57 protein-coding genes and 1 pseudogene (2 of these 58 cut by a window edge) are annotated in these 56255 nt (G+C 66.1%); 35 read left to right on the forward strand and 23 right to left on the reverse strand.

What is annotated here, in order from left to right; translation table 11 throughout:
- Nucleotides 1–232, forward strand: partial view of an exo-alpha-sialidase gene (locus DAD99_RS09180; RefSeq protein ID WP_193341270.1) — the 3' end only. Its footprint begins 914 nt before the window's first position; only the last 232 of its 1146 coding nucleotides appear in the window; the start codon falls outside the window, past its left edge; its stop codon occupies nt 230–232.
- A complete protein-coding gene (locus tag DAD99_RS09185; protein ID WP_193341271.1) occupies nt 225–512 on the forward strand; it encodes a MoaD/ThiS family protein in 288 nt (95 codons plus the stop codon). The genes DAD99_RS09180 and DAD99_RS09185 overlap by 8 nt, the downstream gene beginning before the upstream one ends.
- A gap of 86 nt (nt 513–598) precedes the next feature.
- Here the strand turns inward: DAD99_RS09185 and DAD99_RS09190 are convergent, their stop codons facing one another.
- Nucleotides 599–835: a hypothetical protein gene (locus DAD99_RS09190; RefSeq protein ID WP_193341272.1), complete on the reverse strand. Its 237-nt coding sequence runs from the start codon at nt 833–835 to the stop codon at nt 599–601.
- A 239-nt stretch (nt 836–1074) separates the two neighbouring features.
- Between DAD99_RS09190 and DAD99_RS09195 the strand changes: the two genes are divergently transcribed.
- A complete protein-coding gene (locus tag DAD99_RS09195) occupies nt 1075–2151 on the forward strand; it encodes an ATP-dependent DNA ligase (protein ID WP_193341273.1) in 1077 nt (358 codons plus the stop codon).
- A 156-nt stretch (nt 2152–2307) separates the two neighbouring features.
- Here the strand turns inward: DAD99_RS09195 and DAD99_RS09200 are convergent, their stop codons facing one another.
- Nucleotides 2308–3627 carry an MFS transporter gene (locus tag DAD99_RS09200; protein WP_193341274.1) on the reverse strand — a complete coding sequence of 440 codons (1320 nt, stop codon included), beginning with the start codon at nt 3625–3627 and terminating at the stop codon, nt 2308–2310.
- 231 nt (nt 3628–3858) lie between these two features.
- Between DAD99_RS09200 and DAD99_RS09205 the strand changes: the two genes are divergently transcribed.
- The 16 genes from DAD99_RS09205 (at nt 3859) to DAD99_RS09280 (ending at nt 19285) form a co-directional block, all read left to right on the forward strand.
- Entirely contained in the window at nt 3859–4674 is an 816-nt protein-coding gene (locus DAD99_RS09205) for an IclR family transcriptional regulator (RefSeq protein ID WP_193341275.1), read from the forward strand.
- A 138-nt stretch (nt 4675–4812) separates the two neighbouring features.
- Entirely contained in the window at nt 4813–5694 is an 882-nt protein-coding gene (locus tag DAD99_RS09210) for a shikimate dehydrogenase (RefSeq protein ID WP_193341276.1), read from the forward strand.
- Complete coding sequence (locus DAD99_RS09215) at nt 5694–7598, forward strand: bifunctional sugar phosphate isomerase/epimerase/4-hydroxyphenylpyruvate dioxygenase family protein (RefSeq protein ID WP_193341277.1); 1905 nt, start codon at nt 5694–5696, stop codon at nt 7596–7598. Before DAD99_RS09210 ends, DAD99_RS09215 begins: the two co-directional genes overlap by 1 nt.
- Nucleotides 7599–7667: 69 nt before the next feature.
- Entirely contained in the window at nt 7668–8450 is a 783-nt protein-coding gene (gene pcaH / locus DAD99_RS09220; protein WP_193341278.1) for a protocatechuate 3,4-dioxygenase subunit beta, read from the forward strand.
- Between the two features lie 4 nt (nt 8451–8454).
- Nucleotides 8455–9036 (forward strand): protocatechuate 3,4-dioxygenase subunit alpha, encoded by a 582-nt coding sequence (gene pcaG, locus DAD99_RS09225; protein WP_193341279.1) that lies wholly within the window; start codon nt 8455–8457, stop codon nt 9034–9036.
- 14 nt (nt 9037–9050) lie between these two features.
- The gene (locus DAD99_RS09230; RefSeq protein ID WP_193341370.1) at nt 9051–10550 is read left to right on the forward strand and encodes a lyase family protein; all 1500 of its coding nucleotides are present in this window, start codon (nt 9051–9053) and stop codon (nt 10548–10550) included.
- The gene (locus DAD99_RS09235) at nt 10543–11361 is read left to right on the forward strand and encodes an alpha/beta fold hydrolase (RefSeq protein WP_193341280.1); all 819 of its coding nucleotides are present in this window, start codon (nt 10543–10545) and stop codon (nt 11359–11361) included. The genes DAD99_RS09230 and DAD99_RS09235 overlap by 8 nt, the downstream gene beginning before the upstream one ends.
- Nucleotides 11358–11834: a 4-carboxymuconolactone decarboxylase gene (pcaC, locus tag DAD99_RS09240; RefSeq protein WP_193341281.1), complete on the forward strand. Its 477-nt coding sequence runs from the start codon at nt 11358–11360 to the stop codon at nt 11832–11834. Before DAD99_RS09235 ends, pcaC begins: the two co-directional genes overlap by 4 nt.
- Nucleotides 11831–13045 (forward strand): thiolase family protein, encoded by a 1215-nt coding sequence (locus tag DAD99_RS09245; RefSeq protein WP_193341282.1) that lies wholly within the window; start codon nt 11831–11833, stop codon nt 13043–13045. The genes pcaC and DAD99_RS09245 overlap by 4 nt, the downstream gene beginning before the upstream one ends.
- 3 nt (nt 13046–13048) lie before the next feature.
- On the forward strand, nt 13049–13708 hold the full coding sequence (locus DAD99_RS09250) for a 3-oxoacid CoA-transferase subunit A (protein WP_193341283.1): 660 nt from the start codon (nt 13049–13051) through the stop codon (nt 13706–13708).
- A gap of 2 nt (nt 13709–13710) precedes the next feature.
- Nucleotides 13711–14403, forward strand: coding sequence for a 3-oxoacid CoA-transferase subunit B (locus DAD99_RS09255; RefSeq protein WP_193341284.1), 693 nt, complete (start codon nt 13711–13713; stop codon nt 14401–14403).
- A 33-nt stretch (nt 14404–14436) separates the two neighbouring features.
- Nucleotides 14437–15249 (forward strand): IclR family transcriptional regulator C-terminal domain-containing protein, encoded by an 813-nt coding sequence (locus DAD99_RS09260; protein ID WP_193341285.1) that lies wholly within the window; start codon nt 14437–14439, stop codon nt 15247–15249.
- A gap of 140 nt (nt 15250–15389) precedes the next feature.
- Nucleotides 15390–16598, forward strand: a complete 1209-nt coding sequence (locus DAD99_RS09265; RefSeq protein WP_193341286.1) for a Re/Si-specific NAD(P)(+) transhydrogenase subunit alpha — start codon at nt 15390–15392, stop codon at nt 16596–16598.
- Complete coding sequence (locus DAD99_RS09270; protein ID WP_193341287.1) at nt 16598–16948, forward strand: NAD(P) transhydrogenase subunit alpha; 351 nt, start codon at nt 16598–16600, stop codon at nt 16946–16948. The genes DAD99_RS09265 and DAD99_RS09270 overlap by 1 nt, the downstream gene beginning before the upstream one ends.
- A complete protein-coding gene (locus DAD99_RS09275) occupies nt 16945–18318 on the forward strand; it encodes an NAD(P)(+) transhydrogenase (Re/Si-specific) subunit beta (RefSeq protein ID WP_193341288.1) in 1374 nt (457 codons plus the stop codon). The genes DAD99_RS09270 and DAD99_RS09275 overlap by 4 nt, the downstream gene beginning before the upstream one ends.
- A 49-nt stretch (nt 18319–18367) precedes the next feature.
- Complete coding sequence (locus tag DAD99_RS09280) at nt 18368–19285, forward strand: diacylglycerol kinase family protein (protein WP_193341289.1); 918 nt, start codon at nt 18368–18370, stop codon at nt 19283–19285.
- Nucleotides 19286–19420: 135 nt separating this feature from the next.
- Here DAD99_RS09280 and DAD99_RS09285 read toward each other — a convergent pair whose 3' ends face one another.
- From DAD99_RS09285 to DAD99_RS09310, 6 genes are all read right to left on the reverse strand, one after another.
- Nucleotides 19421–20149 carry an aspartate/glutamate racemase family protein gene (locus DAD99_RS09285; protein ID WP_193341290.1) on the reverse strand — a complete coding sequence of 243 codons (729 nt, stop codon included), beginning with the start codon at nt 20147–20149 and terminating at the stop codon, nt 19421–19423.
- An 8-nt stretch (nt 20150–20157) separates the two neighbouring features.
- On the reverse strand, nt 20158–21603 hold the full coding sequence (locus DAD99_RS09290) for an amidohydrolase family protein (protein WP_193341291.1): 1446 nt from the start codon (nt 21601–21603) through the stop codon (nt 20158–20160).
- A 10-nt stretch (nt 21604–21613) separates the two neighbouring features.
- Nucleotides 21614–22429, reverse strand: a complete 816-nt coding sequence (locus DAD99_RS09295) for an aspartate/glutamate racemase family protein (RefSeq protein ID WP_193341292.1) — start codon at nt 22427–22429, stop codon at nt 21614–21616.
- Nucleotides 22426–23109, reverse strand: a complete 684-nt coding sequence (locus DAD99_RS09300) for a GntR family transcriptional regulator (protein WP_193341293.1) — start codon at nt 23107–23109, stop codon at nt 22426–22428. Before DAD99_RS09300 ends, DAD99_RS09295 begins: the two co-directional genes overlap by 4 nt.
- A 108-nt stretch (nt 23110–23217) precedes the next feature.
- Nucleotides 23218–24576 (reverse strand): MFS transporter, encoded by a 1359-nt coding sequence (locus DAD99_RS09305; RefSeq protein ID WP_193341294.1) that lies wholly within the window; start codon nt 24574–24576, stop codon nt 23218–23220.
- Between the two features lie 328 nt (nt 24577–24904).
- The gene (locus tag DAD99_RS09310; protein WP_193341295.1) at nt 24905–25744 is read right to left on the reverse strand and encodes an ACT domain-containing protein; all 840 of its coding nucleotides are present in this window, start codon (nt 25742–25744) and stop codon (nt 24905–24907) included.
- An 89-nt stretch (nt 25745–25833) separates the two neighbouring features.
- Here DAD99_RS09310 and DAD99_RS21655 point away from each other — a divergent pair.
- Nucleotides 25834–25986: pseudogene (locus DAD99_RS21655) on the forward strand (FUSC family protein); the annotation flags it as partial.
- A gap of 188 nt (nt 25987–26174) precedes the next feature.
- Here DAD99_RS21655 and DAD99_RS09320 read toward each other — a convergent pair.
- The 5 genes from DAD99_RS09320 to purB form a co-directional block, all read right to left on the reverse strand.
- Nucleotides 26175–26801 (reverse strand): thymidine kinase, encoded by a 627-nt coding sequence (locus tag DAD99_RS09320; RefSeq protein ID WP_193341297.1) that lies wholly within the window; start codon nt 26799–26801, stop codon nt 26175–26177.
- A 105-nt stretch (nt 26802–26906) separates the two neighbouring features.
- Nucleotides 26907–27341, reverse strand: coding sequence for an acyl-CoA thioesterase (locus DAD99_RS09325; protein ID WP_082575848.1), 435 nt, complete (start codon nt 27339–27341; stop codon nt 26907–26909).
- Nucleotides 27342–27416: 75 nt separating this feature from the next.
- Nucleotides 27417–27920: a GNAT family N-acetyltransferase gene (locus tag DAD99_RS09330; protein ID WP_185261967.1), complete on the reverse strand. Its 504-nt coding sequence runs from the start codon at nt 27918–27920 to the stop codon at nt 27417–27419.
- 239 nt (nt 27921–28159) lie between these two features.
- Entirely contained in the window at nt 28160–28831 is a 672-nt protein-coding gene (locus tag DAD99_RS09335; RefSeq protein WP_193341298.1) for a histidine phosphatase family protein, read from the reverse strand.
- 262 nt (nt 28832–29093) lie between these two features.
- On the reverse strand, nt 29094–30536 hold the full coding sequence (gene purB / locus DAD99_RS09340) for an adenylosuccinate lyase (protein ID WP_193341299.1): 1443 nt from the start codon (nt 30534–30536) through the stop codon (nt 29094–29096).
- A gap of 188 nt (nt 30537–30724) precedes the next feature.
- Between purB and DAD99_RS09345 the strand changes: the two genes are divergently transcribed.
- Entirely contained in the window at nt 30725–31027 is a 303-nt protein-coding gene (locus DAD99_RS09345) for a hypothetical protein (protein WP_193341300.1), read from the forward strand.
- Nucleotides 31027–32466: a hypothetical protein gene (locus tag DAD99_RS09350; RefSeq protein ID WP_193341301.1), complete on the forward strand. Its 1440-nt coding sequence runs from the start codon at nt 31027–31029 to the stop codon at nt 32464–32466. Before DAD99_RS09345 ends, DAD99_RS09350 begins: the two co-directional genes overlap by 1 nt.
- Nucleotides 32467–32475: 9 nt before the next feature.
- On the opposite strand, the gene DAD99_RS09355 is transcribed toward DAD99_RS09350, so the two are convergent.
- On the reverse strand, nt 32476–32904 hold the full coding sequence (locus DAD99_RS09355) for a phage holin family protein (protein ID WP_193341302.1): 429 nt from the start codon (nt 32902–32904) through the stop codon (nt 32476–32478).
- An 83-nt stretch (nt 32905–32987) separates the two neighbouring features.
- On the opposite strand from DAD99_RS09355, the gene DAD99_RS09360 reads away from it, so the two are divergent.
- From DAD99_RS09360 to DAD99_RS09380, 5 genes are all read left to right on the forward strand, one after another.
- Nucleotides 32988–34106 (forward strand): histidinol-phosphate transaminase, encoded by a 1119-nt coding sequence (locus DAD99_RS09360; RefSeq protein ID WP_193341303.1) that lies wholly within the window; start codon nt 32988–32990, stop codon nt 34104–34106.
- A gap of 149 nt (nt 34107–34255) precedes the next feature.
- Nucleotides 34256–35536: a thiamine pyrophosphate-dependent dehydrogenase E1 component subunit alpha gene (locus tag DAD99_RS09365; protein WP_193341304.1), complete on the forward strand. Its 1281-nt coding sequence runs from the start codon at nt 34256–34258 to the stop codon at nt 35534–35536.
- Nucleotides 35536–36516, forward strand: coding sequence for an alpha-ketoacid dehydrogenase subunit beta (locus DAD99_RS09370; protein ID WP_193341305.1), 981 nt, complete (start codon nt 35536–35538; stop codon nt 36514–36516). Before DAD99_RS09365 ends, DAD99_RS09370 begins: the two co-directional genes overlap by 1 nt.
- Nucleotides 36517–36575: 59 nt before the next feature.
- Entirely contained in the window at nt 36576–38066 is a 1491-nt protein-coding gene (locus DAD99_RS09375) for a dihydrolipoamide acetyltransferase family protein (RefSeq protein WP_193341306.1), read from the forward strand.
- 28 nt (nt 38067–38094) lie between these two features.
- On the forward strand, nt 38095–38703 hold the full coding sequence (locus DAD99_RS09380) for a phosphatase PAP2 family protein (protein ID WP_375372197.1): 609 nt from the start codon (nt 38095–38097) through the stop codon (nt 38701–38703).
- A gap of 12 nt (nt 38704–38715) precedes the next feature.
- Here DAD99_RS09380 and DAD99_RS09385 read toward each other — a convergent pair whose 3' ends face one another.
- The 5 genes from DAD99_RS09385 to DAD99_RS09405 form a co-directional block, all read right to left on the reverse strand.
- Complete coding sequence (locus DAD99_RS09385; protein WP_193341307.1) at nt 38716–39063, reverse strand: hypothetical protein; 348 nt, start codon at nt 39061–39063, stop codon at nt 38716–38718.
- A gap of 157 nt (nt 39064–39220) precedes the next feature.
- A complete protein-coding gene (locus DAD99_RS09390; protein ID WP_185261955.1) occupies nt 39221–39649 on the reverse strand; it encodes a universal stress protein in 429 nt (142 codons plus the stop codon).
- A gap of 53 nt (nt 39650–39702) precedes the next feature.
- The gene (locus DAD99_RS09395) at nt 39703–41007 is read right to left on the reverse strand and encodes a PLP-dependent aminotransferase family protein (RefSeq protein WP_193341308.1); all 1305 of its coding nucleotides are present in this window, start codon (nt 41005–41007) and stop codon (nt 39703–39705) included.
- 57 nt (nt 41008–41064) lie between these two features.
- Nucleotides 41065–41919: a hypothetical protein gene (locus DAD99_RS21660; RefSeq protein ID WP_227007841.1), complete on the reverse strand. Its 855-nt coding sequence runs from the start codon at nt 41917–41919 to the stop codon at nt 41065–41067.
- 216 nt (nt 41920–42135) lie between these two features.
- Complete coding sequence (locus DAD99_RS09405; RefSeq protein ID WP_193341309.1) at nt 42136–42693, reverse strand: NAD(P)H-dependent oxidoreductase; 558 nt, start codon at nt 42691–42693, stop codon at nt 42136–42138.
- Nucleotides 42694–42814: 121 nt separating this feature from the next.
- Here DAD99_RS09405 and DAD99_RS09410 point away from each other — a divergent pair, with 121 nt between their 5' ends.
- From DAD99_RS09410 to DAD99_RS09435, 6 genes are all read left to right on the forward strand, one after another.
- Nucleotides 42815–43423, forward strand: coding sequence for a TetR/AcrR family transcriptional regulator (locus tag DAD99_RS09410; protein WP_193341310.1), 609 nt, complete (start codon nt 42815–42817; stop codon nt 43421–43423).
- Between the two features lie 360 nt (nt 43424–43783).
- Nucleotides 43784–44767, forward strand: coding sequence for an ABC transporter permease (locus tag DAD99_RS09415; RefSeq protein WP_193341311.1), 984 nt, complete (start codon nt 43784–43786; stop codon nt 44765–44767).
- Between the two features lie 2 nt (nt 44768–44769).
- Entirely contained in the window at nt 44770–45744 is a 975-nt protein-coding gene (locus DAD99_RS09420; RefSeq protein WP_185261950.1) for an ABC transporter permease, read from the forward strand.
- Nucleotides 45741–47972: an ABC transporter ATP-binding protein gene (locus DAD99_RS09425; protein ID WP_193341312.1), complete on the forward strand. Its 2232-nt coding sequence runs from the start codon at nt 45741–45743 to the stop codon at nt 47970–47972. Before DAD99_RS09420 ends, DAD99_RS09425 begins: the two co-directional genes overlap by 4 nt.
- A 49-nt stretch (nt 47973–48021) precedes the next feature.
- Nucleotides 48022–49740, forward strand: a complete 1719-nt coding sequence (locus DAD99_RS09430; RefSeq protein WP_193341313.1) for an ABC transporter family substrate-binding protein — start codon at nt 48022–48024, stop codon at nt 49738–49740.
- Nucleotides 49741–49875: 135 nt separating this feature from the next.
- On the forward strand, nt 49876–50952 hold the full coding sequence (locus DAD99_RS09435) for a Gfo/Idh/MocA family oxidoreductase (RefSeq protein WP_193341314.1): 1077 nt from the start codon (nt 49876–49878) through the stop codon (nt 50950–50952).
- Nucleotides 50953–51045: 93 nt separating this feature from the next.
- Here DAD99_RS09435 and ald read toward each other — a convergent pair whose 3' ends face one another.
- The gene (gene ald, locus DAD99_RS09440; protein WP_193341315.1) at nt 51046–52164 is read right to left on the reverse strand and encodes an alanine dehydrogenase; all 1119 of its coding nucleotides are present in this window, start codon (nt 52162–52164) and stop codon (nt 51046–51048) included.
- Between the two features lie 233 nt (nt 52165–52397).
- Here ald and DAD99_RS09445 point away from each other — a divergent pair, with 233 nt between their 5' ends.
- Complete coding sequence (locus DAD99_RS09445) at nt 52398–53615, forward strand: CdaR family transcriptional regulator (protein WP_193341316.1); 1218 nt, start codon at nt 52398–52400, stop codon at nt 53613–53615.
- 51 nt (nt 53616–53666) lie between these two features.
- Here the strand turns inward: DAD99_RS09445 and DAD99_RS09450 are convergent, their stop codons facing one another.
- Complete coding sequence (locus DAD99_RS09450) at nt 53667–54062, reverse strand: helix-turn-helix domain-containing protein (protein ID WP_193341317.1); 396 nt, start codon at nt 54060–54062, stop codon at nt 53667–53669.
- A 50-nt stretch (nt 54063–54112) separates the two neighbouring features.
- Here DAD99_RS09450 and DAD99_RS09455 point away from each other — a divergent pair, with 50 nt between their 5' ends.
- Nucleotides 54113–54898 (forward strand): alpha/beta hydrolase, encoded by a 786-nt coding sequence (locus tag DAD99_RS09455; protein WP_309233237.1) that lies wholly within the window; start codon nt 54113–54115, stop codon nt 54896–54898.
- On the opposite strand, the gene DAD99_RS09460 is transcribed toward DAD99_RS09455, so the two are convergent.
- Nucleotides 54864–55142 (reverse strand): HPr family phosphocarrier protein, encoded by a 279-nt coding sequence (locus tag DAD99_RS09460; protein ID WP_185261943.1) that lies wholly within the window; start codon nt 55140–55142, stop codon nt 54864–54866. The genes DAD99_RS09455 and DAD99_RS09460 overlap by 35 nt on opposite strands.
- A 53-nt stretch (nt 55143–55195) precedes the next feature.
- Nucleotides 55196–56255 carry the 3' portion of a phosphoenolpyruvate--protein phosphotransferase gene (gene ptsP / locus DAD99_RS09465; protein ID WP_193341318.1) on the reverse strand. Its footprint extends 626 nt past the window's final position, so the window shows 1060 of its 1686 coding nt (coding positions 627–1686); its start codon lies off the right edge, out of view; it ends in the stop codon at nt 55196–55198.

Genomic DNA, 56255 nt, shown 5'->3' on the forward strand with positions numbered 1-56255 from the left:
GCCCGAGCGCGAGTACAACAGTGTGCTCCGTGACGCCGCGGGCGTGGATTCATCCGAGCCGGCTGGCGTCTACTTTGGAACCCGGGGCGGGACGGTGTACGCCAGCGCGGATGAAGGGGAGACGTTTGCTGAAGTTATCAGCCATCTCCCCGACGTCCTGTGCGTCCGCGCAGCCGTGGTTGCCGGGGCTGGACTGGCAGTTCCGGACACCGCGGCGGCCCGCGGTGCCTGACATCAGCGTGGTACTACCCAGCATTCTCCAGCCGCTGGCCGGCGGGCAGTCCATCCTGACTGCGCCCGCCGACGGGACGGTGACGGTGGGAAGCCTGCTGGATACCGTGACCGGGGGTTACCCGGTGCTGGCCAGAAGGCTGCGGGACGAAACGGGAGCGCTTCGCCGGTACGTGAATATTTACGTTGCCGGCGACGAGGTGCGCCGGCTCGAGGGCCTGGAAACCGAGGTGTCGCCCGGGCAGGAGGTCCTGGTCATTCAGTCGGTGGCCGGAGGTTAAGCCAGGCGGCTCCAAAACGGCGGGCAGTCCGAACTGACTACGCCCGGCGTCGTGGTGCTGATGGTGTGTGGAATGGCGGCGCCCGGTCAAGCGATGCGCCAGACGCTGCATTCGTCCGTATTGATTGCTTTCCGCATGCCGGTGTGGTGGTCCATGATCCAGACAACGCCGATGCCCGGGGCGGTCTCTTGGACGCTGCCTCGGCGGACCACCACGTCGTCGTAGCTGGGGCCTACAGAGAGGCGGGCTTCGATTTCATCGCCGCGGTGGAGCTGGTCCAGGGTACGGACTCTTGTTACATGGGCTTTGGCTTCCTTCAACATGGTGGCCTCCTGGCTGGAGCTGGTGCCTGCGCTTGCCGGCACTTCCAGTGTGGCGGGGCAATGTTGCGCCCGCGTTTCCTCGACGTTAGGAGCCGGTTAGTTCTCCGCGATCGATTCGTTTCCGCCAGCATCAATGGATTCGGAGGACTCCACGCGCCAAACCCCGCCGGGGCCTTCAGATGGACATTGTGCCAGTTCAGGCCTACCGCCGGCGGGTCTCCCGGGCAACAATGGGCACTATGCAACTTCCCGTGATGCCTCCGGTCCCGCCCATGCTCGCCAAAGCCGTCAGCGGGATACCGGACGGGCCCTTGAGCTATGAGCCCAAGTGGGACGGGTTCCGGTCCATCATTTTCCGCGACGGGGATGAGCTGGAGATCGGCAGCCGCAACGAAAAGCCCATGACCCGGTATTTTCCTGAACTTGTGGAGGCCCTGAAGGAGAACCTGCCGCCCCGTTGTGTGCTGGACGGCGAGATTGTCCTGGTGGGTGTAACCGGTGACCGGCTGGATTTTGACGCCCTGCAGCAGCGCATCCATCCCGCCGCCAGCCGCGTGAAACTTCTCGCCGAACGGACCCCGGCCAAGTTCGTGGCCTTTGACCTGCTGGCTCTCGGCGGCGACGACTACACCGGCCGGCCCTTCGCAGAGCGTCGGGCAGCGCTGGAAAAGGCGCTTGCGGGCAGCAAGGCTCCCGTCCACGTCACGGCGGCGACCCAGGACAAGACTGTCGCTGAACAGTGGTTCCAGCAGTTCGAAGGCGCGGGCCTGGACGGGATTGTGGCTAAGCCGCTGGACGGCAGCTACCAGCCGGATAAGCGCGTGATGTTCAAGATCAAACACGAACGCACAGCTGATTGTGTGGTGGCCGGCTACCGCGTGCACAAGAGCGGACCGGACGCGATCGGCTCTTTGCTGCTGGGCCTGTACAAGGGCGACGGCGGTCTGGCCAGCGTGGGCGTGATCGGTGCCTTCCCCATGAAGCGCCGCCAGGAGCTTTTTGCCGAACTGCAGCAACTGGTCACCGACTTTGACGGGCATCCGTGGGCGTGGGCCAAGCAGGGGGAAGGCGAACGGACCCCACGCAACGCCGAAGGCAGCCGGTGGAGCGCCGGCAAGGACCTGTCCTTTGTGCCGCTCCGGCCCGAACTGGTGGTGGAGGTCCGGTACGACCATATGGAAGGTGAGCGTTTCCGCCACACTGCCCAGTTCAACCGCTGGCGGCCGGACCGGGACCCCGCATCCTGCACCTACGAACAGCTGGAGGAACCGGTCAGCTTCGACCTTGCCTCGGTCCTGGACACCGGCCGGCCGTAGGCGCCCGGTTCACAGAAGGCACCCAAGCCGCCGCCCGCCGTCGTACGCTCCTGCCCGATTGCCTCCCCGAGGACACGGGAAAGCCCGGCATGTCTTGGGGACGCGCCGGGCTCTCCAGTATGCAACTGGGCAGGAACGCCAGCTCGCCGAGGATCCTTACTTCAGGCCGAGCTGCTTGGTGGGGACGTTGAACGTCTCCTTGGCCGTTAGGGCGGAGATGGCCGAGATGCTGCAGATGACGGCGGTGAAGATGCTGATCTGGACCCAGCCGCCGGGCTTGATGCCGCCCATCGCAGCCACAATGGCCGGGGCGAAACCTGCCATCAGGAAACCCAGCTGCGTGCCGATCGCCAGGCCGGAGAAACGGACCTTGGTGCTGAACATCTCAGCGTAGAAGGACGGCCAGACCGCGTTGGAGGCCGCGTAACCGAAGGAGAAGAATCCTATGGCTGCGAGGAACATCAGCGGGATGCTGCCGGACTCCAGGCTGAGCAGGAACACCGGCGTCAGGATGGCGCTGGCCACGGCTCCGTAGATGAAGACCGGCTTGCGGCCGATCCGGTCCGCGAGCTTGCCGAACAGTGGCTGGGTTCCCAAGGCGACCAGGTTTGCGCCGACCACCAGCCAGAGCGTGGTGGTCCCGTCAACGCCGGCGACGGTTTTGGCGTAGCTGATGGCGAGCGTGCCGAATACGGTGGAGACGGCGGCGATGAAGGCACAGCAAACCACGCGGAGCACGTCGCGCCAGTGGTCCTTGAGGAGGTCAGCGACAGGCAACTTGGAGATCTGGGCCGTCTTCTGGGCTTCCTCAAACGCCGGGGGCTCGTGCAGGGTGCGCCGGATAAAGAACGCAACCATCACAACAACGGCGCTGAGCCAGAACGGAACGCGCCAGCCGATGCCGTACTTGATCTCGTCCGGGAGGGCCAGGACGGGGATGAAGACGAGGGCGGCGAGGATTTGGCCGCCCTGGGTTCCGGTGAGGGTCCAGGAAGTGAAGAAGGAGCGGCGGTTGTCCGGCGCGTGTTCCAGCGTCATGGATGATGCGCCGGCCTGCTCGCCGGCGGCGGAGAGGCCTTGGCACAGCCGCGCCAGCACCAGCAGGGCCGGAGCCCACCAGCCCACGGTGTTGAAGTCGGGCAGGCAGCCGATCAGGAACGTCGAGGCGCCCATGAGCAGCAGCGTGAACATGAGAACCTTCCGCCGGCCTACCCGGTCACCGAAGTGGCTCAGGATGACTGCGCCCACGGGCCGAGCCACATAGGCGAAGCCGAACGTGGCGAAGGACATGATGGCCGCGTTGGCGCCGGCGTCCGGGAAGAACACCGTGGGAAAGATCAGGGCGGCGGCGGAACCGAAAATGAAGAAGTCGTAGTATTCGACGGCGCTGCCCAGGAAGCTGGCGAGGGCTGCCTTCTTTGGCGTCCCGGCCGGGGCAACAGTGCCCTGCCCGGCGGACGGAAGTGTCTGGCTCATGGAGTTCCTTATGTGTGACGACGGTGTCGCGGATGGATCTGGAGGGTCGCAGCCGCAGCGGCCTGGGTGGAGCTGGAGCGGTGCGGCTGGAGTCCGTTGAAAGACCCGAACCAGTAGCCACATGGTGGGAGCTACTTGTGCGATACAGCAATGATGGCTGTGAGCGCAGTCACTTGTCAAGAAAATAATCACCATCTAGAAATAGTTCCCACGATGTGGCAACATCGACGTATGAGTGTGAATCAAACCACAGTGCCCGATGACGTTGCCGCTGAGCCGAAGGCGCCCAAGGGCGACCGTACTGACATGGTGGGCAAGGCCCTGGGCCTCCTGGTCCTCTTGGGTGACGAGCCGCGCGGTGCCAGCGCCGCGGAGATCTCACGCCGCGCCGCTCTTCCCTTCAGCACCACGTACCGCCTGCTGGGATCCCTGACGCGGGACGGATTTGTGGACTACGAGCCGGACGGCCGCCGCTACCACCTGGGCCTGCGCATCTTCCAGCTGGGACAGCGGGTCTCCAATCATCACGGATTTGCCGGCACGGCACTGCCTGTCCTTCGCCGCGTGACCGAGCAGACCGGGGAGGCCACCATCCTCAGCGTCCGCGACGGCCACCATCATCTGACGGTCAACAAGGTGGACGGCCCGCAGACCTTCCGCGTCACCAGTGATCCCGGGCATCTTGGCGCCCTGCATGCGACGGCCGTGGGCAAAGCGCTGGTGGCTTTTGCCGAGGACGCGGAGCGTGAGGCGCTGCTTGAGGAACTTGATCTGGAACCCCTCACCGAGCACACCGTCACTGACCGGGGAGCCTTCCGTGCCGAAATCGAGAAGGTTCGCCGGCAGGGATATGCCGTGATGGACGAGGAGAACGAGAACGGCATGCGGGCCGTGGCGGTGCCGCTGCTCAACTCCCAGGGCCACGCCTTCGCCTCCCTGGCTACCGCCGTTCCTGTCTTCCGCCTCAGCATCGAAGCCTTGCTGGCCCACGTGCCCGTGCTGCAGGACGCCGCGGCGGAGCTGGCCGCGCGGTTGCCGCAGCGATAAACAACTCCAAAATGTTCGCATGCAGAACAAGCGTGCGAGAAGTGAACATGTGATGTATTGTAATCCCAGTCACCCGATCCGCCGCGGACGCCCCGAGCGCCGCCGCCCGCCGGGTGCCGTATCAAAGGAGCTGCACGGATGAGCAATCGAACTGAGTCCTACCTTGTGGGACTGGTCGGCGACGGTGTTATGCCGTCACTCACTCCCCCCATGCACGAACGCGAGGGCGATGTGCAGGGCCTGCGCTACCTCTACCGCCCCATCGACCTGCTGGAGCTCGGACTTTCCGGCGATGCCGTGGGGGATCTGCTCAAGAGCGCCCGCAGCCTGGGCTTTACCGGCCTGAACATCACCCATCCGTGCAAGCAGCTTGTGCTGGCGCACCTGGACGAGGTCTCACCGGATGCCCTCAGGCTCGGCGCCGTCAACACCGTGGTCATCGAGGACGGCCGCTTCATCGGCCACAACACCGACTTCTCCGGCTTCGCCGCCGCGCTTGCCTCCGGCCTTCCGGGCGCGCGGCTGGACCGCGTTGTCCAGCTGGGCGCGGGAGGTGCCGGGTCCGCCGTCGCCTACGCCCTGCTCACCGCCGGGGTAAAGGCGCTGGACCTGGTGGACGTGGACCCAGCCCGCTGCTCGGCACGCGCGGCGGAGCTGGCTGGCTTCTTCCCGGGCAGCACGGTCACAGCGCGCACGACGGCGGAGCTGCCGCAGCTGATGCCTTTGGCCGACGGCCTGGTGCACTGCACGCCCGTGGGCATGGCCGCCCACCCGGGCGCCCCGCTTGACCTGGACCTGTTGGAAATGCGGCACTGGGTGGCGGACATCGTCTACCGACCGATCGACACCGAGCTGGTCCGCGGCGCCCGCGCCAAGGGCTGCGAGGTCCTGGACGGTGGCCGCATGGCCGTAGGGCAGGCTGCGGATTCCTTCCGAATTTTCACCGGGTTGGAAGCTGACGCAGACCGCATGCGCAGCCATTTCCTGGAGCTCGTGGCCAAGGAAGAGGTGTCCGCCTGATGCGTACCGGAATAGCCACGGTCTGCCTCTCCGGCACCCTGAAGGAGAAGATGCAGGCCTGCGCCATCGCGGGCTTTGACGGCATTGAAATCTTCGAACAGGACCTGGTGACGACGCCGCTCACTCCTGAGAACGTCCGAAAGATGGCGGCCGACCTTGGCCTTACACTGGATCTCTACCAGCCGTTCCGCGACTTCGACAGCGTGTCCGGGGACCTCCTCACCGCCAACCTTCGGCGCGCCGAAGCCAAATTCAAACTCATGGCGCGGCTGGGCATGGACACCATCCTGGTCTGCTCCAACGTCGCCACCGCCAGCATCGACAGCGACGACCTCCGGGTTGAACAGCTCGGCCAACTTGCGGCGCTGGCCGGGGACCACGGCGTCAAGGTTGCCTACGAAGCCCTGGCCTGGGGCAAGTACGTCAAGGACTACGAGCACGCCCACAAGCTGGTGGAAGCGGTGGACCACCCGAACCTGGGCACCTGCCTGGATTCCTTCCATATCCTGTCCCGCAACTGGGACACCGCCCCCATCGAGGCTTTCAACCCGGGAAAGATCTTCTTCGTCCAGGTGGCGGACGCCCCCAAGCTCTCCATGGACGTCCTCTCCTGGAGCCGGCACTACCGGGTCTTCCCGGGCGAGGGACAGTTCGAGCTCGCCAAGTTCATGGGTCACGTGGTCCGGGCGGGGTACAGCGGCCCGGTGTCGCTGGAGATCTTCAACGACGTTTTCCGCCAGTCGGACGTGGAGCGCACCGCCGTGGACGCCATGCGCTCGCTCATCTGGCTGGAGGAACAGAGCGCGAAGTGGCTGGATGCTGACGGTGGCGCCGGCGGTGGTGCCGGTGGCACCGCTGCTGGTGGTCCTACGGGCCCCGGCCGCCGTCGTTATCCGATGGAACTGGCCACGCTCCCGCGGGTGGCCGAACCGGCAGGTTACAACTTCGCCGAGGTCAGGGCCGCGGACACCAAGGGCCTGGAAACCGTGCTGGGCCAGCTGGGTTTCAAGTTCAACGGCCGGCACCGCACCAAGGACGTGCAGCTCTGGAGCCTGGGCCGCGCCCGGGTGATCATCAACGAGGCCGCACCGGCAGACGGGCACGATTCAACGGCGGATGCATCGCCAGCCATCGCCGCCCTGGGGTTTGACGTTGCCTCCCCTGCGATTGCCGCCGCCCGCGCCCAACAGCTGAAGGCCCCCGCGGTCCCGCGCAAGAGCCAGGCCAACGAGGAGGTGTTCCAGGGCTTTGCCGCCCCGGACTCCACCGAGATCTTCCTGTGCCAGGGCACCTCGGACGGCACCGCAGCCTGGACCAGTGAATTCGGGGAAGGGCTGGAAAAGCCGTCCGCCGGAGCCACCGCCGTGATCGACCACGTCAACCTGGCACAGCCGTGGCAGCACTTCGACGAGGCCGTCCTCTTCTACACGAGCGCCCTGGCGCTGGAGCCCCAGCCGTTCGCGGAAGTTCCCAGCCCCACCGGCCTGGTCCGCTCGCAGGTCATGGCCACCGGGGACCGCGCCGTGCGGCTGGTGCTGAACCTGGCGCCGCTGAACCAGCAGCGCAAGACCTACCAGGAACACATCGCCTTCGCCGTGGATGACCTGGTGGCCACCGCCAGGGACTGCAAGGCCCGGGGCCTGGAATTCCTGCAGATCCCGGCCAATTACTACGAGGACCTGGACGCACGCTTCGGCCTGGCACCGGACTTCCTGGCCACACTCCAGGACCTGAACCTGCTGTACGACCGGGACGCGGACGGCGAATTCCTCCACTTCTATACCGCCACCGTGGGCAGTGTGTTCTTCGAAATGGTGGAACGCCGCGGCGCCTACGACGGCTACGGCGCCCCCAACGCCCCCGTGCGCCACGCCGTCCAATACGACCACTTGCAGCATCCCTAAGACAGCACCGCCCGCCGGCACCACCAACACCAACGCCAGCTACAAACAACGAGAGAAGAGGAGGCCGCCGTGGAGACACAGCAGGATCTCAGTGCCGAGATTAACGCCTTGGGCGATGCCTACGCGCGGGCGCTCAAGGACGGCGCCCCAGCCGAGACCCAGCCCCGGCTGGACTACGCGCCCTACCGCAGCAGCATCCTGCGGCACCCCACCAAAAGCCTGCACCACGCGGATCCGGAGACCATCGAGCTTTACTCACCGGCGTTCGGCCATCAGGACGTGCACGCGCTGGAAGCGGACCTGACCATCCAGCACAACGGCGAACCCCAGGGCGAGCGGATCATCGTGGCCGGCAAAGTCCTGGACGGCGACGGCCGCCCCGTGGCCGGGCAGCTCGTGGAAATCTGGCAGGCCAACGCGTCCGGCCGCTACATCCACAAGCGTGACCAGCACCCGGCACCGCTGGACCCCAACTTCACCGGCATCGGACGCTGCATCACCGGCCCGGATGGCTCCTACCGGTTCACCACCATCAAACCCGGCGCCTACCCGTGGAAGAACCACGTCAACGCCTGGCGCCCGGCCCATATCCACTTCTCGATGTTCGGCACCGAGTTCACCCAGCGCATCATCACGCAGATGTACTTCCCGGGCGACCAGCTCTTCCCGCTGGACCCCATCTACCAGACCATCGTGGACCAGGACGCCCGTGACCGGCTGGTGGCCACGTACGACCACAACCTGACAGAGCCCGAGTGGGCGCTGGGCTACAACTGGGACATCGTCCTGACCGGGCCAAAGCGGACCTGGACCGAAAACGAGGCGCTTGGCGCAGCAGGCGATGAGGAATAGGCACATGAGCAACCAGACCACGCAGCTTGTTCCCACCCCCGGGCAGACCGTCGGCCCGTTCTACGGCTACGCGCTGCCGTTCGAGAAAGACAATGAACTCCTGGCCCCCGGCTCGCCCGGGGCCATCCGCCTCCAGGGCACCGTGTACGACGGCGCCGGGGAGACCGTCCCGGACGCCATCCTGGAGATCTGGCAGCCCGACGCAGACGGCAAGGTTATGCAAAAGACCGGTTCGCTGGTCCGCGACGGCTACACCTTCACGGGCTGGGGCCGCGGCTCCGTAGGCTACTCCGGCGTGTTCACGTTCACCACGGTCAACCCCGGCCCCACCGTGCAGGTCCCCGGAAAACCAGCGGCCGCACCCTTCATCTCCGTGGCCATCTTTGCCCGCGGCCTGACGAACCGCCTGTTCACCCGGATCTACCTGCCGGAGAACGAGGAAGCCATCGCCCAGGATCCGCTGCTCAGCTCCCTGGACCCGGAACGGCGGAAGACCCTGATCGCCCGCCGCGACGCCGACGGCGGACTCACCTGGGACATCCGCCTGCAGGGCGAGGGCGAAACAGTCTTCCTGGACTTCCAGTGACTGAGACCCCCAGCATGGGAGGCGCCGTCCACTCCGGAACCGCCGCGGACGGCGACGTCGGCCTGCTCAGTCCTGTCTCGGCGTCGCCCCTGGTGACGGCGCTGACTGGTGACCGCGCCGTGCTGGCGGCGATCCTCGCCGTCGAATCCGGCTGGGCCGCGGTGCTGGAGAAGGCGGGCCTGGCGCCGGCCGGTTCCGCCGCCGTCGTGGCCTCCGCTGCCGAGGCCGGACGTTACGACGCAGCAGACATCGCGCTCCGCGCCCGGGGTGGTGGCAACCCCGTGATCCCGATCCTGGTCGACCTGCGCAAGCAGGTCACGGCGCTGGACGGCGCCCGCATCGGCGCCGTGAAGGCGGTTCACACCTCGCTGACCAGCCAGGACGTGCTGGACACGGCGCTGATGCTGCTCGCGCGCAACACCGTCGACGCGCTGCTGGCGGATCTGAAAGGCACGACGGCGGCGCTCGCTGCCTTGGCAGAGAAGCATGCGGACACGCTGTGCGTCGCCAGGAGCCTGACCCAGCACGCGCTGCCGTATACGTTCGGGCTGCGGTCGGCGCAGTGGTTCCATGGGCTGGCCACCGCAGGCCAGCAGCTGGGCGACGTGCACTTCCCGGTACAGTTCGGCGGCGCCGCCGGCACCCTCGCCGCCGGGACCGTGCTGACCGCCGGCTCGGCAACCAACCCGTTTGACCTGGCCGGCTCACTGGGCCGGCAACTTGGCCTTGCCGCGGCGCCTGCACCGTGGCACACCAACCGTCTGGCGATCACGTCCGTCGGACATGCCCTGGCCTCGGTGCTGGACGCGTGCGGCAAGATCGCCGCAGACGTCCTGTTCCTCAGCCGTCCCGAGGTGGCCGAACTCGCCGAACCGCGGGGCGCCGGCCGCGGCGTCTCCTCGGCCATGCCGCAGAAGCAGAACCCGGTGCTGTCGGTACTTATCCGCAGCGCCGCGCTCCAGGCGCCCCAGCTGGTGGCCCAGCTGCACCTGGCCGCCGCCAACTTCAACGACGAACGCCCCGACGCCGCCTGGCACTCGGAATGGCCGGCCCTGCGCCAGCTTCTCCGGCTGGCACTCGGGGCGGCCGGGCACCTCCGGGAGCTTGCCGAAGGCCTACAGGTTTTCCCGGACGCCATGCGCCGCAACCTGGACCTTGCCGGACCGCTGCTCCTGGCCGAACGGGTGGGCGCGGCCGTCGCGCCGCTGCTCGCCGAACAGGATGGCCGCAACGGCAAGCAGCAGCTCCAGACCGTGACGGACCGTACGCTCCAGGCGCCCGCGACCGAACAGGCGGACACCTACCGCCGGCTGCTCCGAGAGGCCATCCCGGCAGAGACGCTTTCCGATGGGCAGCTGGCGGAACTCCTGGACCCAGCCAGCTACCTGGGCCAGGCAGCCGAAATCGCGCGCCGCATCCTGGCCGCGTTTCCGGACTTTGAGCTTTCCGCAACAGATTCTTCTGCGGACACCAATTCAGCACACAACGACGCGAACGGAGCCAACCGTGGCTAAACCGACCCTGAAGGCAGTGCTGCTTTCGCCCCAGCGCCCGCTGGGGGACAGGCCCCTGCTCGTAGCCGGACCGTCCCTGGGCACGTCCACCCTACTGTGGACCGAGGCGGCAACACTGCTCGGTACCGACTACGACGTGGTGGCCTGGGACCTGCCTGGCCACGGTGTCTCGCCGGCAGCCACCGAAAGCTTTGACGTTGCCGATCTCGCGGATGCGGTGGTGGACCTCGTGGACTCCATCGCGCCCGGCGCCGGCTTTCACTACGCCGGGGTATCCCTCGGCGGCGCCACCGGCCTGCAGCTGGGGATCAAACATGGCCAACGCCTCAAGAGCCTCTCGGTCCAGTGCAGCGGCGCCAAGCTCGGCACGCCGGAAGGTTGGCTGGAACGGGCCGAAACCGTCCGCAGCCAGGGCACCCCCATCATGATCCAGGGCTCCGCGCAGCGCTGGTTCGCGCCGGGCTTTATGGACCGCGAACCCGCGCGCAGCAGCCGCCTCCTGCACGCCCTGCGCGATGCCGACCGCTTCAGCTATGCCTTCTGCTGCGAGGCCCTGGCAGCCTTTGACGTCCGCGGGGACCTCGGCAGCATCAGCGTCCCCACGCAGGCGCTGGCCGGTGCTGAGGATACTGTTGCGCCGCCGTCGTTCGCGGAAGAAGTGGCGGCGGGCATCACCGCTGGCGGGGGCACCGCCAACGCCGTGACGCTGGGCGGAGTGGCCCATCTGGCCCCGTTCGAGGCGCCCGGGCACGTGGCCGACCTGCTCCGGAACCTCATCTCCTGGACCGAATCCCAGGGAGCAACCAAATGAGCGGGGCCGAACTTCCGGGCACAGAACGGAACGGCGTCGTCCAGCCGGACGCCACCAGCCAGGAGATCTACGACGGCGGCATGGTGGTCCGCCGCGAGGTGCTGGGGGCCGCGCACGTGGACCGGGCCAACGCCAACAAGGACGGGTTCACCGAGGATTTCCAGGACATGATCACGCGGATCGCGTGGGGTGGCATCTGGACCCGGCCGGGCATTTCGCGGCAGATGCGCTCGGCCGTGACCATCACCGCCATGGTGGCGCACGGGCACTGGGAAGAGCTGGCCATGCACATCCGCGCGGCCATCACCAACGGCCTGAGCAAGGACGAAATCAAGGAAATCCTGCTGCAGACCGCGATCTACTGCGGAGTTCCCTCTGCCAACACAGCCTTCAAGACCGCCCAGCAGGTGTTCCAAGAACTGGACGGCGACCTGGCTGGGAACCCAGCACAGAATTCAGAGGAGAAATTATGAACCAGGCTTTTGTGTACGACGCCGTTCGCACGCCGTTCGGTAAGTTCGGTTCCGGCCTTGCCGGGGTCCGTCCGGATGACTTGGCGGCGCACGTGATCACCGAATCGGTGAAGCGCGCGCCCGGGCTCGATCCCGAGCGGATCGATGAGGTCGTCTTCGGCAACGCCAACGGCGCGGGCGAGGAAAACCGCAACATCGCCAGAATGGGCACGCTGCTGGCCGGCCTCCCGGTGTCCATCCCCGGCACCACGGTCAACCGGCTCTGCGGCTCCTCGCTGGACGCGGCGATCATTGCCTCGCGACAGATCAACGCCGGCGACGCCGAGCTGATGCTGGTGGGCGGCGCCGAATCGATGTCCCGGGCCCCCTGGGTCCTGCCCAAGACGGAGAAGCCTTACCCGGCCGGGGACATGACACTGGCCTCCACCACGCTGGGCTGGCGCCTGGTGAACAAGGCCATGCCGAAGGAGTGGACCATCTCCCTGGGCGAGGCCACCGAGCGGCTCCGCGAGAAGTACGGCGTAACCCGCGAGCAGCAGGACGAGTTCGCCGCGAACTCGCACAACCTCTCCGCCGCCGCCTGGGAGGAGGGCTTCTACGACAACCTCGTCGCCCCGGTCCCGGGCACCGGCCTGGTCCGCGACGAAGGCATCCGCGCCGGGTCCTCAGCCGAGAAACTCGCCGGGCTGAAGACCGTGTTCCGCACCGAGAACGGCACCGTCACCGCCGGGAACGCATCCCCGCTGTCCGACGGCGCCTCCGCGGCCTGGATCGGCAGTGAAACCGCCGCCGGGCTGCTCGGGCTGGAACCGCTGGCCCGCATCGCCGGCCGCGGCGCACACGGCAACGACCCGCAGTTTTTTGGCTACGCCCCTGTGGAGGCCGCGAACAAGGCCCTCGCGAAGGCGGGCATCGGCTGGGACCAGGTGGGCGCCGTCGAACTTAACGAAGCGTTCGCAGCACAGTCCCTCGCGTGCATCAACGCCTGGGGCATCGACCCCACCATCGTGAACCGCCACGGCGGCGCGCTCGCCATGGGCCACCCGCTGGGCGCATCGGGCACCCGGATCCTGGGCACCCTCGCCCGGTCCTTGCAGGCCTCCGGTGAACGCTGGGGCGTCGCCGCGATCTGCATCGGCGTGGGCCAGGGCCTCGCCGTTGTCCTCGAAAACGTCACGGCCGGTACAGTCGCCAGCACAGGGAAGGCCTAGAACATGCTGACATTTGTTGACGCCGTAGACGAGGCCGTGTCCGGGATCAAGGACGGCTCCACCGTGATGATCGGCGGGTTCGGCAACGCCGGCCAGCCGTTCGAGCTGATCGACGCGCTGATGGACTGCGGCGCCAAGGAGCTGACAGTGGTGAACAACAACGCCGGCCAGGGAGACCAGGGCCTGGCGCTGCTGATCAAGGAGGGCCGGGTGCGGAAGATGATCTGCTCGTTCCCGCGGCAGCCCGATTCATGGCACTTCGACGCCAAGTTCCACGCCGGCGAGATCGAGCTGGAGCTGGTGCCGCAGGGCAATCTGGCCGAGCGGATCCGCGCCGCCGGTGCCGGCATCGGCGGGTTCTTCACGCCCACCGGCTACGGCACCATGCTGGCCGAGGGCAAGGAAACCCGCATCCTCGACGGCCGCGGCCAGGTCTTCGAGACACCCATCCACGCCGACGTCGCGCTGATCAAAGCCCTGAAGGCCGACGGCGTGGGGAACCTTGTGTACCGCAAGACCGCCAGGAACTTCGGCCCCATCATGGCTGCCGCAGCGAAGCACACGGTGGTCCAGGTGTCCGAGATTGTCCCCACCGGCGGGCTCGATCCCGAAAACATCGTGACTCCCGGCATCTACGTCAACAGCATCGTGAAGGTGGCCTGAACATGAGCGCACAGACCAACAGCCAGGCCAGCATTCAGACGTCCCACAAGCCTTTGGGCCGCGACGACCTCGCCGAACTCGTGGCCCGCGACATCAAGCCCGGCTCGTTCGTGAACCTCGGCATCGGCCAGCCCACCCTCGTCTCCAACTACCTCAAGCCGGAGCAGAACATCACGCTCCACACGGAGAACGGCATGCTGGGTATGGGCCCGGAAGCCGCGGGCGACGAGATTGACGGCGACCTCATCAACGCCGGCAAGATCCCGGTCACCGAGCTGCCCGGGGCGTCCTACTTCCACCACGCGGACTCGTTCGCGATCATGCGCGGCGGCCACCTGGACATCTGCGTGCTCGGCGCGTTTCAGGTCTCGGCCACGGGCGACCTCGCCAACTGGCACACCGGGGCCCCGGACGCCATCCCGGCCGTGGGCGGGGCGATGGACCTGGCCACCGGCGCCAAGGACGTGTTTGTGATGATGACGCTCCTGACCCGCGACGGCGCGTCCAAGATCGTGGACGCGTGCACGTACCCGCTCACGGGCGTGGGCTGCGTGACGCGCGTGTATACGGACAAGGCCGTCTTCCTGACAGGGCCCGGCGGTGTCACTGTCCGCGAGACGTTCGGCTGCACCCTGGAGGAGCTCCAGGAACTGGTGCCCGTCCCGCTCAAACCGGCCGCCGCCGTCGCGACCTGACACCCCATCGCGGGCCGAATAGGATTGGTAACCATGACCAACGCACCCGCAGACTCACGGGCCGCCCCGCAGGCGAGTGACCAGTACGTGCAGTCGCTGGCGCGCGGGCTGGCCGTGATCCGCGCCTTTGATACCGACCACCCGGTCATGACCCTCACCGAGGTGGCGGCCCGGACGGACCTGACCCGAGCCACGGCCCGGCGCTTTCTCCACACCCTCGTTGAGCTGGACTACGTACGGACCGACGGTAAGACGTTTGCGCTCACGGCCAAGGTGCTGCAGCTCGGCTACGCCTACCTCAGCGGGCTGTCCCTTCCGCAGCTTGCCCAGCCGCACCTGGAGGAGCTGTCCCTCAAGCTGGGCGAGTCCACATCGGCGGCGGTGCTGGACGGCACGGACATTGCCTACATCGCCCGGGTGACCACGCGCCGCATCATGAACGTGGGCATCACGGTGGGCACCCGCTTCCCGGCCTATGCCACGTCCATGGGCAGGGTGCTGCTCGCGGCCCTGCCGCCCACCGGGCTCAGGGACTACCTGGCAGCGGCGGCCATCAAACCGCTGACGCCGCGCGGGCTGGGCGCTGTCCCGGAGCTGCTGGCAGTGCTGGATACGGTCCGCGCCCAGGGCTGGTGCCTGCTTGACCAGGAGCTTGAGCTCGGGCTGATGTCCGTTGCCGCTCCCGTGTACGACGGGCCAACAAAGGTGGTGGCCGCGGTGAACGTATCCCTCCAGGCCCAATCGGTGGCGGCCCAACCGGACCCGGAAGCGTACCTCGCTGCCGTGGCCCGCGAAATCGTGGCGACCGCGAAGCTGGTCTCGGCGGACCTCAGCGCGCGCCAGTAAGCTGGCGGCCGGCTGGCTCTTGCGGGTCTGCGCGAACAGGCAGCAAATGCCCCCACAACGCGAATCTGAGCGAATTAGCTGCCAGTTCGTGCAAGGCGCCATAGACTCGAGCCAACTACGTCCGTAAGGGAGTTGGCGGTTTGAAACTGGGCATACCGCGGGAACGTCATGAGGGTGAACGGCGTGTGGCCGCCACGCCGGAAACGGTCAGGCAGTTGGCGGGGCTGGGCCTGGATGTCCTGATCGAGGCGGGCGCCGGGGCCGCCGCCGGCCATTCGGACCACGATTACACCGACGCGGGAGCCCGCATCGTCCAGGACCTGGACCCCGGTGACCTGGAGGTCCTGGTCCACGTCCGCCCGCTGGAACCCCCGACGGCGGCAGCCCTGAAAAGGGGCACCGTCACCGTTGGCCTGGCGTCGCCGTCGTCCGAGCTCGCCACCGTGCAGGCGCTCGTGGAGGCCGGTGTGACCGCCTTCGCCTTGGAACTTGTCCCGCGCATTTCACGGGCGCAGTCAATGGATGCGCTCAGCTCCCAGGCCCTGGTGGCTGGCTACCGCTGCGTGCTGGAAGCCGCCATCCGGCTCCCGCGCTTCTTCCCGCTGTACATGACCGCTGCCGGCACCGTCCCGCCGGCCCGGGTGCTGGTGCTCGGCGCCGGGGTTGCCGGGCTGCAGGCCATCGGCACCGCGAAGCGGCTGGGGGCCAGGGTCTCTGCCAACGACATCCGGCCCGCCTCCGCCGACGAGGTCGCATCGATGGGCGGCACGTTCATCAAACTTGATCTGGAAACGGCGGAGGCATCGGGCGGCTACGCCCGCGAGCTCAGCGCCGACCGCGGCGCCCTGCAGCGTGAACTCCTCGCCCCGCACGTGGCCATGGCCGATGTCCTGATTACGACCGCGGCCGTTCCCGGCAGGCGCGCACCGCTGCTGGTCAGCCAGCAAATGGTGCAGGGCATGCGCCCCGGTTCCGTCGTCGTCGACCTCGCCGCCGAGTCCGGCGGCAACGTGGAGGGAGCCGTTCCCGGCGAGGACATCCTGATCCCCACCGCTGATGGTCAGGGCCACGTCACGCTGGTGGGGCTGAAGGATGCGCCGTCCGCGATGGCGCAGGACGCATCGCGGCTGTACGCCAAGAATGTGGCCAACCTGCTCGCCCTGATGATCCGGGAAGGCACCGTTGCCCCCGATTTCGCGGACGAGGTGGTAGCCGGAGCGTGCCTGACGCACGACGGCGCGGTGCGGCACCAGCCCACGGCCGAGGCTCTGGAGGCACTTGTGCCTGCCCTGCCCGACCATGCGCCCCGGGCCCAGAGCGACAGGGTCCAGACAGAGGGGGGAATCTGATGGACGGCATGAGCCTGCTGACGGTCACCGTGCTGGCGGTGTTCGTGGGCTTCGAGGTGGTTTCCAAGGTCTCGAGTACCCTGCACACCCCGCTGATGTCCGGCGCCAACGCCATCCACGGCATCATCCTGGTAGGCGCAATCATTGTGGCCGGGCAGGCCGCGGACCCGTGGATCCTGGCCGTGGCGCTGCTCGCCGTGGTGCTGGCCACCGCCAACCTGGTGGGCGGCTTTGTGGTGACGGACCGGATGCTGCACATGTTCCGTGCCCGGAAGGACGTCGTCCGCCAAGGCGCCCCGGTCCAGGGCGCCCCGCTCAAGGAATCCACCGGCAAGGAGGACGCGAAGTGACTCTCCTCGATCCGGTCTGGACCTCGCTTCTCTACCTCGCCGCCGCGGTGTTCTTTATCTTGGCGCTTCGCGGGCTCAGCTCGCCCCGGACCGCCCGCCGCGGCAACCTCATCGGTGCATTCGGTGCGCTGCTCGCCGTCGTTACGGTCTTTCTTTCCGCCCGGCTGGACAACATCCCCTGGATCATCGGTGCCATTGCGGTGGGGACCGCGGTGGCGGCGCCGGTGGCCCGGCGGGTGCAGATGACCCAGATGCCCCAGCTCGTCGCGCTGTTTAACGGGGTGGGTGGCGGCGCCGCAGCCCTGGTGGCGCTGCTGGAACTCAGCCATACGGCCGACCCCTGGGTCCGCGTCGCAATCGTGTTCACCCTCCTGGTGGGGGCCGTTTCCTTCGCAGGCTCCGGGGTCACTTTCGCCAAACTCCAGGAGCTGATGACCACCCGCCCCGTCGTTTTTCCAGGCCTCCCCGTGGTGATGGCCGCGGTGCTTCTCGCAGCGGTGGGCACCGCCGTCGCCGTCGTCCTGACCGGTTCCCTGGCGTTTGCGGTGCTGCTGATGGTGCTGGGCCTGGCGGCCGGCGCGTTGCTGGTGCTGCCCGTGGGCGGCGCGGACGTGCCCATCGTCATCTCGCTCCTGAACGCGTTCACCGGCCTGGCCGTGGCGGCGTCGGGCGTGGTGCTGGGCAACGTGCTGCTGGTGGTGGCCGGCACGCTGGTGGGCGCCTCCGGTACCATCCTCACCCGGGCCATGGCGGCCGCGATGGGCCGCAGCGTGGCCGGCATCCTGTTCGGTGCCTTCAAGGGAGGTTCGACGGCGGGATCCACCGCCGTGAGCGAACGTCCCGTCAGGTCCTCCAGCCCGGAGGACGTCGCGGTGCTTCTGGGCTACGCGCAGCGGGTGATCATCGTCCCCGGCTACGGCCTGGCCGTGGCCCAGGGCCAGCACACCGCGGCAGAGCTGGCCCTGGCCCTCGAAGCCCGCGGCATCGAGGTGGACTTCGCCATTCACCCCGTGGCCGGCCGGATGCCGGGGCACATGAACGTGCTCCTGGCCGAGGCCAACGTGCCGTACGAATCACTCAAAGAGATGGGCGAGATCAATTCCGAATTCCGCATGGCCGACGTCGCTTTGGTGGTGGGCGCCAACGACGTGGTGAACCCCGCGGCGAAGACCTCCTCCGGCTCGCCGATCTACGGCATGCCCATCCTGGAAGTGGCCGACGCCCGCCAGGTGATCTTCCTGAAACGCTCCATGCGGCCCGGATTCGCCGGAATCGAAAACGAGCTCCTGTACGAGCCGCAGACCTCGCTGCTCTTCGGCGACGCCAAGGATTCACTCGCCAAGGTGCTGGGCGCGGTGAAGGCGCTGTAACAAAGTACGCTGTCCCCAGGCCCACTTTCCCATGTCAGCGAAGGACACCATGACAGCCAACAGCTCCACTCCCCTCAAGCGCCCGGCCATCATCATCAACCCTGCCAAGCCGGTGGACATCGACGTGCGTGCCCTGGCGGCGAAGCACTGCTCGGAGAACGGCTGGGGCGAGCCCATCTGGCTGGAGACCACCAAGGAGGACCCCGGCGTCGGCCAGGCGAAGGAGGCACTCACGCAAGGGGCCGACGTCGTTATTGCCGCCGGCGGCGACGGTACCGTGCGGTGTGTGGCCGAGGTCCTGTCCGGCGGCGACGTGCCCATGGGGTTGCTTCCGTTCGGCACGGGAAACCTGCTGGCCCGCAACCTCGGCATGGACGTCACGGACTTTGACGGTGCCATGGCCGGGGCGCTGGCGGGCACCGAGCGGAAGATCGACATCGTGCGGGCCGTCCGCAATGACCCGGACAAGGAGCAGGTCTTCCTGGTGATGGCGGGCGTGGGCTATGACGCGACCATCATGGCCGATACCAACGAGGACCTCAAGGACAAGGTGGGCTGGCTGGCGTACGTTGACGCCGGCATCCGGAACCTGCCAGGCAAGCCGGTGAAGGCAACCATCGTGATCGACGGCAAGGACGTGGTGCACCGCGGCGTCCGCAGCGTAATGGTGGGCAACTGCGGCAAGGTCCAGGGCGGACTCGAGATCTTCCCGGACGCCAAGATGGATGACGGCCTGCTGGACGTGGCGGTGCTGGCCCCCAAGGGGAAGCTGGGCTGGTTCTCCGTGATCGCCGGCATGATCGGCAAGGGGAAGGGCAAGGACACGTCTGTGGAGTACTACCAGGGTAAATCCGTGGAAATCACCCTTGAACACAACGACGACTACCAGCTTGACGGCGACCACGAAGGCGACGGCAAGCACGTCCTGATGACCCTTGAGCCCGGCGCGCTGACCATCCGGATGTAGCCCCGGCCGCCGGAACTCCGGCAGCCTGGGCACAGACGTGAAGGGTTCGACGGCGGCCCGCTCCCAGTGGGCGGGCCGCCGTCGGTTCCTGCCTGGGCTGCTGGAACTGCAGGCCGCTGACCTGCTGCCTGGCCGTTAGCCGGCCAGCAGCCTGCCCCACCTCGGTGCGAGCAAGGGGGACCCGGCAAGTTTGAGGCAGTGCCACAGCGTTACGGCCACGGAGTCCAGCACCGGAACGCCGGTTTCGGCCTCCACTTCAGCCGCGAGGTTGGCGCCGTACAGGTTGGTGCAGAGGTAGACCAGGGCATCCGGACGGGCTGCGGCCAGCTCCAGTGACCCCGGCCGCATCTCGTCGTCCGTGACCCGGGCGAACGACTCGTTGTCGCTGAGCCCCAGGGCCCGGTGGCCGATGGTTTTGATGCCGTCCCGCTGGTAGGAGTCCATGACCGCGCGGTTGACGTCTTCCGTGTACGGCGTGAAAAGCCCTATCCGCTCCGTGCCGAAGGACTCGAAGGCTGCCAGATAGGCCAGCGTGGACGTGGTGGCCGGGATGCCCGTCGCGTCCGCGATTTCGCCGGCCAGCTCCCGGTCGTGGTCCGCGCCGAGCCAGGAGCCGGACGTGCCGTTCCAGGCGATGACGTCAACGCCTGCCGTTGTTAGCAGCTCGGCGGCGGTGCGCATAACGGCGGGGTCGAACTGCCTGTCCGAGGAGTCATCCAGGGCGATCCTGGTGACGGGGATCCGGGTGAAGTGGATGGTGACGTCGTCCCGGTCGCCCAGGATGCGGTAGCTCTGCGGCTCCAGACAGGTGTTTGAGGACGGCACGATCATGCCGATACGGGTCTTGCGTGCTGCGGATGGCATGGCTGCTCCTACTTTGCTGCGGCGAGGGTTGCGGGGGTGGTGGCCAGGGCGGAATCCACGGCGGACGCAAGGTGTTCGCGGAAGCCATTGCGGGCCACGAAACGCCCCACGGCGCCGGGATCGTGGAAGCCGGCGCCGTCGAGCACCACCCGCCCGGCGGACACCACGACGGCGGGCCAGCCCGTGAGCGTCCGGCCGTCGAACGGCGAGAAATCGGTGCCCATGTGCAGCGCTCCGCCGTCCACCGTCCGTTCCTCGGCGGGGTCGAAGATCACCAGGTCGGCGTCGAAGCCTTCGGCGATGGTCCCCTTGCCGGGGACCGCATTGATGCGGGCCGGGCCTGCGGCGAAGACCTCCACGAACTCTTCCACCGAGCTGCCGGCGGAAGCCATGGCCGTGAAGGTGACGGGCATCCGGGTTTCCACGCCGGGCAGGCCGTGCGGCATGGCGCGGACGTCGTCCGTGCGCTCGCGCTTCTGGGACAGGTCGTAGCAGGAGTGGTCCGAGGAGACGGTGTGGATAGCGCCGCCGGCCAGCCGTTCCTTGAGCGCGGCCACGGTTTCGGGGCTGCGCATCGGCGGGCAGCAGGCGTACCACTCCGGGAAAGCTGACCCGTACACCGTGTCATCGAGGGCTAGGTAGTGCGGGCACGTCTCGGAATAGGCTTTCTGGCCGCGGGCACGTGCCTCGGTGACCAGATCCACGGCGCCCGGCGTGGACTGGTGCACGAAGTACACGGGGGCCTGGGTGTACTCGGCCATGGCCAGGGTTTCCCTGACCGAGATTTCCTCGGCGAGTTCCGGTCGCGTCCGGTGCAGGTGTTCGATACCGATCCTGCCGTCGTCGGCGTGCTGCTGCGTGCAGTCGTTGATGATGGGGTCGTGTTCGGCGTGGATGTAGGTGAGGCCGTCGAGCCGGACCATCTCGCGCATGACCTTCAGGATGGTGTCCCCGTCCGCCATGGTGCTGCCGCGGTTGGTGGTGTACATCTTGACGGACCGGATGCCCTCGGCGGCGAGCTGCTCAAGCTGCCACGGCACTGTTTCGTCCCAGCTCACCACCGCGCCGTGCAGGGCAACATCGCAGCGGGACTCAACGGCGAGTTCCTTCTTGTGCAGGACGGCGGCCAGCGGGGTTTCCTGGGCGTCCCGGGGGATGCCAAAGTCGATGATCGTGGTGGTGCCGCCCCACAGCGCCGCGGTCGAAGTGGTGCGGTAGTCGTCGAGGGTGCGGAAGCGTCCGGTCACCTGGGCCACATGGCAGTGGCCGTCCACGCCGCCGGGAATCACCAGCCGGCCGGCGGCGTCGATGGTGCGTTCGGCTGCGGGTATGGCTTCCGAGGCTTCCACGAGTTGGGTGATCAGGCCGTCCTGGATAACGATGTGGGCGTTCTGGCGGCCGAAGCAGTTAACTACTGTGGCGTTGGCGATGACAAGGTCGGGCTGTCGGGACATCGTTGTCCTCCTAAATCTGTGAAGCGGCGTGTGCGGACTGGGCGGCGGCCATGGCGGCGTCGAGGTTTCCGGAGAGGCCGTTGCGGGCCTTGAGCGGCGGCGGCGCGAAGGCCCCGGCCCGGTGCGGGCCGGACTGAAGCCCGACGACGGCCTCCGCCATGCGGATGCCGGCTGAGATGCCGTCCACCACCGGAACCGGGATCTGGCCCCGAAGTTCGCGGGCCAGCCCGGCAAGGGGCGCCCCTGCGAGGATCACGACGTCGGCGCCGTCCTCGGTGACGGCCTGCCGGCTGAGTGCCAGCAGCGTTTCCTTGAAGTCGTGCTGCACGGACCCGATGCCGTTGAGGCTTTCGTTGATGGAGCGGATGGAGGCCAGCCGGCCGCCGAGGCCGAAGCGTTCCACGCAGTCCAGGTACCAGGGTTTGATCCGGTCCGAGATGGCGATGATGGAGAAACGGTGGCCCTGCAGGGCGGCGGCGCACAGGGCGGCTTCCGTGATGCCGATGACGGGCACGTCTGTGAGTTCCTTCAGGGCAGGCATGCCCGGATCGCCGAAGGCCGCCACGACGACACCGTCGATGCGGTCCCCGTGTGAGGCGCCGTCAGAGATGGTGCCGCTGGCAGCTTCTGCGGTGTATTCGGCAATGACCTCTGCCACCGCGCCGGCGGCGATCAGGGACTCAAAGCGGGTTTCGATGTATTCGACGCCGTGCCCTGCCGTGCGGACCACGAGTTCGGTGTCCGGCGCAGCCGAACGGAGGGCTTCGGATTCAATCAGGGCCGTAACGTCGTGGCTGATGTTGGGGTTGATGACAAGGAGTTTCATTTTTTCTTCCGGTGAAGAGCGGGTTCTGTTTTCTGGAAGTCGTCGGGGAACTGCTCGCGGTACTTGCCGATGTGCGACGCAGACTGGGCCGCGGCACGGTCCGGATCGCCGCTGGCGATGGCGCCGTACAATTCCCGGTGTTCCTGGATCAGTTCGGGCAGGTCGCTGACGTGCCGGAACAGCCAGTGCATACGGCCCTGCAGTGGTTCCAGTGCGGATTTGAGGAAGCCGTTGTCCGCGATCCGGGTGATGGCGTCGTGGAATTCGCTGTTGGCCCGGTGGGCTTCCATGACTGCGCCCTTGGCGAGGCAGCGTTCGGCCTCCTCCAGCAGGCCGTCAAGGTAGCCCAGGTCTTCCGGTGTTGCGCGGACGGCGGCCAGCCGGCAGGCCAGCACCTCGAGTGACTGCCGGACGTCGAAGAGATCCTCCACGTCCTTGGGGCTGAGTGAGCTGACCTCGGCTCCGCGGGCTCCCCGGTCGCTGAGGAGGCCCTCCTGGCGCAGCATCCGGAGCGCCTCGCGGACCGGCAGCCGGGAGACATTGAATTCGGCTGCCAGGTCGCGCTCCACCAGCCGTGTGCCGGGAGCGTAATGCCCTTCAAAGATCCTGGTGCGGAGGGTGTCCCGGACAGTCTCGCGGAGGGGGCGTTCCTTGTCCTGGGTCTCTTCGGCGGTAAGCATGGTGCTCCATTCGGATTCTTTGGTGACGTTGCGCTCCCGGCGGCCGGGAGATGGTGCTGTGGCCTAGCTTAGGGCGGGCCGGTCTGGACGGTTGTCCCGACGGGCGGCCTAGACGGGAAGCCGCTTGGTGTAGTTCAACGTCAGGACAGAGGCGCCCATGATGATTGCGGATCCCACGAAGTACAGCAGAGCCCACGTGTAGGAGCCGGTCGCCCCGACGATCAGGCCCACGGCTATCGGAGTGACGAAACCGGCGATGTTGCCGCTGAAGTTCATGGCGCCGCCCAGCACGCCGGCGTTCGTCCGGCCGCCCAGGATGGAGGGGATGCTCCAGAACAGGCCCACCCAGCGGAGGAAGAACATGACCACGGACAGGAGGACAACGGCGGTCGTCGAATCAGCAACGATGGTAACTCCAATGAGGCCGCCGATTACCACGATGCTGGAGATACCGAGGAGGGTCCGCATAACGAGGTTGGCCGAAGCTCCGGAGTTGCGCCATTTGTCGGCGATGGTGCCGCCCAGGATTTCCCCGACGAATCCGGCCCCGAAGATCACGAAGGTGGACCAGCCGATGGTCTTGAGGTCAAAACCCTTGGCCTGGGCCAAGTACAGCGGACCCCACGTCAGCAGGCCATAGAAAACGCCGTTGAAACCCAGCCAGCCGAAGCACATTGCCCAGAAAGACCGGAATCGCAGGTAGGGCAGAAGCGCGCGCTTTCCTTTGCTGCCGCCCAGCTCAGCTTCTGAATCCTCCGCGGCGTGGGAGGCCTCAAGGTATTCCGCCTCGGCTTCGTTGACCCCGGGGTGCTGCCGCGGGTTGTCCCGGACGTACCACCACACGGCAAGGCCCATCAGGACGGTGGCGGCGCCGGCGATGATGAACGCGAGGCGCCAACTGCCGGTGGAGGCGATCAGGCCGGCAATGAGGATGCCGCCAAGGCCAGCACCGAGGGGGGCCCCGGCGTCGAGGATGGTGGCACCGCGGCCACGTTCGGATTTGTGCATCCAGATGGCGTTCAGCTTGCCGCCGGCCGGCATAACGCCGGCTTCCGTAACGCCGATACCCATCCGGGCAATGAACATGCTGAGGAAGCCGCCGGCGAAGCCGGAGGCGGCCGTGGCCGCCCCCCATCCGACGCAGGATGCCGTCATGACCTTGCGGGGACCGAACTTGTCGATCAGCAGGCCTACCGGGACCTGCATCAGCGCGTAGGTCCAGAAGAAGGCGGAGAGCAGCAGCCCCACGAGCTCCGGGGCGAGATTGAATTCCTTCTGGATGATCGGGAGGGCCACCGAGATGGACCCCCGGTCGATGTAATTGACGGCCACGAGGACCAGCAGGAGCAGGAACATTTTCCAGCGGACGTTGGTGCGACGTTGCACGCCGTCCTTCTGCTGTTGGCCGCTGGGCGCGGGGTTCAAGGTGTCGTCAGCGCTTGCTGTTTTGGTGTTCGGAATAGACACAGCTTCTCCTTCACGGGGAAGTTACGGATGGGGAACGGAGAGATCCGGGATTTTGGAAAATATGGCCCGCGGGCGGGCGGGTGATTGAAGAATGTGGCTCCGGATTGCGCGTTGGGAAGCGCCGGAAATGACGTGCATCTTTTGGGATCCCGTTTTGGGATCCCAAAATTAAAGGTAGAAGTGAGCCGCGCCACTGTCAAGGCTTTTCTTCAATTGCGCCGGTGCGGGCCTTAAAAACGGATTGTGACTGCCTGCGCCGCGGCAGGGAGAAGTGTGGTTCGGGCCTTCCGCTTGCCGGGTCTGGTCGACGGCGGCCCAGTGCCGGGCACTAGTGCTGGCAGCTGGCGGCAGGCCGATGGGCCAAGATTTCGGCGAGCTCGGCGAGCCGGTGAGCGCGGGCTGACTCGGCGGGTGTGAACGGTTCGCCGGGACGGGCGAACGTGATGGGTCCGTGCCAGGCGGTGGGGATCTTCAGGCGGGTGCCGGTGTCGTGCTTTTCCAGGACCGCCTCCGCAGGCGTGAGGATGCGGGCACGAAGCAGCTCGGCGACTGCCAGCGGCAGCTCGTCAGGGGCATCGGCGATCCGGGCCGCCAGGCTCAGCGCTTTTGTCTGACCGTCCGCCATGGCCAGGGCGGTGGTGGGCCAGACCCGCGACCGCGAGCCGCCGCCGTCGTGCAGTGCCTCCAGCAGGTGCCGTTCACTGAGGTTCCCCGGCGCCGAGAGCACAAACTCGTCCAGCACGCCGCCGGCAACCGGGTGGACATGGATGCTGAGGATGTTGGTGTCCAGTCGGGCCAGCGCCCGGGTGATTTTCTGCAGCGACCCCGGGTGGTCCTGGAGCACCGTTCGCGCCCGCCACAACGCCGGTGCGCTGCCCAGCTTCCTGTGGTGCCGGAGGGCCGGCGCGTGCAGCCAGCCGCGGAGGATCCGGGCGGCTGAGGGCTCCGCCACCCAGATCACCAGCACGGTGGCGGTGAACGTGAGAACCAGGACCTTGGCAAAATACGGCAGGTGAGTTTCCACCACGAGGGCATGGACCAGCAGTTCGATCGGGAGCATAACGGCCACGTTGGCCAAGGTCAGGCGGGTCTTGGTCGGTTCCGGCATCAGGCCGCAGACTTCACAGCTCAAATCAGCCGCGGCAGGCTTCCTTGCGGTGGGCTTCATGCCTCAAGAATCACAGGGTGGTGTTTCGGCGGCGTTGCCCTGCAGTTCCGATCGTGGGAACAGGCTGCGGCGTAGGATCGATGTGTACGTCAGCGGCCATCTCCTGGCTTCGGCTGCGGCCTGCCGGGTCCCAGTTCCACATCTTCGCTTTCGCGGCCATTGCCTCGATCCCCAACCAGCCGCCGCTCTGGGAAGGGATGCTGGTGGCCGTCCTCACCACCGCGTTCTGCCTTCTGATCGGCGCCCACCAGCCTGCTCCGGGACCGGATTGTCGAGACGGTGATCGGTGCCGCCGTCGGGATCGCCGTGGTGCTGGCACCTGTCCTCTGGCGGCGGGTGCGGCGGGTGCCGGGGGTGCCGGGTTCGCCGGGTGTGAGCTGAGCCGGATGTAATCCGGAGCCGGGAGGGTTGCCGGGCGCGGCGCCAGGCCTCAGGAACCCAGCCGGCCGCCAGACTCCTCGAGGTAGCAGGACCCGCACAGGGATTCGTACCAGACGTCCTGGCCGTCGATGGCCACCTGATCGCCGTCGAACACCACCCTGTTGCCAACCCGCCGGGTGTTGAAGATGGCCTTGCGCCCGCAACGGCAAATGGTCTTGAGCTCTTCCAGCGTGTGGGCCACCTCCAGAAGCCGGCGTGATCCCGGGAAGGCATGGGTCAGGAAGTCGGTCCTGATGCCATAAGCCAGTACCGGGACGTTGTCCAGGACCGCGATGCGGAACAGGTCATCCACTTGGGCCGGCGTCAGGAACTGGGCCTCGTCCACCAGAAAACAGGCCACCGGCTTCTGGTCCACGTGCTCCAGCAGCGCATCCGGGTCATCGCCGGCCGCATGGGCGGCGAAGAGTTCGCGCACGGGGGTGGTGGCGGACAGCAGGAAGTCCGCGGACCGTGTCATGCCCAGCCGGGACACAATGTCCGTATCGCCTTTGGTATCCACGCCAGGCTTGGCCAGCAGGACGCGCTGTCCGCGCTCCTCGTAGTTGAAAGCGGCCTGCAGGAGTCCGGTGGACTTGCCGGAGTTCATGGCGCCGTAGCGGAAGTAGAGCTTGGCCAAGAGAGTCCTTTCAAGGGGTCCGGCTATCGATCCTATGCCGTACGACCCACGGACCCATGGCGGTGACGTGACGCGGGGCCGGGCGGCGTAAGGCGTCCGCCGTCGTCAGTCCTGGATGAGCGTTTCGGTCAGGTGATGAGTGGGAATCCGGTCCCGCTCATAGGTGATTTCGGTGTAGCCGTGTGGCTCCGGCTTGCCAGCGGGGCTGAGGTTCACAAAGACGATCTCTTCGATGGTGAGGATGCTCTGGCGCGTGATCATGTTGCGGACTTCGGCGCGCATGGTCAAGGATGTCCGGCCGAAGCGCGTTGCCGTCAGGCCCATCTCCACCAGGTCGCCCTGCACGGCGGAGCTCACGAAGTTGATCTCCGAGATGTACTTCGTGACTGCGCGGCCGTTGCCAAGCTGGAGGATGGCGTAGATCGCGGCTTCCTCATCGATCCATTTCAGCAGGCTTCCTCCGAAAAGGGTTCCGTTGGCGTTCAGGTCCTCCGGCCGGATCCATTTGCGGGTGCGGAAGGTGATGTCAGTGGATTCCATATGGCGAGGTTAGCGTGCCGCGGCGCACGTTACGTCGTAGCTGTTGTGTGTAACGGGCCGCCGCCCGGATTTGGCTCACGCCATGGCGGTGTGGGCGGCGCTGTGCGAGTCAATCGACTTGGCGTAACAGTACGAGTGCTCCACTCCCACGTAAGCGCCAAAGTTGGGGACGGAGTCGAAGCCGGAGTTCTCGTAGAAGTTCCGGCCGTCCGGCTGCGCCGAGCCCGCTTCGGCCTTGATGCGCGTGATGCCCTGCTTGTGCGCCTCTGCTTCGAGGGCCGCCAGGATGGAGCTGGCCACGCCCGATCCCCGCGTATACGGGAGCACGTAAAGCCGCTTGATTTCGGCAGTGGCGCTGTCCAGGAGCCTGAGTCCGCCGCAGCCCACGGGCTGTCCCGAGCCTTTGTCGTACGCCACCAGGAACACGGCGCAGTCGGCGCCCGACGGCGGGGTCCCCGGTTCGTGGTCAGGGGTACCGAAGCGGGCGTCCAGTTCCGCCTGCTGGGCCCTGCGCAGATCGGCGCCCACGGGGTTGGACCAGGTGACCGAACGGATGTTGAGCCGCGGATTGGTCTGCATGACTGCCTCGTTTCGCCGAAGGGTGATGCCTGATAATCCTAAGAGCCCGTGGTTACCGTGGTGTTTCCTTGGCGTAAGCGTCCGGAGAACTTCGGGCTGCCGGCGGACCAGGGTTTCGGGAGCGCGAATGGCCGCTGGTTCCGCGTAGGATCGGGCCCGCCGGTTCAGGGTCTCCGGGCTGTAGTCCTGAAGGTCCTCCGCCGCGACGTGCTCGTAGTGCGTCCAGTGTTTCCCAGCGGCTACACGGGCTCGCCGGTGGGGTCCTCGGCGGTCGGATCCGTAAGGGCGAGGCCGCCCACCGGGCTCCCGTCCCAATGGATCAGCTTCCAGCCGGCGCCGGGGTCCCCTTCCAGGGCCACGATGCCGGTGTTGGAAAGGACATGCCGGGCCGCGAACTCATGGTCGGCGCCGGCGGCGCGGAGACCTGTCCAGGTGCGGATGGCGGCGCCATGACTCACGACGGCCGCGACGGCGGTGCCTCCATTGCTGGCCGCGCGCTCGGCAATCCGGTTGATGGCGGCGTCGAACCGTTCGAAAAAGTCGTGGCCGTTAGGGCCGGCAGGCATCCTGCGGTCCAGGTCACCGGCTGCCCACGCAAATACCGTGCCCATGTATCGCATGTGCGACTCGTGGTCGGTCAGTTTCTCCAGGGCCCCTGCCTCGATTTCGTGCAGACCATCCAGGATTTCAACTTCAAGACCGTGGAGCCGGGACAGCGGGCCGGCCGTGATCTGGGTCCGCAGAAGCGTTGACGTGTACAGGGCGCCTATCTGCTCGTTGGCCAGGGACCGTGCCATGGCCTCTGCCTGGCGTTCGCCCAGTTCGGTCAGCCCGGGGCCGGGGTGGGCGGTGTCCAGCTGGCCGAGAACGTTTCCGGGGGTCTGTCCGTGGCGGATGAGGAGCAGCTTCATGACTCCAGTTTCGCATCCGGCGGCGAATTCCGGCGTCGGCCTGCCGTGCCGCTGTCGTGCGTTCCTGCCCAGTTGCTGGTGCCTGCGGGTGGCCTGACACGGCGTGTCGCACATGCACCGCCTATAGCCGGGCCGGCAACCGGGCGGGAACGAACCGGGCGCGGCCACGGCAACAGGTTTCGGCAGGCTTAACCAAAGGAAGGCGCCGGGCCCTCGAAGGACCCGGCGCCGCCGTCGTACGTTTATGGCCGAGCGAGCCGGCTTAATTGAGGTGGTCCACCAGCTGGTCCGCGATGCCGGTGTACTTGCCCGGTGTGAGGGCGAGCAGCCGTGCCTCGGCCTCGGGGGAGAGTCCCAGGCTCTGGACGAATTCCCGCATGCGGGCGGCGTCCACACGCTGGCCGCGGGTGAGGTCTTTGAGCCGCTCGTACGGGTTTTCCATGCCTTCGACGCCGGCGATCGCCTCGGCGCGCATGACCATCTGGATGGCCTCGCCCAGGACTTCCCAGTTGGTGTCGAGGTCGCCCGCGAGGATGTCTTCGGCAACGTCGAGGCGGTCCAGGCCCTTGGCCACGTTGGAGATCGCCAGGAGTGAGTGGCCGAACGCCACGCCGATGTTGCGCTGGCTGGAGGAGTCGGTGAGGTCGCGCTGCCAGCGGGAGGTCACCAGTGTTGAGCCGAGCACGTCCAGGAGGCCGGAGGAGATTTCCAGGTTGGCCTCGGCGTTCTCGAACCGGATGGGGTTGACCTTGTGCGGCATGGTGGATGATCCGGTGGCGCCGGCCACGGGGATCTGGGCGAAGTAGCCGATGGAGATGTAGCTCCACACGTCCGTGCAGACGTTGTGCAGGATCCGGTTGAACCGGGCAACGTCGGCGTAAAGCTCGGCCTGCCAGTCGTGGCTTTCAATCTGGGTGGTCAGCGGGTTCCACGTCAAGTCCAGGCCCTCGACGAAGGACTTGGCCACCTGCTGCCAGTCGGCGCCGGGGACGGAGGCCACGTGGGCTGCATAAGTTCCGGTGGCGCCGTTGATCTTGCCCAGGTATTCGGTCTTGGCGATCCGGTCCAGCTGGCGGGTCAGGCGGTGCGCGATGACTGCCAGTTCCTTGCCCAGGGTGGTGGGCGTGGCCGGCTGGCCGTGTGTGCGGGACAGCATGGGAACCGCACGGTTCTCCTCGGCCATCTTGCTGATCTGGGCCACGAGGGCGCGTGCTGCTGGCAGCCACACGTCCTCCACAGCACCCTTGACGCCCAGGGCGTAAGCAAGGTTGTTGATGTCCTCGGACGTGCAGCCAAAGTGGACCATGGCTGTCAGGTTCCCGATGCCGACGCCGGGCAGACGGCGGCCGATGTAGTACTCAACAGCCTTCACGTCATGGACCGTGACCGCTTCGATTTCGGCGAGCTCGGACACCGAGGCGGAGTTGAATTCTGTGACGATCGCGCGGAGCTTTTTCTGCTGCTCCACGGTGAGCTGGCCTGCGCCGGGAAGGACGTTATTACTGGTCAGGTGGATGAGCCACTCGACTTCCACGGCCACGCGGTCACGGTTCAGGGCTGCCTCGGACAGGTAGTCAACGAGGGGCGCGACGGCGGACTGGTAACGGCCGTCCAGCGGGCCCAGGGCGATCTGGTCCGGTGACGCGGCGAGGGCCAGGCGTCCGGAGGGCGTGCGGGTATCAGCTGTGGCGGCAGTTTCAGGCATGTGCTGATTCTTTCATGAACTCTTCACTGCCGCTTAAGCCGACCGTCTGATGTTCACAACGGCGTGACTTGTCCACATAGCCGACGGCGATGCTTCCGTCGTGCGGGCGGCCTTCCGTACCGTCGGGGTTCAGGACTTGGCTACCCGGACCAGATATTCGTCCGGGTAGCCGGAAGGGGGGAGCGGGCATGGGCAGTGACGTGACGGCAGCCGACATGGCGGCATGCATGTCCCGCGGTTATGAGGTTCAGCGGTTGGCGGCCCGGGTTGATCTTTGCTTGGGGAGGGTGGAAAAGGTCCTTGGCGGCTTTCGCGAGATCCAGCTCCTGGACTGGCAGTCGCCTGCGGGGCAGGCCTACCGGAATTCGGTAGCACTACAGGAGGCGGCGCTCGGAAGGGCACGGGCGCGGCTCGAGGATGCGTTGTCTTCGGTGCGACGCCACGCACAGGCGGTGGGAGCTTCCGCCGGCAACCCGGCGGGGCGGTACTGATGGCCGAGGTAACCCCGTCCGGGAGCGGCGGACCAATCCAGTTGACGGGACCTGCCGTGGACGGCGGAATGGAAATCAGGGGCGGCGTTGGCGGCATCAGTTTTCAGTTGGAGGAGCTCATCGGCGGCGCGGAGAAGCTTGACGCTGCTGCAGAGGAGCTGGCTGCCGTGGAAGTGGAGGTGCGCCGCATCTGGGAAGACCTGTGTCCTTACCAGGATGAAGCGCGTCCCACCGGGACGGCGGCCCTGATTGGCGTCGGCGAGGCGCAGTGGAGCGTCCAGGCCGTGCGCGCAGAGCTGCAGGGAATCAGTAACCAGGTGCGGGCCAGCAAGCGGGATTACGAAACGGCTGAAGCCTGGGCGGGTTTCGCGCGCGGCATGGGCGGCGGCCTGACCAGCACGGAAACTCTCGGTCGGCAGGCGGGGGATCTCGGGTTGGGCTTCGTTCCCAACAGGGAAGTCGCGGAGCTCGTCGCAGGCCCTTTGGCCATGGCTGCCTTGCTGGCAGTCTCCCCGGAGCGCTTTTGGGTAGCGCTCGCGGCAGACGTGGCGGCGGGCAGGCATATTGCGTCCGCCGTTCCTTTGCTTGCCGGTGTGTCAGGGCGTTCAAACCGAATCCTTCAGCCGCGTCCGGTCACGTTGGAAAAGAAGGAGACGCTGCCCATTGAATTCGACGGCTCTCCGGCTGCGTTGTTGGCACGGGCGCAGATCATCGATGAACGCGGTGAAGGCTACATCGAAGTCGTCGAAGTGGATAACGGGGAGCGGAAGGCCTACGTGGTGGTCATTCCCGGAACGCAGGCCGGAGGTGAAATTGGCGGCGTGAATCCGTTCGATGAAGCCGGCATCGTTGAAGGGCTGGGCCATAGCTCCGCAGAAATCAACGCGGCGGTGTTACGGGCCCTGCAGGATGCAGGCGCGGAAAGAGGGGCGCCGGTCGTGGCGGTGGGCTACAGCCAAGGTGGAATCCACGCCATGAACCTTGCGGCCGACGAAGGGTTCCTCAACCAATACGACATGGAATATGTTCTCACTGCAGGGTCCCCCGTAGGGGGCATCGTTCCGCAGGTCGGCGTCACAGCACTCCATCTGGAGCATAGGCAGGATTGGGTGCCTGGAGCTGACGGCACACCGAACCCGGACGCCAGAAACCGGGTTACGGTGACCCTCAACAGTCCCGTCACCACGCCCGAAGGTGGTGAATTCGGCATCGGTCCAGGCCATCGGCTCAGCAACTACCAGGCAGGCGCCCGGCAGGTTGCAGTGAGCGACGATCCTTCACTCGTGGCGTCAACCGCCGTCCTGAGCGGCGTCCTGGGGGCAGGCGGCACGGCAACTGCCACCCGCTTCGCGCTGACCCGTTCGAAGCCACCCGAACCTGTAACGAAGCCCACGCCCGACCCTCCACCGCGGCCCGCTGAGATCGGCCGGGCGCGGTGATCCGCCGGGCTAGCGTCGGCGGCCGCCCGGAACCCTGCTCGCGACCAGCGATATGAGCGTGATGATGATGGCTGCGAGGACTGCCGTCCAGAAGAACGAGTCGATGGCGAAGTGCACCGGCGTGTAACTGCTGAGCCAGGACGTCAGGTACAGCATGGCGGCGTTGATGACGATGGTGAACAGGCCCAGCGTGAGGATGGTGATGGGCAAGGACAGGAGGCTGACCAGGGGGCGGACGAACGCGTTCACCACACCGAAGATCAAACCGATGAACAGGTACGCGAGAATGATGCCGACGGTCTCCGTGCCCTGCGTTACGCCCGTGTTGGCTACCGCTGCGGTAGTCGCCGAAGTAGAGATATCCAGGCCCGGCAGTATCCAGCTGGCAATCCAGAGGGCCAGCCCGTTGATGAGGACTCGAACAATAAAAGAGCGCACACGCCCATGCTGTCACACTGCCCCTGAGCCCCACCCGTGCGCCCGCCCAACCCCTGCCGTTCAGGCGAAGTAGGCTAGTTTGCATGACTTCATCAGAGATGTTGCCTGGCGAAATCCGGCCGCGCCCTGTGGTTGGCCGGCTTCCCCGCTACGCCGCAGGCTTGCCTCCCGTCGCCGTGGACGGGCTGGCCAGCTACAAGCTCTCCTCCAACGAAAACCCCCTGCCCCCTCTTCCGGAGGTGCTGGAGGCGATTTCCAACGAGACGGACTTCAACCGCTACCCCGACCCCTTGAGCAGCAAACTTCGTGCTGCGCTCGCCGAGTTCCTGGCGGTACCGGCCGAGGACATTGTCGCGGGAGCCGGAAGCCTCGGTGCCCTGAACCAGCTGCTGTCCACATTCGCCGGTCAGAACGACGACGGCAAGGCTGACGAAGTGGTTTATGCGTGGCGGTCTTTCGAGGCGTATCCCATCAGCGTTGGCCTGGTGGGTGCGGAAAGCGTCCGCATCCCGCTGACGGCAGACGGACGCCACAACCTCGACGCCATGGCTGCAGCCGTGACCGTCCGCACCAGGGTCATCCTGCTCTGCACCCCAAATAACCCCACGGGGCCCACCCTGACCACTGCCGAAACGGAGCGGTTCATCCAGGCGGTCCCGTCCGACGTCGTGGTGGTTATCGATGAGGCCTACCAGGAGTTCGTCCGTGCCAGCGATGCCGTGGACGGCATCGCAATGTACCGAAAATACCCGAATGTTGTGGTGCTCCGGACGTTCTCCAAGGCACACGGATTGGCGGGCCTGCGCGTGGGCTACAGCATCTCTAACCCCGGGCTGACCCAGTACCTTCGCGTCACGGCTACGCCCTTCTCCGTGTCACAGATCGCGGAAAAAGCAGCCATCGTCTCGTTGCAGAACTACCCGCTGGTTGTAGAAAGGGTACAAAGTATCGTGGACGAACGAACCCGGGTAACCAGCGGGCTGCGTGAGCTCGGCTGGTTTGTGCCAGAGGCGGAGGGCAACTTCATCTGGCTGAACCTCGGCGAGAACAGCACGGAATTTGCCGAACTGGCGGGCAAACAGGCACTTTCGGTGCGGGCCTTCGGCAGTGAAGGCGTGCGGGTCAGCATAGGCGAGGCAGAAGCCAACAGTCGGTTCCTCGAGCTCTGTGCAGACTATACAAAGGCGCCGCGACGTTCCTAGCGCTTAACATGCATCAGGAGCGGCACCTACTGAAGATAAAGTAAGGACCAGTAAGCCAATATATATGCCACCAATGGAATGCATTCCTCCAATGGCATATATCCCAGCGACATTGCAATGCATCCGCATGCGGCAAGCAAGGAGACGGTATGGGCGCCACACATCTGCCCTCCACCGAGTTCGATCAGACAGCGGCAGACGACCAACTCGAGGCTGAAGCCGAGGCCCAACTGGGCAGCCCGGCCGAGCCTATGGTGCAGTTGCTGGCGCCTGACGGGACCCTGGGGACGGACCCGGTCTTCTCGGCCTATGCAGATCGGCTGGACGGTAAAAAGCTGCGTGGCTTCTACGCTGACATGGCCAAGATCCGCCGCTTTGATGTGGAGGCAACCGCGCTCCAGCGCCAAGGTCAGCTGGCCCTGTGGGTCCCGCTGACCGGCCAGGAGGCTGCGCAGATCGGCTCCGGCCGGGCCAGTCAGCCGCAGGACTACATCTTCCCCACCTACCGTGAGCACGGCGTGGCACTGACCCGCAATGTGGACCTCGCTGAGCTCTTGCGCCAGTTCCGCGGCGTCTCGAACGGTGGCTGGAACCCTAAGGACACCAACTTCCATCTCTACACCCTGGTCCTGGCCGCGCAGACGCCGCACGCCGTCGGCTACGCCATGGGGATCCAGCGGGACCAGAAGCTCGCGGCAGCTGCAGTCGCCGCGGATGCAGCTGCGGACCGGCCGGCCGAGCCCAAGGCAGCGGTGATGGTCTACTTCGGTGACGGTGCCAGTTCCGAGGGCGACGTCCACGAATCCATGGTGTTCGCCGCCTCCTACAACGCTCCGGTGGTGTTCTTCTGCCAGAACAACCACTGGGCCATCTCCGTTCCCAGCTCGGTGCAGACCCGCATACCGCTGTCCAATCGCGCCAAAGGTTACGGTTTCCCGGGCATCCGGGTGGACGGCAACGATGCGATCGCCGTCCACGCAGTGACCGAGTGGGCGCTCGAACATGCCCGCGAGGGCAACGGCCCCGTGCTGATCGAGGCCTTCACCTACCGCGTCGGTGCGCATACCACTGCTGATGACCCCACAAAGTACCGGGAGTCCGCCGAGGAAACCCTGTGGCGGGCCAAGGATCCGCTGGACCGCCTGGAAAAGTATCTCCGGGCCCAGGGGCTGGCAGATGACGCCTTCTTTGAGCAGGTCAAGGCCGACGGCGACGAACTCGCCGCCTACGTCCGCAAGACCACGTACGACCTCGAGACCCCGGACATCCGGACGGCTTTCGCCAATACCTATGTCGAGGCCCACCCGCTGGTGGCCGAGGAATTGGCCTGGTTTGAGGAGTACAGCGCAAGCTTCGCTGAGACGCCGGAGCACAGCGCTGAACCCAGCAGCCCGGACCCGGATGACGCAGCGACAGGAGTGGCCCGCTGATGACCACCATGACCATAGCCAAGGCCCTTAATGAGGGCCTGCGCGCCACCCTGGACAACAACCCGCGTACCCTGCTTATGGGCGAGGACATCGGAGCCCTGGGCGGCGTCTACCGCGTCACCGACGGCCTTCTCGCGGAGTTCGGCGCGGACCGCGTGGTGGACACACCGCTCGCGGAGTCCGGCATCATCGGCACGGCCATCGGCCTCGCCCTGCGCGGCTACCTGCCCGTCTGCGAGATCCAGTTCGACGGGTTTGTGTTCCCAGGCTTCAACCAGATCACCACCCAGCTGGCCAAGATGCACGCCCGCAGCAACGGCAGCCTCACCGTTCCCGTCGTTGTCCGGATCCCATACGGCGGCGGTATCGGCTCCATTGAGCACCATTCGGAATCACCGGAGGCGCTGTTCGCCCACACCGCAGGCCTGCGCATCATCACACCGTCCAACGCCCACGACGCCTACTGGATGATCCGGCAGGCAGTGGAGTGCCAGGACCCCGTGATCGTCTTCGAACCGAAGCGCCGCTACTGGCTCAAGGGCGAGGTCAACACTGATTCTCCCGGCGCATCTGCCGATCCCTTTAAAGCCCATGTACTCCGCGAGGGCACGGACGCCACAGTGGTGGCCTACGGACCGCTCGTGCCGGTGGCCCTTGCCGCTGCCGACGCCGCTGCCGAGGACGGTCACAGCATCGAGGTCATCGACCTGCGCTCCATTTCGCCGATCGACTTCGACACCGTCACTGCGTCCGCGAAGAAGACCGGCCGGCTTGTTGTGGCGCATGAGGCGCCGACGTTCGGCGGCATCGGCGGCGAGATCGCAGCCCGGATCAGCGAACGGGCATTCCTCTCACTGGAGGCTCCCGTGATCCGGGTGGGCGGCTTCCATATGCCGTACCCGGTGGCGAAGGTCGAGGAAGACTACCTCCCCGACATCGACCGCATCCTCGAGGCGCTGGACCGCTCCCTGGCCTACTAGGCGCAGGCACCTTCCCCCGCTCACGCTTCCCGCTCCCGCTTGGCTCGAAAGAGGACACCATGACTCTGAACAAGTTCAACCTGCCCGACGTGGGCGAAGGCCTCACCGAGGCGGAAATCGTCTCCTGGAAGGTCAAGCCGGGGGACACCGTCGCCATCAACGACGTCCTGTGCGAGATCGAGACCGCCAAGTCGCTCGTTGAGCTGCCATCCCCCTTCGCCGGCACCGTCACCGAGCTGCTGGTCCCCGAGGGCGTGACCATCGACGTCGGAACCGCCATCATCAGCGTCTCGGACGCCGTTTCCGGCGACCCGACGCCCGCTGACGTCCCGGCCCCCACCACTCCGGTCCAGCCCTTGTACGGCAAGCTTCCCACGGATGACGGCGGCACGGCGGGCAGTGCCCTGGCCGGCGGTCCGCTGGTGGGATCGGGCCCCAAGGCCGACGCCGTCAAGCGCCGTCCCCGGAAGTCGGCACCTGCCGCCCAGGCCGGGTCAGCCCCGGTCCCCGTGGTCGAGCGTGCCGGCGAAAACCCGGTGGCCGAGCCTGTCGAGACCCGGACCGGCCCTCCCGCCCGGATTTCGCCAAGCACAAACACCGGCGTCGTCGATAACCGTCCCACCCTCGGCGGAACCATCACCGGCCTCGTTAACCGCGTCCTGGCCAAGCCGCCCGTCCGCAAGATTGCCCGGGATCTGGGGATCGATCTGGCCGATGTGGTGGCCACCGGCTCCCGCGGCGAAGTCACGCGCGAGGACCTGGTCAGCTACCAGTCCCAGCGCGATGCAGAGCTGGACCAGGCCGAGGGCTTCTGGGGCAAGGCCGGCAAGCCGCAGGACCAGCGGATTGAACGAATTCCAGTCAAGGGCGTCCGCAAGGCGACGGCCAAGGCAATGGTGGAGTCGGCGTTCTCGGCCCCCCACGTGAGCATCTTTGTTGATGTTGACGCCAGCCGCACCATGGAGTTCGTCAAGCGCCTGAAGGCTTCGCGCGACTTTGAGGGAATCAAGGTTTCCCCGCTGCTGATCCTGGCCAAGGCCGTCATCTGGGCTGCCGCGCGGAACCCCAGCGTCAACGCCACCTGGGTAGACAACGTGGACGGGACCGACGCCGCCGAGATCCAGGTCAAGCACTACATGAACCTTGGCATCGCCGCAGCCACCCCGCGCGGGCTGATGGTTCCCAACATTAAGGACGCCCAGGACCTGTCACTCAAGGAACTGGCACTGGCTCTGAACAACCTGGCCACCACGGCCCGGGCGGGCAAGACCCAGCCCGCCGAAATGCAGGGCGGAACGCTTACTGTCACGAACATCGGTGCGCTGGGGATCGATACGGGAACCCCGATCATCAACCCGGGCGAAGTGGCAATTGTGGCGTTCGGAACCATCAAGCAGAAGCCCTGGGTCCTGGACGGCGAAGTCATTCCGCGCTGGATCACCACGCTCGGCGGCTCCTTTGACCACCGCGTAGTGGACGGTGACTTGTCCGCCCGCTTTATGGCCGATGTCGCCGCGATCCTTGAGGAGCCGGCGCTCCTGCTGGACTAGGGCTGCCGGGATCACGAGCATCAATACCGTGCACCAGGCTGCCGTTCGGTCCAGGGACCGGGCAGCCAGGTGGCTGACTGAGGTGTTCCAACCACCGGTGGTGGTGACGCTTCAACTCCTCCTCAGCCCCGTGGTCGAGGCCGGATTCCCTGGCACCATTGGCTATGGAGCCTTGGCCGCGCTGTTTGTGTGTGTGCTGCCGCTCCTGGTGCTCCTGGGGCTCGTGCGGCTGGGCAAGGTCACGGACCATCACGTCAGCAACCGCAAACAGCGCGCGCCCGTGCTGCTGATGGCGCTTGGATTTGTTGCCGCCGGTCTGGTGGTGCTGCAGGCCGCCAATGCCCCGCGAAGCGTAATGGTCATGGTGCTGGCCATCATCGCCGGCATCATTGTGCTGGCCGCGGTGAGCCCCGTCTGGAAGATCAGCGGTCACGCTGCGGCGGTATCGTCGGCGACAGTTATTTATGTCCTGATGCTAGGTCCGGCCTGGCTGCCGTTGCTCCTGCTGGTTCCCGCCGTCGGTTGGTCGCGGATGGTGCTCCGCGCACATACCCTGGCGCAGGTTGTGGCCGGTTCGCTTTTTGGCGGCTTGGTGATGGCGGGCCTTTGGTGGCTTTTGCGCGGCTGGCTCACCTAGCAGAGCCTGGTGTCAGTAACCGTAGGCGGAGTAGGACGTCATCATCTCGACCATTTCGGGATTCCCCGCCATGGCGCCAGCCAAGGCAGCGGATGTGGCGAACATCAGGCCGCCAAGAACCAGGGCAACGCCTGCGATGGCCGCGAAGAATTTCCAGTCGCCGCGCAGCACGCTCTCGAGGGTCTCCGGCAGGCGCAGTCCCGGCGAGATGAGGTTGGGTGCACTGTCCAGGGAGCCGTCATCCAGCAGGGCAATGACGCGGCCGTTGCCGCGGTCCACACGCATGGAGCAGATGTGGTTGCCGTGGCGGGCCAGGAGGATGTCGTGGCCAACAAGTTGGCGGCGCTGAAGAGTTAGCAAGGGGGCCCCTTTGGCTGGAGTGGAGAGTAGTTGTCCGCTCCGTTGAGGGCCCTTCCATTTTATCGCCGGCCGGGTGCTGAAACCGGCGTTTAAGGGGTGAGAACGGACACCATGCACCGTCGCGCGGTGCGGCCGGTGCATCGTGTCCCGTTGTCAGCTAGTCGGCGTCGTAGGTGTTGGCAATGTAGACGTCGCACGTGGCATTGTGGGCCACGCTGTTGGCCACGCTTCCCAGGACCCGGCCGATGCCGCGCATCCGCCGGTTGCCCACAACGATCATCGTGGCGCCCAGTCGCTCGGATTCCTTGATGAGCGCTTCGGCAGGCTTGCCGCGGGCGGCCGAGTAGGTCACCTTGATGGAACCGGCCAGGGCCTCGGCCACTGTCTTGGCAACATGCTCGGCACCGTCGGCGTCGGAAACGATCCACTGGTCGCTGCCAGAGCCGAAGATCTCGGTACGGTCGCTGTCGAAGGCTGAGACGACGTGAAGCGAGGCACCCACGGCGGCGGCGAGATCCCGGGCCGATTCGGCGGCCTTCTTGGCGGTGCCGCTGCCGTCGACGCCAACAACAATAATTCCGCTCATGCTTTGTACTCCTTGTTCAGATTCACTCTTGGCCACACTCAGTCCGGCCAACGTTACAGCGCTGCAAGGGCTTCCCGCAGTACCGGTGCCAAACGGCGGACACCTTCCTTGATGGCGTCGGACGGAACCGCGCTGAACGCCAGCCGCAGCTTGTTGGACGGCGCATCAGACGGGGTGAATGCAGCCCCGGGGATAAAGACGACACCGGCGTCGATCGCCTTCTGCAGCAGGGGATAGGTGTCCACGCCTTCCGGCAGTGTGACCCAGACGAAGAAGCCGCCTTCCGGGCTGGTCCAGCTGGTGCCGGCGGGCATGTGTTCGTCCAGGGCCGCGAGCATGGCAGTGCATCGCCCGGCGTACAGTTCCCGGTAGGTCTCGATCTGGCCCTTCCAGTCATAGTCCCTGAGGTAGGCGGACACCAGCATCTGGTTCAGCGTCGGCGGGCACAGCGTCACGGATTCGGATGCAAGGTAGTAGCGCCGCTGAAGGTGCTCCGGGACCAACGCCCAGCCGATGCGCAGGCCGGGGGCAAAGATCTTGGAGAAGGATCCCATGTAGATGACATCATCGGGGTTGGCCGCGCGGAGCGGTTGCAGTGGTTTCCCGTCGTACCGGAGGAGCCCATAGGGGTTGTCCTCCAGCACCAGAATATTCGCGTTCCGGCATATATCAACAACCCGCTGACGGCGTTTCTCCGCCAGGGTAATCCCCGAGGGATTGTTGAAGTTGGGGATCGTGTAGAGGAACTTGATGTTCTTTCCCGCCGTCTGGAGCGCGGCGATCCTGGCCTCGAGCAGCTCAGGTACCAGGCCGTCGTCGTCCATCTCCACGGTGGCCACCTCCACCTGGTAGGCCTCAAACGTGTTGAGGGCGCCCACGTAGGTGGGATTCTCCACCAGCACCACGTCCCCCGGGTTGCAGAAGACCTTGACGGCCACATCCTGGGCCGACTGCGAGCCTGCGGTGATTACTATGTTCTGCGGGAGCGCGTCCAGGATTCCTTCGGCCGCCATCACCTCGCAGACCTGGGTGCGCAGTTCTTCGGTGCCCTGCCCGCCGCCGTATTGCAGGGCGGTGAGCCCCTCGTCGGCGATGATGCTTGCAGCCGTGGCGGCCAGCCGCTCCAGCGGAAGGGATTGCAGGTAGGGGCTGCCCCCGGCAAGGGACACCAGCCCGGGGCGCATCGAGATGTCAAAAACGTCCCGGACCGCCGATTGCTTAATGTTGGCTGCGCGTTCCGAAAACAGCGCCTCGTGGGGATGGGCGGCGCGGTGGGCGGACGTGGCCGCGCGCTCGATGGCATCAATGGCTTCGGCCGGTAGCTGCACTGCGCCGGCATCAAGTGTTTCGTGGCTCACATCCTCAGCATACAGCTGGAAGTTGCTAATCAGGCAACATATGTTGATCAACTGGCCCTAGCTAAGGCGCAATGCTTCGGCGAGCCCCACGCCGTTGACGTAAACGTCGGCGCGGATTGCGCCCACCGACGCTACGGCAGTCTGTGTGAGCTGGGCCTCGATACGCGGGATGTCGCACACTCCCGCTGGACGGATCGAGCCGGACAGGTAGACCGTCACGGACGTACCGTCGAAAGTGCCGGACAGGAACGTCAGGGTTGAGCCGGACAGGGAGTTGTACAGCCCTGGCGTAGGCTCTGCGGCTCCGTCCAGGAGGGCGCGCATGGCGTTGGCCAAAGGTTCCGCGGATCCGGCCACGGTACGGCGGACGCCGGCCAGGCTGTCGTTGCAGCCAAAGCGCACACCTGCGGCCCCGCCGTCGTCCAGCAGTACGTAGTAGGCGGTCACCGTCTGGAATCCGGCGGACAGGCCAGGGGCCGGCACGGCCGGGGGCGGCGCCGAGGGCGCCAGAGCCGGCGATGGGCTTGCCGCCTTAGGTGCGCCGGGTGCCGCACCGGCACCGGGCGTGGGAGTCCCGGGCGAAGCCGGTCCGGACGCTGGACCGGTGCCCAGGCTCCGCTCCGGTGTTCCCGTAACCCCGCCTGACGCTTGGCTTGAAGGCCCGGGGGGCGAGCCGGAGGACGGGCCGGTGGCCTCGGCGGGCGCAGCGGTGGCCGGCGGGGGCGCCTGCGGCTGCGGAACTGGAACCAGGGGCTGCTGGGCGCGGTCAGGGCGTTCAAGCGTAGTTGCACCGGCCGGGACGCTGCTGCCCGTACGCGGGTTCGAAGCGGGGGCGCAGCCTCCCAGCCACAGCGGAAGAGTAAGTGCTGCCGCCGTCGCCATCAGCATTCCGGCGCTCTGCCTGCCTGCCATCTCTGCACCGCGTTCCCGTCCCCAATGCTTTCCGTGCATTTAACGTTACGGCGGTCCCTCCGCCCTGGAAATGCCGGCCCGGTACCGGTTGGAACAAGACTTGGTCACGTGCGCGGTGGCTGGTCCCGTTCCTGCTTACGGCGAGATAACAAATGCCCCGGACACCTTTCGGTGGCCGGGGCATTTGGTGGTTTATGGCCGCTGCGTGCGGCTGCCTTACGCTGCCGGCTGGGCGGCGGCGAGTGCGTCGAAGACGCCCTTGATCTGCTCCACTACCTCGGCATCGTCCTTCGGGTGCAGCTCGGCGAAGCGGACCATGGAGCCGGGGACTGCGAGCTTGACGTCCTCAAGCACCTGGGCGCCGGCAATGCCCACTGCCTTGCGGGCTTCGTCCTGGGCCCACACGCCACCGAATTGGCCGAATGCGGTACCGACGACGGCGGTGGGCTTGCCGGAGAGGGCGCCGGCGCCGAAGGGGCGGGACAGCCAGTCGATGGCGTTCTTCAGCGATGCGGGCACCGTGCCGTTGTGTTCCGGGGTCACCAGGAGAAGGGTGTCCGCTTCCTTGGCGGCCGCGCGGAGGGCGGCGGCAGCGGCGGGAACCTGGCCTTCGACGTCGATGTCCTCGTTGTAGAACGGGATGTTGCCCAGGCTTTCGTGGATGACGACGTCAACCTGCTCGGGGGCGTTCAGCTGGATGGCTTCGGCGAGCTTCTGGTTGGTGGACTCGGCGCGGAGGCTGCCAACAAGGGTAAGAACGGTGCTCTTCGACATATGGACTCCTGGGGTCAGGCTGCGGACGGGACCGCTGGCCGGTGGAAGGTGGAGGCTTGGTGCCTTCATTGTCTAAACGGACCGTAGTCCGATTATTATTCCCGGGATTAGGATAAGGACTGTGAGCTTTATCCCACTGCTGCCCGGTTCGCTCTCCGGGCCGCCCGCTGAGCGCAGTGACGCTGCGCGGAACCGTGAGCGGCTTTTGTGCGCGGCCCGGGAGCTGATTGCCGAGTCCGGCCCGGATGCCCTGACCATGGACAGGCTGGCCGAGCGGGCCGGCGTGGGCAAGGGCACCGTCTTCCGCCGGTTCGGCAGTCGCGCCGGGCTGATGATGACGTTGCTGAGCGATTCCGAGGCCGCCTTCCAAGCCCGATTTATGTTCGGCCCCCCGCCCCTGGGGCCGGGCGCTCCGGGGCTGGAGCGGCTGATCGCCTTCGGTGCGGAGCGGATCGCGTATGTGATGGAGCACGGGGACCTGGCGAGGGCTGCTGAGTCTTCGCACCACGGCCGCTACGAGGTCCCGGCAGTCATACTGTGGCAGCGCCATATCGAGCACCTCCTGCGGGAAGCAGGCATGGATGCGGACCCGTTGCTGATGGCCATGTCCCTGGCCGCCACGCTGGATCCGGACCGGCTCCTGCACGCGGTCCGCGCCCAAGGCCTGGCGCCCGAGCGGTTGACCGATTCCTGGCGGGACCTTGTCACTCGTGTGGTCCGCGGGCGGTAGGATACGCCTAGATCTGGCGAATGGTCCAGTCAAATCAATTCCACTGAATTATTCATAACAATCTGATACGGCGGGCACGGATTCCGCACAGGTGCCCGCATTCCGGACGCTACTCTGTGGTAGTTTCCTCTGGAATGTGACCCGCAACATAGTCCACCCGGACTTATCTGAGCTGGTCGCAGGAGACCGGCTACACGCTGGTGGAAACCCGGTGGCGGCGAGACCCGTCGCGGGCCGGGGAAATCGGAAGGATCTGGAACGTGGATGCAGTGAAGGCAGGAACTCCGTTGCCAGCCCAAGGTGACCCCTTGGAGTGTTCGTCCATAGTCCAGGTGGCAAAGATCCTGAAGTAGCTGCCAAATGATCAGGTACCTCGCCAAGCGCGGCATCACCTACGTCTTCATGATTTTCCTGACCACGTCTGCCGGCTATTTCCTGGCGGTCAGTTCGCTTAAGCCGGCGCTCCTCGAACAGGAACGGATTCCCCGTCCCACACCCGAGCAGGTAGCCAATTCCATGCGCCTGAAAGGCCTGGACCCGGACCTCAGCCCGTGGGAGCGCTACGTGGAGTGGCTCTCAGGGATCGTGACCCGCTGGGACTGGGGACGCAGCCCCAACGGCGCATTCATCAACGCTGAATTCGGGGACCGCGTCTGGATCTCCACCCGGCTCTTCCTGGCATCCATCGTCCTGACCCTTGTCATCGGCGTCGCCCTCGGGGTGTACTCGGCGGCCCGGCAGTACAAGTTCCAGGACCGGGTGATCACCTCCTACAGCTACCTCGCGTACATCGTGCCCGCCCCCATTGCCTACTTCCTGGTGCAGCTCGGTGCCATCAACATCAACGAAACCGTCGGGGAGCGCATCTTCTTCGTGACAGGCATCTCCACGCCGGGCATGCAGCCCGGGTGGGCGCAGTTTGTGGACATGGTGGGCCACTATGCGGTTCCAACGATCGCCATCACCCTGGTCGGCTGGGGTTCGTACCAGATCGCGCAGCGCCAGTACCTGCTGGATAACGTCAATGCGGACTTCGTCCGCACGGCGCGCGCCAAGGGGCTAACGCGGAACCAGGCCATTACCCGGCACGCGCTTCGGGTTTCGTTCATCCCGGTCGCTCAAAGCATCGCGTTCACCATCCCGGCCATCTTCGCGGGCGGCTTTTTCGCGGAGAAGATCTTCGCCTGGCCCGGTGTGGGCTCCTGGAGCATTGACGCCATCTCTCTGCAGGACGTCAATGCGGCCACAGCCACCCTCGCCTACGGCTCGGTTATCTTCGCCGTGGGCGCCATTCTCGCCGACTTTGCCACCACGCTTGTGGACCCGAGAGTGAGGGTGCAGTAGCCATGACCAACCTCAATGCCATTGATCCGGCGGCGGTCGCGCAGGACGCGCATCTCGAAAGCGCTGATGTGGTGATTGCCAAGTCCACCATCATTTTCCGCCGTTTTATGCGGAACAAGACGGCCGTCGCCGGGCTGGCGATCTTCCTGGGCCTGACCCTCTTCTCCTTCGTGGGCGGGTTCTTTACTCCTTGGGACAAGGAGACCCTGGACCCCTTCAACATCGGCATGCCGCCGTCCGCTGACCACTTCCTGGGCACGTCGCAGGCCGGCATCGACCTCTACGCCATGACTGTAGAAGGCACCAGGATCTCCATCCTGATCGGCCTGATTGTGGGCCTCGTGTCCGTCCTGGTCGCAGCGGTCTACGGCTGCACCATGGCCTATTTCGGCGGAAAAGTGGACAAGGTGATGCTCTTCGTCCTGGAGGCGCTCATCATGATCCCCGCCCTGCTGGTGGTGGCGGTGGCCACCAGCGGCGGAGGGGACGGCCTGAAGAAGAACCTCCCCAGCTGGCTCCTGCTGATCATCGTGCTCCTGGTGTTCAGCTGGATGGGGACCGCGCGGCTTATCCGCTCGATGTCCATGTCGCTGATGCAGCGCGATTTCGTCAAAGCGGCCCAGTACATGGGCGTCCCGCCGCGGCGCATCGTGTGGCGGCACCTGGTCCCCAACATCGGATCGCTGCTGGTCCTGGACATCACCCGCGGCGTCACCGGGGCCATCCTGGCCGAAGTGGCTTTCTCCTTCATCGGCATCGGCATCAAGGTGCCGGATGTGAGCCTCGGCGTGCTGATTGGCGGCGCCACGTCCCAGGTCCAGACCTTCCCCTGGATGTTCTGGGTCCCGCTCACCGTGATGTTCCTGCTCACGGGATCCCTGGCCATGATGAACGATGGCCTGCGTGACGCTTTTGACCCGAGCTCCAGCTCGGTTGGCCGGGCCAAGAAGAACAGCGCAGAGAAGAAGAGCAAATGAGCACCTTCCTTGAGCCGGCTGACCCGGCCCCCACCGCCGCCGAGCGGCTCCACATCGCCGGCCTCCACTCGCCGTCGGACGCTGTCCTGTCCGTCCGGGACCTGAACGTCGGCTTCAACTCCGAAAACGGGGCTGTGCATGCCGTTCGGGGCGTCAACTTCGACCTGATGCCCGGAAGAACCCTGGGAATCGTAGGGGAGTCCGGGTCCGGCAAATCGGTGACATCGCTGGCCATCATGGGCTTGCTGCCTGCCACTGCCGAGATTTCCGGCTCGGTCAGGCTCAAGGGCAAGGAACTGCTGGGCCTGAGCGACAAAGCCATGTGTGCCTACCGCGGCAACGACATCGCCATGGTGTTCCAGGACCCGCTGTCCTCCCTCACTCCGGTGTATACGGTGGGAACCCAGATCACCGAGGCCCTCACCATCCACAATCCGGGCATGAGCAAGGCGGCGAAGGAAACCCGTGCCGTCGAACTCCTGGCGATGGTGGGCATTCCCAGCCCCCGGAACAGGCTCCGGGCCTTTCCGCACGAGTTCTCCGGTGGCATGCGCCAGCGCGTGATGATCGCCATCGCCATCGCCAACAATCCGCGCGTACTGATCGCGGATGAGCCGACGACGGCCCTGGACGTCACCATCCAGGCCCAGGTGCTTGAGGTGCTGCATAAGGCGCAGGAGGAAACGGGTGCCGCCGTGGTGATGATCACGCACGATCTGGGCGTGGTGGCGGGCATCGCCGACGACATCATGGTGATGTATGCCGGTAAGCCGGTGGAAACCGGCAGCGTGGATGACATCTACTACGATCCCCGGATGCCCTACACGATGGGCCTGCTCGGGGCGGTCCCACGCGTGGACGTCGCGGAGAAATCCTCGCTGGTCCCCATCGATGGCATCCCGCCGAACCTCCTCCACACCCCCACCGGCTGCTCCTTCGCGCCGCGGTGCCCGCTGGTGACCGACGCCTGCCTGCAGGGCGAGCCTTCCTTGAACCCGGTTCCGGGAGCTAACTACCACCACGCGGCCTGCATCAAATCCGGCTCCCTCGGCGAGGACGTGGATGTCCACGACATCTTTTCCGCCCCACCGGTCCCTGCCTCCCGCTTTGACCTCATCCCCCGCGCGGAACGCTCAACAGTGCTGGAACTCAGGGATGTCCGCAAGCACTTTCCGCTGACCAAGGGCGCCCTGCTCAAGCGGCGCATCGGCACCGTGAAGGCCGTGGACGGCCTGAGCTTCGACATCCGCGAAGGCGAATGCTTCTCCATCGTGGGCGAGTCCGGGTCGGGCAAAACCACCACCCTGCTGGAAATTATGGAGTTCCATAAGGACCAGGACGGCGAGGTGATCATCGGCGGCATCAGCAACAAGCAGGCCGCCGACGCCAAGACCAAAAGCGCCATGCGCAGGGAAATGCAGATGGTTTTCCAGGATCCCACCGGCGCCCTCGATCCCCGCTTCACCGTCTACGAGGTCCTGGCCGAGCCGCTGCAGAACGCCGGACTCAGCAAGCCGGACATCAAAAAACGCATCATGGAACTCATGAAACTGGTGGGCCTGCAGCCGGACCACGTCAACCGGTTCCCCAACCAGTTCTCCGGCGGCCAGCGGCAGCGCGTCGGCATAGCCCGGGCCCTGGCCGTGAACCCCAAACTGGTGGTCCTGGACGAGCCGGTGTCCGCGCTGGACGTCTCGGTCCAGGCCGGCGTCATCAACCTCCTGGACAAGCTCCGCGCCGAGCTGGGGCTCAGCTACCTGATGGTGGCCCACGATCTCTCCGTGGTCCGCCACATCTCCAACCGGGTGGCTGTCATGTACCTGGGCAAGATCGTCGAGATCGGTGAGGTTGACCGGGTCTTCGATAACCCCCGCCACCCGTATACCCGCGCACTGTTGTCCGCGATCCCTGTCCCCGACCCGCAGTTCGAGCGCACCCGGGAGCGGATCATCCTCCAGGGGGATCTGCCGTCCCCGTTGGATGCGCCGAAGGGCTGCAATTTCGCCACGCGCTGCCCCGTCTTCGCGGCGCTTCCGGCTGCGAAGCAGGAGCAGTGCCTGACTCTGGAGCCGCCCCTGGAACCCGTGCAGCCTTCGGGGGCGGTGCAGGTTCTGAGGGCTGGTCCGGTGCCCGGGCCGGACCAGCAGTTCGCCTGCTTCTTCCCGGACGGCGAACTGGACGAGCACATGCTGGTGGTCCACGGAACAGCGGAACCCCATGCACCCTAGATTTTTTCGACCCATCACAAGCATCACCCGCACCTATGAAGGGAAAACCATGAGGAATCTGACCAAGATCGGCGGCGCAGCGGCCATTGCCGCAGCCTTGACGCTGACGGCCTGCGGCGGTGGAGGAACACCCACCGGACCGGAAACCGCTCAGGGGCAGGGGACAGGCAGCGACCTCGCCAAGCTCATCAGCATCAACGAGAAGCCGGCCGCTGATCTTGAGCCCGGCGGCAAGGTCACCTTGCCCCTCGGCAACATCGGGCCCGACTTCAACGGGTTCTCCAACAACGGCAACAGCGCGGACAACTCCGCCCTGCAGATCCCCATGAACCCGGCGGCTGTGAACAGCGGCGGCATCGGCGGCTGCTGGAAGGTTGACTTCGTCGGCAAGGCAACACCGAACAAGGACTTCTGCGAGTCCGTGGAGAGCAAGGTGGTGGACGGCAAGCAGACCGTCACCATCAAGGTCAATGACAAGGCCACGTACAACGACGGCACACCGATCGACGTCAAGGCCTTCCAGAACACTTGGAACATCCTCAAGAGCCCGGATGCCGGCTACGACATCGTGAGCTCCGGAGCCTACGAATTCGTTGAGTCGATTGAGGCCGGCAGCAGCGACAAGGAAGTCATCGTCAAGACCACCCAGCCGGTCTACCCGCTGGATGCCCTCTTCTTCGGCCTGATCCACCCTGCTGTGAACACGCCTGAACTCTTCAACGAAGGCTTCAACGGTGAAATGCACCCCGAGTGGATGGCCGGACCGTTCAAGCTGGACCAGTACGACACGGCAGCCAAGACGGTAACGCTGGTTCCCAACGACAAGTGGTGGGGTACCAAGCCGGTCCTGGCAAACGTCGTTTTCCGCCAGCTGGAGACCAGCGCACAGATCGCCGCTTTCAAGAACGGCGAGATCGACGCCATGTCAGCCAACACCATGTCCCTCTACAAGCAACTGGAGGGTACCAAGGACTCCGAGGTCCGCCGCGGTCAGCGCCTCTTCGCGGGCGGCATGAACATCAATGCCAAGAAGATCACTGACGTTGCCGTCCGGAAAGCCATGTTTGCCGCCGTCGACCGCGACGCCCTGCGCAAGGTCCGCTTCAACGGGCTGAACTGGGAGGAGCCCAGCTCTGGTTCCATGATGTTGCTGCCGTTCTCCGAGTACTACCAGGACAACTACCCCGTAAAGGAGACCGGTCCGGATGCAGCCAAGAAGGTACTGACCGACGCCGGCTACAAGGCCAACGCCGCCGGCGTCATGGAGAAAGACGGAATGCCCGCTGCCTTCAAGATCAGCAACTTCGGCGACGATCCCACCACCCTCGCCTTCACCCAGACGCTCCAGAAGCAGCTGCAGGCAGGCGGCATGGACGTCGGAATCGACCAGCGCGCCTCTGCCGACTTCGGCAAGGTCATGGGCGCACGCGATTTCGATGTTAGCGTTTCCGGCTACACGGTGGGCCCGGACGCCACGGACGCCGTCAAGCAGTACTACGACTCCAAGACCGACCTGAACGGACTGGGCGATGCCGAACTGGACAAGAAGATCGCCGATCTCGCCTCCATCGAGGACAACGCCGAGCGCAACAAGGCGGCCATGGACGTAGAAAAGGAACACATGTCCAAGTACTTCTCCATGGGAGTTGTGATGAACGGCCCGCAGATCTCCTTCGTCCGCACCGGCCTGGCCAACTACGGCCCGTCCCTCTTCCAGAGCCTCTCCCAGGTTCCGGACTGGTCCACCCTGGGCTGGATCAAGAAGTAACCCCCTGTAACGCTCTCTCACTTAATACGGGGTTTTCGCCAACGCTCTCTCACTTCCGGCAGGTCTGCGGGAAGTGAGAGAGCGTTTGGCTTTAATGCACATTAACTGCGAGAGGGTGGGGGTACGGTTTTGCCTATGACCTGGACTGAACCCGAACGCCGTATACGCACCGCCGTCGTCGGCTATGGCCTGTCCGGCAGCGTTTTCCACGCGCCGCTCATTGCGGCAGATCCCCGCTACTCGCTGGACGTTATCGCCACGTCCGACGCCGGGAGGCAGGCTGCCGCGACGCAGCGGTACCCGGGCGTCAAAACAGTGCCCGACGGCGACGCGGTGCTTGCGCTGGCCGGTGACCTTGACCTTGTGGTGCTGGGGACCCCGCCGGCCACTCACTTTCCGTTGGCAAAGGCCGCGCTGGAGGCTGGGCTGGATGTTGTGGTGGACAAGCCTTTCGCCGTCAGCAGTGCCGAGGGGCTGGAGCTGATCGCCCTCGCGCAGCGGCTGGGCCGCGTGCTCACGGTCTTCCAGAACCGGCGTTGGGACGGCGATTTTTTGACCGTGCAGAAGTTGCTGGCCAGCGACGCGCTGGGGAGCGTGACCCGCTTTGAATCCAGCTTTGAACGCTGGTCCCCGGACATCTCGAAGGCCTGGAAAGCCAGCGCCACGGCAGCGGATGGCGGCGGCGTGCTGTTCGATCTCGGCACGCACCTTATCGATCAGGCGCTTTTGCTTTTCGGTCCAGCTACCGTTGCCTACGCGGAACTGCAGGCGCGGCGTCCGCACGAGAAGGTGGACGATGACGTTTTCCTGGTGCTCAACCACGAGTCCGGGGTGACCAGCCACCTGGGCATGAACATGCTCTGCGCCCAGCCGGGTCCGCGGTTCCGCATTCTCGGATCCGCTGGCGGGTTCACCAAGCACGGGATCGATCCGCAGGAGCCGTTCATTGCTGCCGGCGGCGGCCCGCTGGACCCCGAATACGGGGTTGAGGCACCGGAATGGGCAGGGCCCTTGGGCCGCGATGGCCACCTCCATCCACTGCCCACCGAACGAGGCGCCTACCCCGAGTTCTACCGGCTGCTGGCAGCCAAGATCGACGACGGCGGTGCCTCCTCCGCACTTCCGCTCCCGGTAGACCCGGCAGACGCCGTCGAGGTCCTCAAAGTTATAGAAGAGGCAAGGGAAATGGCTGCTGCACACACGGGGTCTTAACGTCGGAACGGCAGCCATCCAGAAAGCGTGCGTCAGAGCGACGTAGGAGCAGCACGCGTTGGATGACGGCCGTTCCGACGGCAATCAAGGGGACTAAGCAGAGACCAGTTCGTGCCAGTCCGCTACGAGGGGCAGGTTGTGTGCCTCGGAGACGGAGTGGTGTGCCACGTGGCCGCCGGCGATGTTGAGGCCGGCGGCGAGGGCCGGGTCGCGGTCGAATGCGGCCTTGACGCCCAGGTTGGCCAGGGCCACGGCGTAGCGCAGGGTGACGTTCGTCAGCGCGTAGGTGGAGGTGTTCGGGACGGCGCCCGGCATGTTGGCAACGCAGTAGAAGATCGTGTTGTGGACCTTGTACGTCGGTTCCTGGTGCGTGGTGGGGTGCGTGTCCTCGAAGCAGCCGCCCTGGTCCACCGCGATGTCCACCAGCACGGAGCCGGGCTTCATCCGGGCCACGAGCTCGTTGGTGACCAGCTTGGGTGCCTTGGCGCCCGGGATCAGCACGGAGCCGATCACCAGGTCCGCGTCCACCACTGACTTTTCGATCTCGTACTTGTTGGAGGCCACGGTCTTGAGCCGGCCCTGGTACTGGGCATCGAGTTCGCGGAGGCGGTTGATGTTAATGTCCAGGATGGTGACGTCGGCGCCCAGGCCCAGGGCCATCGCGGCGGCGTTGGTGCCGGCCACGCCGGCGCCAAGGACAACCACCTTCGCCGGGCGGACACCCGGTACGCCGCCGAGCAGGACGCCCTTGCCACCGGCGGGTGCCATCAGGGACGTGGCGCCTACCTGCACGGAAAGGCGGCCGGCAACCTCGGACATGGGGGCCAGCAACGGCAGCGTGCGGCCTTCCTGCACGGTCTCGTAGGCGATCGCGGTGACGCCGGAGTTAATGAGTTCCTGCGTGAGTTCGGGCTCGGCGGCCAGGTGGAGGTACGTGAAGAGGATCATGCCCTTACGGAAGCGGTGGTACTCGGCCTTGATGGGTTCCTTGACCTTCATGACCATGTCGGCCCGGCCCCAGACGTCATCTGCCTCGGCCACGATTTCGGCGCCGGCGATCGCGTATTCCTCGTCCGTGATCCCTGAGCCCAGGCCTGCGCCGCGCTCCACCAGGACCGTGTGGCCGTGGGTGCGGAACTCGTGAACGCCGGCAGCGGTGATGGCGACACGGAATTCGTTATTCTTGATCTCTTTGGGGACACCGATGATCATTTGTGGCTCCATATTCTCAGACCGGTTAGGCCCGAAATTGCGGGGGAAGTTGTGATTCCAGAATAAATCCGGTTGTGACCCAACTGACAGGAAAGCAAGGCCGGGGGCGTCCAGGCTCCGCGTCAGTTCGGGTTTTTTTAGTTTCACTGCTCGACATATGTACAGCGTGAGAACGTCAGGTGTCGCCTGCTGTTCGTTCGCCGGGATGCTGGCTGGAGCAGTAGTGTTACCCCATGCAGCAGGACGTGGAACAACTCGTTGAGCAGGTGGCGCAGAAGCTAGGGCGGGGACTGTCCCTGGAGGACCTTGACGGACTGCTGCTCGCTTACAGCTCCAACCAGTCCCATGCGGACCGGGTCCGGGTGAACTTCCTGTTGAGCAAGCGTGTCCCGGCCGATGTCAGCGCCTGGCAGCTTTCCCACGGCATCGCCACGGCGGTCCGCCCGGTAGTGATTCCCGCCAACCAGGAGCTCGGGATGCTGGGCCGGGTGTGTGTTCCCTTGATGGTGCGCGGATTCCGTGTCGGCTACCTGTGGGTGCAGCAGGACTCGGCAGAGGAAAATCCGACGGCGATCCTCTCCCAGTTGCCGGACGTGGCACCGGAGGTGGAGCGGCTCTCCGGCCTGCTGCTGGAGTCCAACACGGCCGAGTCCGAGTTCAGGAGGGGCCGCGAACGCGAGTTCCTGGCAGCCTGTTCAGGCGATGCCAACGCGGTGGCTACCGTGGCGGGGTGGAAGGAAATCCAGGGCAAGGGGCCGTGGCAGATGGTCACAGTGCTCGACGCCGATGGCTGGGCCGGCGGCCCGGACCCCATCGCCTCCATGCTGATCCACCGGTCGGCGGCGCTGCAGGCGACGGTTGGAGTGGACGTGGCGCTGTTCAGCGCCGGCACGGAAACCCACTCGGTGGTGCTGTTCCGCGAGTCGGTGGGCCGGGCCAACCATGCCCAGGTACTGGTCCACTACCAGCTGGAGCTGGCCAAGCGTTCGGGCCGGCCGGTGCACCGTATCATCCTTGGCATCAGCGAGGGTTTCGCCAAGCCGCGGGAGCTTGCCGAGGCGTATGGGCAGTCCCGGCTGGCGGCGCAGGCGGCAGCCGTAGACCCTCAGCTCGGCGAACTGGTGGACTGCCGTGCCACCGGGGTGTACCAGCTGCTGGCATCGGCGGGCGGGGGAGCCGGCGCCTGGGCTGACTCCGGGTCCGTTTATGTGCGGATGCTGGAGGACCACGACCGCAACGATGAGCTGCTCCCCGTTCTGGAGCTCATCTATGACAACGACGGTTCGGTCCAGGACGTGGCCACCAAACTCCACCTGCACCGCAGCAGCATCTACAACCGGCTGGGCCGCATCCGGCAGCTCCTGGGTGTGGACCCGCTGAGGGGGATGTCCCGGCTGGAACTCCATGCGGCACTGAAAATGCGGCGCTGGGCGTCGCGCCCGCGGATCTAACGCGCGGAGGCGGCCACCCCGGATCCAGCCCACCCCGGATCCAGCCCTGAGCTAGGCCTGCGCTGGCTTCTCCTGCTGATCCAGTTTCTTCTGCCGTTCCAGCCAGGCCATGATGGCCGCGAGCCTGATCCGCCGGTGTGTGCCGCGGTATTCCACAGGAATCTCGCCGCGATCGGTCATGTTGCGCAGGTACGTGTGAGAAATCCCGGCGAGTTCGGCGGCTTGGGAGGTGGTGAGCATTTCCTCCACACTGCTGACGGTCACCGCTTCGCCGCGGCTGAACCGGCTGAGGATGTCTACGACGGCGTCCCTCGCCTGGGGCGTCAGCCGGTGGACGGTTCCGTCCACAAAAACCGTGATGTCGTTGCCGCCCGCCAGGGCCCGTTGAAGTTTCCCAGCGTCCTCGGGTGGAAGCGCAGCAGTCATTCTCGGAGCTATCAGTGCCATGCCAGAAGCCTAACCCGCGCGCTTCCGGGCGGCGGCTGTAAGCTCGCGGGGTGAGGCTCAGTGATGGCGAGGACATTGAATCCGGCGGGCTGGCGGGCAGGCTGTACCGCTCCGTGGCGCCAGTAGGCGATGTGCCGCGACCGACGTATGTCCTGCTCCACGGGATCGGCGTTTCCCACCGCTACTTCGCGCGGCTGCACCGGGAGCTGGCTCTCGCAGCTGATGTCTACTCCTTCGATCTCCCAGGGTTTGGCGACGCGCCCAAGCCCCGGCGCCAGGTGCCGGTGGGTGAGTATGCGGCTTTCGTGCGGGCAGCGCTTGCTGAAGCGGGGGTGACGTCCTGCGTAGTGATCGGGCATTCCATGGGAACCCAGCATGCCGTCGAACTCGCCCTCCAGGAGCCGGAACTCGTGGCCGGCGTAGTTCTGATGGGCCCGGTGGTGGACCCCCGCCGAAAGTCAGTTGCGCGGCAGGCGCTGGCGCTGACCCGCGACGCCATGTTCAGCGAGAGCCCGTCCGCGAATGCCATCGTTTTGGCGGACTATTTCCGGGCCGGCCCGCGCTGGTACTTCACCGAGCTGCCCGTGATGATGCAGTACCCCCTTGAGGCCAGGATCCGCGGAGTCAGCCAGCCGCTGCTGGTGCTTCGCGGCAGCCAAGACCCGGTGGCCGGGCGTGACTGGTGCGAGAGGCTGGCCGCCCAGGCCCACCAGGGCAGTGCGGCGGAGATCCCCGGCCATGGCCACGTTTTCCAGCACACTGCCACGGGGCCGGTCGCCGCCGCGATCACCAGGTGGGTCCCTATTCGGCGTCGAGGTCCGTTTCCAGGAGCTTGACCAGCGAATCCAGTGCCTCGTCCGCGCCGTCACCTTCGGCCCGGAGCACCACAACGTCGCCCTTGGCGGCGCCCAGAGTCATCAGCGACAGGATGCTCGAAGCGTCCAGTGCCTCGTCCTCAGGGTCGCCCTGCATGGCGATGGTGACTTCCACTCCCACGTTTCCGGCAGCTTCCGCAAACAGCGCAGCGGGGCGAGCGTGCAGGCCGGAGCGGCTGGCGATGGTGGCGATGCGTTCGGGCATTGTTCCTCCTGGTGGGTGCTTCGTGGTGGTTGGCTGTCTGGAGCGGCAGGCGCTCAGAGGCCGAGCTCTTCGAGGACGGGCAGCTTTTCCCGTACCCAGGCCTTGGCTTCGGTGGCGCTGGGCGCGGAGAGAGCCAGCTTGGCCAGCTGCTGCGCCTCTGCCAGCGTGACGGTCTTCAGTACCGCGGCCACAGCGGCCAGGGACCGCGCGGTCATGGACAGCGTGGTGACGCCCAGCCCCGTAAGTACGACGGCGAGGGCCGGGTCAGCGGCCGCCTCACCGCATACGCCCACGGGCTTGTTGTGGCCTTCCGCGCGGGAGCCTTCCACTGTCAATCCCACCAAACGCAGCACGGCCGGCTGCCAGGGCGTGTTGAGGTTGGCCAGGGGGCCCAGCTGACGGTCGGCCGCCATGGCGTACTGGGTGAGGTCGTTGGTGCCCAGGCTTGCAAAGCCCACCTCGCGCAGGATGGCCTCGGCGGTGAGCGCGGCGGAGGGGACTTCCACCATCACGCCGGGCGTCTTGATGCCGGCGTCGGCGCACATTGAGGCGAAGCGGGCCGCCTCTTCCGCCGTCGAGATCATTGGGGCCATGACCCACACGTCCGCTTCGGACTGCTTCTCGGCCAAGGCGATCGCTTCCAGCTGGCGGTCCAGCACACCCGGTGTGGTGAAGTCCGTGCGGTAGCCGCGGACGCCCAGGGCCGGGTTGGGCTCCGTGGAGTCGGTCAGGAATGGAAGCGGCTTGTCGGCGCCGGCGTCGAGCGTTCGCAGAACCACTTTCTTTCCTGGGAATGCATCAAAAACGCTTTTGTAGGCGGCGGCCTGTTCCTCAACGCTGGGCTCGGAGTCCCGTTCGAGGAAGCAAAATTCGGTGCGGAAAAGGCCCACGCCCTGGGCGCCCAGCTTGGCAGCCGCCTCGGCGTCCTTGCCGCCGCCAACGTTGGCGAGCAGCGGCACCAGGTGGCCGTCCGCCGTCGTGCCCGTGCCGCTGAACTCGGCCAGCAGGGAAGCCGTGGCCGCCCATGCTTCCGCTGCGGCACGCAATGATTCGTCGGGTTCAGCAGTAATGGTGCCGGCCGCGCCGTCCACATAGACGTCCGTGCCGTCCGGG

This window comes from Pseudarthrobacter sp. AB1, assembly GCF_014926485.1.
Lineage (GTDB): Bacteria > Actinomycetota > Actinomycetes > Actinomycetales > Micrococcaceae > Arthrobacter.

Coding starts and splice junctions, on each gene's coding strand:
- DAD99_RS09190 (WP_193341272.1), bottom strand. CDS start 835: ATGTTGAAGGAAGCCAAAGCCCATGTAACAAGAGTCCGTACCCTGGAC.
- DAD99_RS09195 (WP_193341273.1), top strand. CDS start 1,075: ATGCAACTTCCCGTGATGCCTCCGGTCCCGCCCATGCTCGCCAAAGCC.
- DAD99_RS09200 (WP_193341274.1), bottom strand. CDS start 3,627: ATGAGCCAGACACTTCCGTCCGCCGGGCAGGGCACTGTTGCCCCGGCC.
- DAD99_RS09205 (WP_193341275.1), top strand. CDS start 3,859: ATGAGTGTGAATCAAACCACAGTGCCCGATGACGTTGCCGCTGAGCCG.
- DAD99_RS09210 (WP_193341276.1), top strand. CDS start 4,813: ATGAGCAATCGAACTGAGTCCTACCTTGTGGGACTGGTCGGCGACGGT.
- DAD99_RS09215 (WP_193341277.1), top strand. CDS start 5,694: ATGCGTACCGGAATAGCCACGGTCTGCCTCTCCGGCACCCTGAAGGAG.
- pcaG (WP_193341279.1), top strand. CDS start 8,455: ATGAGCAACCAGACCACGCAGCTTGTTCCCACCCCCGGGCAGACCGTC.
- DAD99_RS09230 (WP_193341370.1), top strand. CDS start 9,051: ATGGGAGGCGCCGTCCACTCCGGAACCGCCGCGGACGGCGACGTCGGC.
- pcaC (WP_193341281.1), top strand. CDS start 11,358: ATGAGCGGGGCCGAACTTCCGGGCACAGAACGGAACGGCGTCGTCCAG.
- DAD99_RS09245 (WP_193341282.1), top strand. CDS start 11,831: ATGAACCAGGCTTTTGTGTACGACGCCGTTCGCACGCCGTTCGGTAAG.
- DAD99_RS09250 (WP_193341283.1), top strand. CDS start 13,049: ATGCTGACATTTGTTGACGCCGTAGACGAGGCCGTGTCCGGGATCAAG.
- DAD99_RS09255 (WP_193341284.1), top strand. CDS start 13,711: ATGAGCGCACAGACCAACAGCCAGGCCAGCATTCAGACGTCCCACAAG.
- DAD99_RS09260 (WP_193341285.1), top strand. CDS start 14,437: ATGACCAACGCACCCGCAGACTCACGGGCCGCCCCGCAGGCGAGTGAC.
- DAD99_RS09270 (WP_193341287.1), top strand. CDS start 16,598: ATGGACGGCATGAGCCTGCTGACGGTCACCGTGCTGGCGGTGTTCGTG.
- DAD99_RS09280 (WP_193341289.1), top strand. CDS start 18,368: ATGACAGCCAACAGCTCCACTCCCCTCAAGCGCCCGGCCATCATCATC.
- DAD99_RS09285 (WP_193341290.1), bottom strand. CDS start 20,149: ATGCCATCCGCAGCACGCAAGACCCGTATCGGCATGATCGTGCCGTCC.
- DAD99_RS09290 (WP_193341291.1), bottom strand. CDS start 21,603: ATGTCCCGACAGCCCGACCTTGTCATCGCCAACGCCACAGTAGTTAAC.
- DAD99_RS09295 (WP_193341292.1), bottom strand. CDS start 22,429: ATGAAACTCCTTGTCATCAACCCCAACATCAGCCACGACGTTACGGCC.
- DAD99_RS09300 (WP_193341293.1), bottom strand. CDS start 23,109: ATGCTTACCGCCGAAGAGACCCAGGACAAGGAACGCCCCCTCCGCGAG.
- DAD99_RS09310 (WP_193341295.1), bottom strand. CDS start 25,744: ATGAAGCCCACCGCAAGGAAGCCTGCCGCGGCTGATTTGAGCTGTGAA.
- DAD99_RS09325 (WP_082575848.1), bottom strand. CDS start 27,341: ATGGAATCCACTGACATCACCTTCCGCACCCGCAAATGGATCCGGCCG.
- DAD99_RS09330 (WP_185261967.1), bottom strand. CDS start 27,920: ATGCAGACCAATCCGCGGCTCAACATCCGTTCGGTCACCTGGTCCAAC.
- DAD99_RS09335 (WP_193341298.1), bottom strand. CDS start 28,831: ATGAAGCTGCTCCTCATCCGCCACGGACAGACCCCCGGAAACGTTCTC.
- purB (WP_193341299.1), bottom strand. CDS start 30,536: ATGCCTGAAACTGCCGCCACAGCTGATACCCGCACGCCCTCCGGACGC.
- DAD99_RS09345 (WP_193341300.1), top strand. CDS start 30,725: ATGGGCAGTGACGTGACGGCAGCCGACATGGCGGCATGCATGTCCCGC.
- DAD99_RS09350 (WP_193341301.1), top strand. CDS start 31,027: ATGGCCGAGGTAACCCCGTCCGGGAGCGGCGGACCAATCCAGTTGACG.
- DAD99_RS09360 (WP_193341303.1), top strand. CDS start 32,988: ATGACTTCATCAGAGATGTTGCCTGGCGAAATCCGGCCGCGCCCTGTG.
- DAD99_RS09365 (WP_193341304.1), top strand. CDS start 34,256: ATGGGCGCCACACATCTGCCCTCCACCGAGTTCGATCAGACAGCGGCA.
- DAD99_RS09370 (WP_193341305.1), top strand. CDS start 35,536: ATGACCACCATGACCATAGCCAAGGCCCTTAATGAGGGCCTGCGCGCC.
- DAD99_RS09375 (WP_193341306.1), top strand. CDS start 36,576: ATGACTCTGAACAAGTTCAACCTGCCCGACGTGGGCGAAGGCCTCACC.
- DAD99_RS09390 (WP_185261955.1), bottom strand. CDS start 39,649: ATGAGCGGAATTATTGTTGTTGGCGTCGACGGCAGCGGCACCGCCAAG.
- DAD99_RS21660 (WP_227007841.1), bottom strand. CDS start 41,919: ATGGCAGGCAGGCAGAGCGCCGGAATGCTGATGGCGACGGCGGCAGCA.
- DAD99_RS09405 (WP_193341309.1), bottom strand. CDS start 42,693: ATGTCGAAGAGCACCGTTCTTACCCTTGTTGGCAGCCTCCGCGCCGAG.
- DAD99_RS09415 (WP_193341311.1), top strand. CDS start 43,784: ATGATCAGGTACCTCGCCAAGCGCGGCATCACCTACGTCTTCATGATT.
- DAD99_RS09420 (WP_185261950.1), top strand. CDS start 44,770: ATGACCAACCTCAATGCCATTGATCCGGCGGCGGTCGCGCAGGACGCG.
- DAD99_RS09425 (WP_193341312.1), top strand. CDS start 45,741: ATGAGCACCTTCCTTGAGCCGGCTGACCCGGCCCCCACCGCCGCCGAG.
- DAD99_RS09430 (WP_193341313.1), top strand. CDS start 48,022: ATGAGGAATCTGACCAAGATCGGCGGCGCAGCGGCCATTGCCGCAGCC.
- DAD99_RS09435 (WP_193341314.1), top strand. CDS start 49,876: ATGACCTGGACTGAACCCGAACGCCGTATACGCACCGCCGTCGTCGGC.
- ald (WP_193341315.1), bottom strand. CDS start 52,164: ATGATCATCGGTGTCCCCAAAGAGATCAAGAATAACGAATTCCGTGTC.
- DAD99_RS09445 (WP_193341316.1), top strand. CDS start 52,398: ATGCAGCAGGACGTGGAACAACTCGTTGAGCAGGTGGCGCAGAAGCTA.
- DAD99_RS09450 (WP_193341317.1), bottom strand. CDS start 54,062: ATGGCACTGATAGCTCCGAGAATGACTGCTGCGCTTCCACCCGAGGAC.
- DAD99_RS09460 (WP_185261943.1), bottom strand. CDS start 55,142: ATGCCCGAACGCATCGCCACCATCGCCAGCCGCTCCGGCCTGCACGCT.